The following is a 56,747-nucleotide window of genomic DNA, read 5'->3' as shown; positions in this document are numbered from 1 at the left end:
CGACCGGGTGCCGCTGCACGCGGCTCACTCCCTGCGGACCTTCCTGCGGCGGGTGGACGGAGAGCTGCCGCAGGTCACCCAGCCGCTGCTGCTCCTGCGCAGCGTGCGGGACCATGTCGTGCCGGCCGCCGACCCGGCCCGGATCCTGAGCCGGGTGTCGTCGACGGACGTGACCGAGATTCTGCTGGAACAGAGCTATCACGTGGCGACGTTGGACCACGACGCGGACCGGATCTTCGAGGAGAGTCTCGCGTTCATCGGCCGGCTCGCACCCAGTGTCGGCAAGGAAGGGACGACGGCAGGTGGCTGAGCACGACTCCGACCGCGAGGACCGTGAGGACCGGGAGCACCGCGACGACCGCGAGGACGGCCGCGGCCACGAGCCGGAGGAGCAGAGCGTGCCCTTCGACGAGGAGGCCGCGTGGGCGGCGATCGTCGCGGGGTACGGCGAGGAGCCGGCGGATCCGCCGGGCGCCAAGCCGTTCAAGTCGGTCGAGGACCTGGCGCTGCTCGAGGCGGAAACGAACGACGAAGGCACCGGCTCCGGGGCCGGCACCGGCGCCGGAGCCGGCGAGGAACCCGGCGACGAGAAGAAGCCGGTCAAACCGCTGGGCAGCTCCGTCTCCTTCGCGCCCGGTGTGGGCCCGCGCGACTACACGGTTCCCGAGCCGTCCGAGGCGGACTTCGACGGGGACGACGAGGGCCACTTCGTACCGCCCGAGCCGCCGCCGCTGCCCGCCGCCGACACGACGGCCAGGTTCGCATGGCTCGGGGTGATCGGCGGCCCCCTCCTGCTGCTGGTGTCGATCCTGCTCGGCTGGGACATGACGTGGTGGCTGGCGACGGTGTGCATCGGCGGCTTCCTCGGCGGCTTCGCCACGCTGGTCCTGCGGATGCGGCCGGACGACGAGGACGACGAAGACCCGGGGCGGGGAGCGGTGGTCTAGCCGGACGAGGGGCCGGGGGAACCGAGGCCGGCCGACCGGGCGACGGGCTGGCGGCGAACCGATGGCCGCCCCTGGCCGACGGCCTGCGGTCTCCCGGCAGCGGCTGGTCGGTCGGTGGTCTCGGCACAGCGGCTGGGCGGTCGGTGGTCTCGGCACAGCGGCTGGGCGGTCGAGGGTCCCCCACAGCGGCCGGGTGTCGAGCGACGGCCCGGCGCCGAATCGACCTCGGCCAAGCGACGGCCCGGCGGCGCACCGCAATTGGCCGGCCGAGCGACGGCCCGGCGCGAACCGCAGCCCAGCCGGGCGACCGCCTGGCGGGGAACCGACCTCAGCCAAGCGACGGCCCGGCGCCGCACCGCAATTGGCCGGCCAAGCGACGGCCCGGCGCGGAACTACGGGCCGGCCGAGCGACGGCCCGGCGCGAACCGCAGCCCAGCCCGGCGACCGCCTGGCGGGGAACCGACCTCAGCCAAGCGACGGCCCGGCGCCGCACCGCAATTGGCGGCCAAGCGACGGCCCGGCCGAGCGACGGCCCGGCGCGAACCGCAGCCCAGCCGGGCGACCGCCTGGCGGGGAACCGACCTCAGCCAAGCGACGGCCCGGCGCGGAACTGAGGTCGGCCGAGCGACGGCCCGGCGCGAACCGCAGCCCAGCCGGGCGACCGCCTGGCGGGGAACCGACCTCAGCCAAGCGCCGGCCCGGCGCCGCACCGCACCGCAATTGGCCGGCCGAGCCACGGCCCGGAACTGAGGTCGGCCGAGCGACGGCCCGGCGCGAACCGCAGTCCAGCCCGGCGACGGCCCGGCCGGACCCGTGGGCCGGCGCCCGGCGATGGTCCGGCCGGTCGTCAGGCGCGCGGCACTCTGAGGGCGGCCAGCACCGGAAGGTGGTCCGTGGCCGCCCTCAGGTCGTGCTCGGTGATGCCGGGGAGGCCGTGAAGTCCCTCCCGCCCGGGCGGATCCGGGAGCAAGGGAGGGACCCCGCAGCCGAGCACCTCCACCCCCTTCGTCGCGAAGATCGCGTCGATGCGGCGGGTCGGGCCGGTGGACGGGAAGGTGTGCTCGCCGCCCCAGGGGGCGCTCGCCCGGCAGTCCTGGAGGACGGTGGTCAGGCGGGCGAAGGTCCGGCCGCTCGGGCCCTCGTTGAGGTCGCCGCCCGCGACGGCGTGTTCCACGCCCATCCCGGCGAGGCGGTCGAGGAGCATCCCGGCCTGCTCGTACCGCTCGTCCCCGTGCAGTCCGAGGTGGCAGCTGAGGACACCCAGCCGGACACCCGCGAAGCGGACGACGGCGGTGGCGAAGCCGCGCCGGTGGTGCCCCGGCGTGAGGGGCAGGAGCACGTCCTCGGTGCGCTCGACGGTCGCCCGCAGCGAGCAGAGGACGGCCGGTCCCGCGGCCGTGGCACCACCGGTCAGGATGACCTGACCCGAGGCGGCCGCGAGCCGGGCGAGCTTCTTGCGCCAGCGGAAGAAGCGGGGGGCCTCCTGGACGAGGACCAGGTCGGGGGCGCAGGCGGCGATCACGCGGGCGAGGGCGTCGGTGTCGTCGCGCATCGAGCGGATGTTGTAGCTGAGGACGCGGAGGACGGCGGAGCCGTCGGGTTCCGTGCGGGAGCTTTCGAGCGGCGGCAACGTCACCATGCCGTCACGATACGTGGTGGTGATCGTGCGGTGCAGCTGTCGGCCGGCCGCGGGTTGCTCTCCGGCCACGAGTTCGCTCCCCGGCGGGGGTTTACTCGCCGGACACGCGTCACTCCCCGGCCGCGGGTTGCTCTCCGGCCACGAGTTCGCTCCCCGGCGGGAGTTTACTCGCCGGACACGCGTCGCTCCCCGGCCGCGGGTTGCTCACCGGACACGAGCCCCTCCCCGGCCGCGGGTTTACTCGCCGGACACGGGCCGCCCCCGACCGTGGGTTTGCTCACCGGACACGCGTCGCTCACCGCCCCGGATTGCTAGCTGGACACGGGCCCCTCCCCGGCCGCAGGTTTACTCACCGGACACGAGCCCTGCCCCGGCCGCAGGTGCGCTCACCGGACACGAGCCGCCCCCGGCTCACCGGACACGAGCCGCTCCCCGGCCGCAGGGTTCACCGGACACGCGTCGCTCACCGCCGCGGGTTTGCTCACCGGACACGCGTTCGTGGCGGCTGTCCGCGCCCGCGCGGCGGTCGCCGCGCGGCGGTCGTCGTACGACGGCACGGCCCCGCGCCCCTTCGAGGGGCGCGGGGCCGTGCCGGCTCGCGTGGCAGCTACATGATCGGGTCGGGCTCGCGGGCCAGGTCCGCCGCGCCCACCAGGCCGGCCTTGTTGCCGAGCTGGGCCGCGATCACGTCGGCGACCGGGCGCCAGTTGCCGCCGACCAGCCAGCGCTTGTACGACTTGCGGATCGGGTCGAGCACCAGGTCGCCCTCGTCGGAGAGGCCGCCGCCGACGATGAAGGCGGAGGGGTCGAAGAGGGAGGCGAGGTCGGCGAGGCCGGCGCCGGCCCAGCGGGCGAGCTCACGGTAGGAGTCGACCGCGACCGGGTCGCCCTGGCGGGCGGCCATGGAGATGTGCTTGCCCTCGATGCCGTCGGGTGTGCCGTCGCCGAGCGAGAGCAGCAGTTCGGCGCGCTCGGGGGTGGCGTTGGCGCGCTGCTTGGCGTACCGCACGAGGGCACGGCCGGAGGCGTACTGCTCCCAGCAGCCCTGCGAGCCGCAGCCGCACAGCAGACCGTCCGGGACCATGCGGATGTGGCCGAACTCGGCGGCCACGCCGAAGTGCCCGCGGCGCAGCTTGTTGCCGATGATGATGCCGCCGCCGAGGCCGGTGCCGAGCGTGATGCAGATGACGTTGCGGTGGCCCTTGCCGGCACCGAACTTGTACTCGCCCCACGCGGCCGCGTTGGCGTCGTTCTCGACGACGACCGGGAGGTGGACGCGCGCTTCGACCTTTTCCTTCAGCGGTTCGTTGCGCCAGTCGATGTTGGGCGCGAAGTAGACGGTCGAACGCTGCCGGTTGACGTATCCGGCCGCGCCGATGCCCACACCGACGATGTCGTGCCCGGCGCGCGCACCCTCCACCGCCGAGGCGATGGCGTCCACGATGGCCTCGGGTGTGGTGGGGGTCGGCACCTTGAAGGTCGAGAGGATGTTGCCTTCCTCGTCGACCACGCCGGCCGCGATCTTCGTGCCGCCGATGTCGACGCCGATGGTGAGTCCCATGAATCCCTCAGTTTCGGTCGAGCCCCGCTACGGCCAACCGTACCCGAGGGGGCCGTCAGTCCAAGTCGATGCGTTGGCCGGGGCCGGTGCCCTCGTCTCCCTCGGAACGGTCGTCCAGGTCCTTGCGCAGGTCGGTGGCGCGGGCCGTCCAGCGCTGCTCCTGGTGCTGGACGGCGGAGCGGTACGCGGCGAGCAGTTCGTTGCCTGCCGCGGCCAGGTGGTCGAAGACGTCCGGGTTGCGCTCGATGACGGGTTCGACGGCGGCCTTGGCCTGCTGGACGACCTGGCGGACCACCTGCTGGGCGGCGGGCCCGGCGACCGCGCCGAACAGCGGGGACTGCAGGCCGGCGAGCTTGTCGGCGACGGTGTCGACGAGCTTGCGCAGTTCCTCGGCGGCGGAGCCCGGCGGCGGGCCGTGCTGGTCGCGGCGGCGGGCCTTCTCGGCCTCCAGGTCCTCGGCGCAGGCGGTGGCCCAGGCGTCGGCGTCGGCGGCGCGCGGCCCCTCTACGACAGCCTCGTGTTCACCGGCGTCGGGCGGGGGGAGCTCTTCGCTCATGACGGACTCCTGACTACGGTTCGTCTCTCCGACGTTACCCGAACGGCGGAACGTCGTTCACCGGGTCCGCGGCCACAGCGCGGGGTCCGGCGCGAACCGGACCCGCAGTTCCCCGTCGCGCAGGGCGGCGCCGTCCACGGTGCAGCGGCGCAGGGCGGAGGGCAGCGGGACGATCCGGCGGAACGGCCCGGCGCTGACGACGAGTTCCTCACCACGCCGGATGAGGTCCAGATCGTCGCGTATGGCGCCGGGCAGGGGGATGTGCCACACGAGCACTCCGTCGTCGGCCAGCCGGTCGGACACGGGCCACTCGATGGGGGAGGCGGCCGGGTTGACGCCGGGGACGGCGAGTGCGGTGAGGTCGTCGGCGCCGCGGGGGTCGTGGCCCAGGTGGGCGACGGCATGGACGACGGGGTGCGCCTCGCCCCACTCCCCCAGGGACTTCCGCTGCTGGGCCACGAGCCGGGAGAGGAGACCGCCGTCGGCGGCCTCCTCCGGCAGGACGCGGGTAGCGACCAGGGACTCCACGGGCAGGCCCCGCAGGGCCAGGCCGAGGCGGGCGTCGCGCACGGCGTCGTCACCGGCCGGTCCCGGCTCGGCGACCAGGCGTACGGCGGTCCGCCGGTCGGCGAGGACGGCCTCCACGGCGGCCAGCTCCAGGTCCCAGCGGGCGGTGGTCTCGTACAGCCACTCGGCGGGCATGGGGACGCCGGCGAGGCGTCCGAGGACGGGGCGCAGGGCGCGGGCGGCCTGCCGTTCCGGGGGGAGGAGCCGGCGCAGGTAGCGGCGCAGTTCCTCCGGGAGGGCGAGGAGGGCGAGCGCCTGCGGGGTGGGCGGCAGGTCGACGACGAGGAGTTCGTAACGATCGCCGCCCTCGGCGAGGGCGGCGTCGCGCAGCGCGCGCAGCAGGGTCAGCTCCTCGGCGCCGGGGAGCGGGGTGACCTCCTCGGGGTCCAGCCGGGAGGCGCCGAGCAGGTCGAGGACGGTGGAGGCGCGGTCCTGGAAGCCGGCGAGGTCGTCGCGGAAACCGGCGGCGGCGTCGGGACGCCAGGCGGTGAGGGCCGGTGCCACCCGCTTCGGCTCGGCTCCCGTCCGCACCCCGAGCGCGGCCCCCAGGCTGTCGGCGCGGTCGGCGCTCAGCACGAGTGTGCGAGTGCCTTCCGCGGCGGCTCGGAGTGCGGTGGCCGCGGCGACGGTCGTACGGCCACTGCCGCCGGGGCCGGTGATCAGGAGGGTGCGCATGAGGGTGAACGGTAACGGACTCGAGGGTCGCCCTCTGTGCTCCGGTGACCGTGGGTCGGCGCGGGGGTGGGTCGCGCGGCCCGGCGCTGCCGGGGCGCCGCCGTGCCCACCCGTGCCGCCCCAGCGGCACGACTGCCCGCGGACGAACGCGGTGGCCCGGCGCAGGGCGGCGCTGGGTGTGCGGGCGGCGACAGCCGCGCCGTGGCCGGGCGGGGTGCCGGGCTACCGCCCGGACTCCACCCGCTTCTTCAGGCCCGCCAGCGCCCTGTCGATGATGACCTTCTCGGCCTTCCGCTTGATCATGCCGAGCATCGGGATCTTGACGTCGACGGTGAGCTGGTAGGTGACCTCGGTCGCGCCCGCCCCGGCCGGCTTCAGGAGGTACGAGCCGTCCAGGGACCGCAGCATCTGGGACTTCACCAGCGTCCAGGAGACCTCGTGCTCCCCGCTCCAGGTGTACGCCAGGGTCTGGTCGTCCTTGATCGCGCCCGCGTCCATGACCAGGCGGACCTGCTCGGCGCGGCCGGCCTCGTCGGTCGCGAGGACCTCCGCCTCCTTCACCTCACCGGTCCAGTCCGGGTAGCGGGCGAAGTCGGCGATGACCGCCATGACGTCGGCCGGTGCCGCCTCGATCGTGATGCTCGAGCTGGTGTATTCCGCCATCGCCGTGGCTCCTCCAGATGCGGGCCGGTAGGGAGAGGTCACCGTGCGCCACCGTGCGCACGTGTGTGCAGCGTGAAGGCTACCGCGCGCCCGACCTGCCGCCTTCATCCCGTCACCCGCCGGCGCTCACCATTCCAGCGCCCACGGCCTGCCGGTCCCCGCGAAGTGGCCCACGTTGACGCACTCGGTCGCGCCGATCCGCATCCGCCGTACCAGCGGCTGGTGGACGTGGCCGAAGAGGGAGTACCGGGGGCGCGTGCGGCGGATCGCGTCCAGCAGCGCCCGGCTGCCCCGCTCGAAGCGGCGCGCGACGGTGTCGTAGACGAGCTCCGGCACCTCGGGCGGGATGTGCGTGCACAGTACGTCCACCTCGCCCACGGCCTCGATCTTCGCCGCGTACTCCTCGTCGCTGATCTCGTACGGGGTGCGCATCGGTGTCCGCAGGCCGCCGCCCACGAAGCCGAAGACCCATCCGCCGATCTCCACCCGCTCCCCGTCCAGCACGGTGGTCCCGGGCCCGGCGAACTCCGGCCACAGCGGCGGCATGTCGACATTTCCGTAGGTCGCGTACGTCGGGGTGGGGAACGCGGCGAACATCTCGGCGTACTGCTTGCGCACCGCCTGCTCGATCACCGCCGCCCGGTCCTCGCCGACGCCCGCCCACAGCCGGGCCCCGAGGTCCCGCGCCTCCCGGAAACGGCGGGCCGTGCGCAATTCCACGATCCGGTCGGCGTTCTCCACGCCGAAGAGGTCGGGGAAGATGCCGCGCGAGTGGTCGGCGTAGTCGAGGAAGAGGACGAGGTCGCCCAGACAGATCAGGGCGTCCGCGCCCTCGCCGGCCTGGGCGAGGTCGCGCGCGTTGCCGTGTACGTCGCTGACCACGTGAATGCGTGTCCTGCGGTTGCCGGACGGTGTGGATGCCATGGCGATGAAGGGTAGGCGTGTGCGGCATACGTGAACAGTGACGCCCCTACCTGCGGTTACTGGCCAGTCAGTAAGTGGATGAACTACTGTGCGCGAGGAGAAGCAATCTGTGTGACGCAGCGAACATCTCGCCGGGACCCCCTGTCGAAGAGTCATACCGGCTAGTAACGTCCGGGCAGTCCAGTCGTGCTCAGGATTTCAACCAGTGGGCCCCGCAGCCCCTGGCGACCCCCGAGCACTCGCCCGAGCCTTGGACCGCACCGTCGCATCACACAACGTCGTGGCGCCGGCGCCCTATGAGGAGCAGCAGTCTTGCGCGAGTTCAGCCTTCCGGCTTTGTACGAGGTCCCTGCGGACGGCAATCTGACCGACATCGTCCGCAGAAACGCCGCGCAGCACCCTGACGTCGCCGTCATGGCCCGCAAGGTGAAGGGCGCCTGGCAGGACGTCACCGCCACGGCCTTCCTGGCCGAGGTGCGCGCCGCCGCCAAGGGCCTCATCGCCTCCGGCGTCCAGCCGGGTGACCGCGTCGGCCTGATGTCGCGCACCCGCTACGAGTGGACGCTGCTCGACTTCGCGATCTGGAGCGCGGGCGCGGTCACCGTGCCGGTGTACGAGACCAGCTCGCCGGAGCAGGTGCGGTGGATCCTGTCCGACTCGGGCGCGACCGCCTGTGTCGTCGAACTGGACGGCCACACCGCCGCCGTCGAGTCGGTGCGCGACTTCCTGCCCGCCCTCAAACACGTCTGGCAGATCGAGGGCGGTGGCGTCGAGGAGCTCGGGCGGCTCGGCAGGGACGTCTCCGACGAGGCTGTCGAGGAGCGCAGCTCGCTGGCCAAGGCCGACGACCCGGCGACCATCGTCTACACCTCCGGGACGACCGGCCGGCCCAAGGGCTGTGTCCTCACCCACCGCAGCTTCTTCGCCGAGTGCGGCAACATCGTGGAGCGTCTGCGGCCGCTCTTCCGCACCGGCGAGTGCAGCGTCCTGCTCTTCCTCCCGCTCGCGCACGTCTTCGGCCGGCTGGTCCAGATCGCCCCGATGATGGCGCCGATCAAGCTGGGCACGGTCCCGGACATCAAGAACCTCACCGACGAGCTGGCCTCCTTCCGGCCGACGCTGATCCTGGGCGTGCCGCGCGTCTTCGAGAAGGTCTACAACTCGGCGCGCGCCAAGGCGCAGGCGGACGGCAAGGGCAAGATCTTCGACAAGGCGGCGGACACCGCCATCGCGTACAGCAAGGCGCTGGACACCCCGTCGGGCCCGTCGATCGGGCTGAAGATCAAGCACAAGGTGTTCGACCGGCTGGTCTACAGCAAGCTGCGCGCGGTGCTCGGCGGCCGCGGCGAGTACGCCATCTCCGGCGGCGCCCCGCTGGGCGAGCGGCTGGGTCACTTCTTCCGCGGTATCGGCTTCACGGTCCTGGAGGGCTACGGCCTGACGGAGTCCTGCGCCGCGACCGCGTTCAACCCCTGGGACCGGCAGAAGATCGGCACGGTCGGTCAGCCGCTGCCGGGCTCGGTGGTGCGCATCGCGGACGACGGGGAGGTGCTGCTGCACGGCGAGCACCTGTTCAAGGAGTACTGGAACAACCCCGGCGCGACCGCGGAGGCGCTGGCCGACGGCTGGTTCCACACCGGTGACATCGGCACCCTCGACGAGGACGGCTACCTCAGGATCACCGGCCGCAAGAAGGAGATCATCGTCACGGCGGGCGGCAAGAACGTGGCCCCGGCCGTGATCGAGGACCGCATCCGGGCGCACGCGCTGGTCGCGGAGTGCATGGTGGTGGGCGACGGGCGGCCGTTCGTGGGCGCGCTGGTCACCATCGACGAGGAGTTCCTGGGCCGCTGGGCCGCCGAGCACGGCAAGCCGGCGGGTTCCACCGCGGCGTCGCTGCGCGAGGACGCGGACCTGCTGGCCGCGATCCAGTCGGCGGTCGACGACGGCAACGCCGCGGTGTCGAAGGCGGAATCGGTGCGGAAGTTCCGCATTCTCTCCTCCCAGTTCACGGAGGACTCGGGCCACCTCACCCCGTCGCTGAAGCTCAAGCGCAACATCGTGGCGAAGGACTACGCGGCGGAGATCGAGGCCATCTACGCGAAGTAGCGAGCCTCCTGGCGGAACGTCATGGCGCGGTGTCCTCGGCGAGGACCCGCGCCATCGTGCGTTCGGCGAGCGCGGTGATGGTGACGAACGGGTTCACCCCGATCGACCCGGGCACCAGCGAGCCGTCGGTGACGTACAGCCGCGAATAGCCCTTCACCCGGCCGTAGTCGTCGGTCGCCTTCCCCAGCACGCAGCCGCCGAGCGGGTGGTACGTGAAGTCGTCGGCGAAGACCTTGCCGGAGGAGCCGAAGAGGTCGTACCGGTAGATCGTCGCGTTCGCCGCGTTGATCCGGTCGAAGAGTCTCTTCGCCATGGCCACGGACACGGCGCTCTGCGCGGCCGTCCAGCCGAGCCTCACCCCGCCCGTGGCGCTGTCGTACGTGAACGACGCCCGCTGCGGGTTCTTGGTGATCGCCAGGTAGAGGCTGACCCAGTGCTCCAGTCCCGTGGGCAGCGGGGCGATCTCCGCGAAGACGGGGTTGGCGGTGTTGGCCCAGTCGTCGATGCCCATGACGGGCATGGTCGACTGGTGGGCGCCGACCGTGTCCCACAGGTGGTTGGCCCGGCCGAGCATCACGTTCCCGTTGGTGCCCCAGCCGGTCCCGACGCTCGCGTCCAGCGCGGGCAGGGCGCCCGTCTCCCGGGCGCGGACGAGGAGTTCGCTGGTGCCGACGCTGCCGCCGCCGAGGAACAGGTAGGTGCAGCCGTACTCCTTGGTCTCGACGACCTTTCCGGTGACGTCGATGCGATCGGCGGTCAGGACGTACGTGCCGTCGGCGGCCCGGCTGACGGCGCGGACCTTCTCCAGGGTGTGGACGGTGACGTTGCCGGTGCCGAGCGCGGACGCCAGGTACGTCTTGTCGAGGCTGCGCTTGCCGTGGTTGTTGCCGTAGATGACCTCGCCGGCGAGGGCCGACTTCGTCGCCGTACCGGCCGCCTCGCGCTGCATGTACCCGAAGTCGTAGACGTTGGGCACGAAGGTGGTCCTCAGGCCGGCGTTCCGGGCGTGCTTGCGGGAGACGCGGGAGAACCTGTACCACTCCGTCGACTCGAACCAGGCGGGGTCGACGGTGTTGACGCCGAGCATCGAACGGGCGCGCGGGAAGTACGTGGAGTACATCTCGTCGACGTCGACGGTCGGGAACTGCTCGGCGAAGTAGGACGGGAGCGGGGTGACCGCCATCCCGCCGTTGACGAGGGAGCCGCCGCCCACCCCGCGCCCCACGTACACGGACATGTCGGCGAAGTGCACGCGGTCCAGGACGCCGGGGTAGGAGCCGATGTCCTTGTTGACGACGTCCAGCCAGAGGAAGGTCGCCAGGGGCGCCTCGGTGCGGGTGCGGAACCACATGGAGCGCTGGTCGGGGGCGCCGGTGGAGCAGAAGACCTTGCCGTCGGAGCCGGCCGTGTTCCACAGGCGGCCCATCTCGAGGACGAGGGTGCGGATGCCGGCCTGGCCGAGGCGGAGGGCGGCGACCGCTCCGCCGTAGCCGGAGCCGACGACGATGGCGGGGGCGGACTCGACCGCGTCGGGCTCGGCGGCTCGGGCGGAGGTGAGGCCGACTCGGGTGAAACCGAGGGTGGCTGCCGTCTGGAGGGCGGCCATGCCAAGGATTTGACGTCTCGTCAACTGATGCTGAGTCAGCTGACGTCCTATCAGTTTTGCTGTCATGTGCGCAGCATGGGCGGATTTTCCGCCTCCGGCTAGGGGAGGCGGGCGCTTCAAGGGTGCGGGGTCTGCCCTCGGGCGACTGCGGGTGCGTCACGGCCGGCCGCGCAGTTCCCCGCGCCCCTGACGAGGCGCTCCCCACGGACGGTCTCCTTCGCCCGGGAGCTGCGCCGGGCCGGGGCGCCATCGCTCCGGGGCGGGCGCCCGCAAGCCTTGTGCGCTCGCGTGGTTACCCGCGCCCCTGACCGGGAGCCCCCCGGGGATGTTCCTTACAGCAGCTCCTTCAGCTTCTCCGCCAGCAGGTCCCAGCGCCACCTGTCCTCCACCCACTGCCTGCCCCGCTCCCCCATCCGTCGGCGCAGTTCGGCGTCGCCGAGGAGGGCGACGATCCGCTCGGCGGCCTCCTGGGGCGAGCCGCCCCGCACGACCCAGCCGGTCTCGCCGTCGAGGACGGCGTCGGGGGCGCCCCCGGAGTCGCCGGCGACGACGGGCAGCCCCGTCGCGGAGGCCTCCAGGTAGACGATGCCGAGCCCCTCCACGTCGAGCCCGCCCCGGCGGGTGCGGCACGGCATCGCGAAGACGTCCCCGGCGCCGTAGTGGGCGGGCAGGTCCGACCAGGGCACCGACCCGGTGAAGCGCACGGAGCCGGCCACGCCCGTCTCCCGCGCCAGCCGGCGCAGGTCCTTCTCGTACGGCCCGCCGCCGACGATCAGCAGCACGGCCTCCGGCTCGGCGGCCAGGATCCGGGGCATGGCCAGGATCAGCGTGTCCTGGCCCTTGCGCGGCACGAGCCGCGAGACGCACACCACCACCGGCCGGTCGGTGAGCCCGAGCCGCGCCCGCACCTCGTCCCCGCCCGAGCCGGGGTGGAAGGTCTTCTCGTCGACACCCGGCGGCAGCTGCACCATCCGCCCGGCGGCCTCGGCGCTGAGCGCGGTCGCGATCCGCGCACGCGTGTACTCCCCGAGGTAGGTGAGGGTGTCGGTGCTCTCGCCGATCCGGCCCAGCAGCTGCCGGGAGGCGGGCAGCTGCGCCCAGCCGGCCTCGTGCCCGTGCGTGGTGGCCACCAGCCGCTCGGCACCGGCCCTGCGCAGCGTGGGCGCCATCAGCCCGAGGGGCGCCGCGGCCCCGAACCACACCGACGCGCACCCGTGTTCCCGCAGCAGCCCGACCGCCCGCCGGGTCGCGGCGGGCGTCGGCAGCAGCATCGTCGTCCGGTCGCGTACGACGGTGAAGGGCTGCTCGGCGTCGAAGGCCGCCGTCGCCTCGGTCCCCTCCCTGCCGCGCTTCCAGGTGGACGCGTAGACGACGAGCCGTTCGGGGTCGAGCCGCAGCGCCATGTTGTGCAGGAACGCCTGGATACCGCCGGGGCGGGGCGGGAAGTCGTTCGTCACGATCAGGGTCTTGTGCATCGCCGCCGACCTTATCCAACCCGTGCGCACAGCCGTGCCCGGCCGTGTTTCACGCCCCGCGCACAGCCTAGGGGGGATCATGTGGCCCGCAACCCCCGAAAAAGAGGACAGACTGGGGCAGACGTGGAGTTGATGGACGGCAGGCGCTCCCCCGCGAGCCCGGCCGCGCTGCCGGCCATCTGGGTCGTGACGCGGCTCGCGCTGCTGCTGTGCGTCTTCAAGGCGGTCGTCTTCCCGGGCCCGGACGTGACCACCGACGTGTCCGTCATCTACCAGGGCTGGTACGACGTCCTGCGCACCGGAACGTTTCCGCGGGACGACGTCACATGGCAGTACCCGCCCGCCGCCGCCCTCGCCGTCCTCGCCCCGGCCCTCCTGCCCTTCCTCGACTACGCGTCGGCCTTCTTCGTCCTGGCCTTCCTCGCCGACCTGGCCGTCCTCGCCCTGCTGCTCGCGGCGGGCGCGCGCCCCGGCCGTTCGCCGATCGGTGCGTGGGTGTGGGTGGCGGGCGTCCCGCTCCTCGGCCCGACCGTCTACGCCCGCTACGACGTGATGGTGACCGCGGTCGCGGTGGCCGCGCTGCTCGCCGGGGCCCGGCGCCCCAGGACGATGGGCGCGCTGGTGGGCCTGGGAGCGCTGCTGAAGGTGTGGCCGGCGCTGCTGCTGGCCGGCGCGGTGCGGCGGCGGGCGTGGGGCGCGGCGGCGGTGACCGCCGGCGTGCTGTCGGCCGCGTTCGCGGTGTCGATGCCCGGGGCCTTCGCCTTCCTGGCCTTCCAGCGCGACCGGGGCACCGAGGTGGAGTCGCTGGGCGCCCTGGTGTTCCACGTGGCCCGGCAGTTCGGCTGGCGGGGGGAGGTCCTGCTCCACTACGGCTCGGTGGAGTTCCTCGGCCCCTGGGTGGACGAAGTGAGCGACGCGGCCGTGGGGCTCGGCGCGCTCGCCTGCGGCTGGCTGCTGCTGTGGCGGCTGCGGGCGGGACGGTTCGCGCCGCACACGCTCGCGGACGCCGCCTTCACCGCGGTCCTGCTGTTCACCGTGACGAGCCGGGTGATCAGTCCGCAGTACCTGGTGTGGCTGGTGGGACTGGCCTCCGTCTGCCTGTGCTTCCTGACGAGCCGGATGGGGCTGCCCGCCGCGCTGGTGCTGGCCGCTTCCCTGGTCACGGTGCTGGAGTTCCCGGTCTGGTTCGCGCACGTCGTCGCGAGCGATCCACTCGGTGTCACCCTGCTGTTCCTGCGCAACGGCCTGCTGGTGGCGGCGACGGTCACCGCGGCCGTACGGCTGTGGCGCTCGACCGTGCCCCGGCCCGGCGATCCGGCCGTCCTCACCGGTCACAGCGCCCGCGCCCACGGGGCACCGGTCTCCTCCTGAGTCCGCGCCCGCCGCAGCAGCACGCCCACGACCGCGCACTGCACCGCCATCGCGAGCGCCAGGGCCATGCACACCCCGGGCAGTCCGAACCCCGACAGGCCGTGGGCGAGGGGCAGTTGGAGGGCCGTGCCGAGCACGGTCACCCGCAGCAGCACGGGCGCTCCCCCACTGCCCTCGAAGACCCCGCCGAGCGCGATGAACCCGGCCATCAGGAGCAGGTAGGGCCCGACGCAGCGCAGGAACAGCACGCCCTCGTGGGCCACGGCGGGCCCGGCGCCGAACGCGGCCATGATCCAGGGCGCCGTGACGGCCAGCAGCACGGCCACCGGCAGGGCGAACGCCACGGAGACCAGCAGCGCCTGCCGCCCGATCGTCCACGTCAGCGCCCCGCCCTCCCCCTCGCCCGAGCGGGGGGCCTCCCGCCGCCCGACCCCCCGGCTGTGCGCGGTGTGGATGGAGGCCGCCTGGCGCACCGCGTAGAAGCCCATCGTCGCCACGTAGAGGACCTTGTAGGCGATCGCGTACGCGGCGACGGCCGTCACCCCGAGCCGCGCCACGACGGCGACCAGCCCCAGCGCGCCGGCCTGGCGGACGGTGAAGTCGAGGGACATCGGCAGCCCGGTCGCCAGCGTCCGCCGTAGCGACGAGCCGCTGTGCGGGGCGCGGGCGGCCGAGCGCAGCAGGGCGTCGCGGCGCAGGGCTACCAGTCCCGCGGCGAGGGCCACGCTCCGGCACAGCACGGTGGAGGCGGCGGCGCCCCGGACGCCGTGGAGGTGGATGAGGAACGGGTCGAGGACCAGGATCAGGCCGTTGGTGAGCAGGGCGAGCCGCATCGGGGTTCTGGTGTCCCCGGCGCCCTTGAGGATGCCGTCGACGAGGTTCTGGGCGAAGAAGACGGCCGTGCCGGGCATCGAGAGCGCGAAGTAGGCGACGGCGAGGGGCAGCGCGGCGCCGTCGCCGCCGCCCAGCACGAGTCGCGCCAGTGGCTCGCGCAGCAGGAAGCCGCCGACGGCGACCACGGGCGTCACCACCGCGCACAGCGTCCAGCCGCCCCGTACGGCCGCGCGCACGGCCCCTGGATCACGGGCCCCCCGGGCGTGCGCGACGAGCACGGTCGTCCCGGAGGCGAAGACCAGGGCGACCCCGAGCAGCATGTTCTCGGTGGTGGTGGCCACCGCGACGGCGGCGACCGCGGGACCGCCGAGCCGGGAGACCCAGACGGTGTTGATGAGTCCGGCGGCGACGGAGGCGAGGAGGGAGAAGTAGACGGGGCGGGCGAGTGCGATGAGCTGCTTGCGGTGACCGTCCACTGTCGATGTCCCCCTGCTGACTACCTCTGTCCGAGCTACCTCTAACCGAGGTAGCTCGGACAGAGGTAGCATGAGTGCTCCGTGACCGCAAGGAGGAGCCCGCCCGATGCTGGAGCTGTCGATCCTCGGCTTCCTCGCCGAACACCCCCTGCACGGCTACCAACTGAAGGAGCGCATCAAGGCGCTGAGCGGGCACGTCCGCCCGGTGAGCGACGGCGCCCTCTACCCGGCGATCACCCGCCTGGTCGCGGCCGGCAAGCTCGACCAGCGCACGGAGGAGGGCGCGAGTGCGGCTCCGCGCCGGGTGCTGTCCCTGACGGACGCCGGCCGCGCGGACCTGCTGGAGCGGCTGCGCCACCCGAAGCAGAGCGAGATCACCGACCAGGTCCGCTTCAACACCGTCCTCGCCTTCCTGCGCCACCTGCCCGACCGGCGCGAGCAGGCGGCGGTGCTGCGTCGCCGGCTGGAGTTCCTGGAGACGCCGGCGAGCTTCTTCTACGACGACGGCGAGCCGGTACGGGCCGAGCAGGCCGGGGACCTGTTCCGGCAGGGCATGCTGCGGGTGGCGCGGGCGACGGGCCAGGCGGAGCGGGCGTGGCTGCGCGAGGCGATCGCGCACCTCGACGAGGCCGGCTGATCAGCCCAGCCGGTCGTGCAGGTACTGCCGCCAGTCGGCGGTGAAGTCCTCGACCGTGGTCCCCAGGACGCCGTCCATCGCGCCCTCGACCGCGCCGTCCCGCTTCCCGTGCTCCCCGACCGCCCGGTAGAACGCCTCCAGCCGCGCCTCGCCCCACCGCTCGGCGATCATCCGGCAGGCCAGCCAGCCGCCCTCGTACGCCCGCGCCAGCCGGTTCGCGTCACCGGCGAAACCGAAGTCCGCGTCGACGGGCAGCTCCGCCGGGGCCTTCCCCCGCGCGACGGCGTTCGCCAGCTCGGGAGCGACCTCCTTCGGGGTGCGTCCGGTGCCGCGGTAGCCGACCCAGTCGGCGTAGCCCTCCGACAGCCACAGCGGGGTGGCGGCGTTGGTGTGGGCGCGGGTGGCGACATGGGTGGTCTCGTGGGTGAGCACGACCTGTTGCCCGACCGGACCCAGCACGCCGTACGCGTCCGGGTTGAGGACGACCCGGTCCGCCGGCGCCCTGGCCGCGCCGCCCGTCTCGCCCGTGGTGACCGCGGCGATCCCGCGGTAGGAGGAGGCGGGCGAGCCGAGCAGGGCCGCCATGCCGTCCAGCGACTTCGGGACGAGCAGCACGACGTGCCGCGCCCAGTCGGCGCCCCACGCCGCGGAGACCGCCGGGACCGCCCGGTCGGCCAGGTCGGCGAAGGCCCGCAGCCGGGCGTCCGTCTGCCCGACGCCCAGGACGAGACTGTGCGCGCCGCGGACGACGGCCACGGTCCCCTGGTCCCACAACTGCTCGCCGGCCTTCTTCCCCGGCCGCTCGGAGGCCACGGTCCACCGCCCGTCGGCGGCACGGGTCAGCCGCACACTGCGGGCCGCGGTCACCGGGGCCCTGTCGTAGCCCTGGACGCGGTAGCTCAGCTCGGCGTCGGCGGTGGCGGTGTCGCCGCTGCGGTGGACGGCGGTGACCCGGTACGACCAGGCGGCCAGCGGCACGGCCCGCAGCCGCGTGTACCCGGTGCGGTCGCCCGTGGCGGCGAACGCGTCCTCGTCGTGGGCCAGCACCGCGGCGGCCCGCCGGTCGAGCACCCGCTGCACGTCGGCCCGCGCGCGGTCCGTCCCGGGCTGCCCGCCGCATCCCACGAGGGGGACGAGCAGCAGCACCGCGCAGACGAGCAGCCGCCCCACCCCTGTACACCGGGATCCGTCCGTCCGCCTCCGACCAGCCATCCTCCCGATCGTACGGCCCCCCGCCCGAAGCGGAACCCGGCCGAACCGCCCGCGCGCTCTCCGCCGGCGGTGGCCGAGCGCCTCGTCAGGGCCGCGTCACCGCCGACACGGGCATCATGCCCACCGGGTCGTAGCGCACCGGCGCCCCCGGGTAGGGAGCGTGGATGACCTGCCCGTTGCCGACGTACATGCCGACGTGGCTGGCGTCGGAGCGGTAGGTGACCAGGTCCCCGGGGCGCGCCTGGGAGAGGGGCACCCGCCGGCCGGCGTGCGCCTGGGCCTGGGAGGTGCGCGGGAGGGAGACGCCGGCCTGCGCGTACGACCACTGCGTCAGGCCGGAGCAGTCGAAGCCGGAGGGACCGTTGGCACCCCAGACGTACGGCCTGCCGAGCGCGGAGCGGGCGGCGGCCACGGCGGCGGCCGCGCGTCCCGAGGCCGGGGCGGCGTCCCCGAGGCCGGGCATGCGGCCGGAGCGGGAGGCCCGGTCGTAGGCGGCGCGCTCGGCGGACGGCAGAGAGTTCAGCAGCCGGCGGGCCTGGGCGAGCTTCTGCTCGACGGTCCGCTTGTGCCGCGCGACGGCCTTGCGGCTCTTCTCCAGTTCGCCGAGCTTGCGGGTGGCCTCGGCGCGCTCCTGGCCCAGTTCGCGCAGCGCGTCCTGAAGGTCCTTCAGCTCTCCGGCTTGGTGGAGGGTGATCCGGTCGAGGACGGCCGCCGTGTCGAGGTAGTCGTCCGGGTCCTCGGAGAACAGCAGGGCCAGGGACGGGTCGAGGCCGCCGGAGCGGTACTGCGCGCCGGCCAGCGCGCCGAGGTGTGCGCGCAGGTCGTTGATGTGCGCCTGCTGGCGGGCGATCCGGTCCTGCGCGTCACCGACCTGCCGCCGCAGCGTGCCCGCCCGCTCGCCGGCCTTGTTGAAGGCCTCGGTGGCCTTCTCGGCCTCCTCGTAGAGGCGGTCCACCTCGGCCCGGGTGTCGTCGTACGGCGCGGCCTGGGTCGGTACGGCGGCGGAGAGGGCGCCGAGGGCGGCGGCCGTGGTGGACAGGACGCACACGGCGCCCCGGTCGAACCCGGACGGTGCAAAGCGGCGATGGGACCCCACGGGAAGCCGCGCTCCTTCCACTGGCGGACGAGGAAACGCGGCAGACAGTAGCCCCGTGACCGGGGGCCCACCAAAGACGTCCGTGGCCACGCACCGTGACGCCCCGCCTCTGAACGCAGGTCATCGGCGGGGCGCGGGGTCAGTTCACGGCGTCGTGATTCGCCCGTTCGGGCGCTTGGGCGGTGTGATCTCGAGGGTGCTCAGATCCGGACGCCGAACTGGAAGGGCATGTTGTTGATCGACTCGTAGCGCACGACCGTGCCGCTGCGCGGGGCGTGCAGCACCTGGCCGTTGCCCGCGTAGAAGCCGACGTGGTGCAGGTCGCCGTAGAAGATGACCAGGTCGCCGACCTTGAGGTCGGACTGGGAGTAGATGCGCGTCCCGGCGTTGGCCTGGGCCTGCGAGGTGCGCGGGATGCCGACGCCGGCCTGGGCGAAGGCCCAGGAGGTCAGGCCCGAGCAGTCGAAGGAGTTCGGGCCGGAGGCGCCGTAGACGTAGGGCGAGCCGATCTTGCTCTGGGCGGCCTGGAAGGCGGCCATGGCCCGGCCGGAGGCGGGGGCGGTGTTGCCGAGGTCGACGCGCTCGCTCGCGGAGCGGCTGGCGCGGGCGTCGGCGGCGGCCAGCTCGGCCTTCTCCTCGGCCGTCAGCGTGTTGAGGAGCTTCTGCGCCTCGGCGAGCTTGGCCTGGACTTCCTTCTTCTTCTTGCCCAGCTCGGTCCGGGTGGAGGCGAGGTCCTTGAGCTTGTCGGACGCCTCGGAACGGTCCTGGGCGAGCTCGCGCTGCTTCTCCTGGATCTTCTTCAGCGCCTCGACCTGCTGGGCGCTGAGCTGGTCGGCGGTGGACGCCTTGTCCAGGTAGTCGTCCGGGTCCGACGACAGGAAGAGCTGGAGGGAGGAGTCGATGCTGCCCGTGCGGTACTGGGCGGCGGCCGCCAGGCCGATGCCGTCGCGCAGCGCGTTGAGCTCTTCCTGGCCGCGCGCGACGTTGTCCTGGATGGTGGAGATCTCCTTCTGGAGCTTCTCCTGCTTCTCCTTGGCCCCGTTGTACTTCTCGGTGGCCTGCTCGGCCTCTTCGTAGAGCTTGTCGACCTTGGTCTTGACCTCGTCCTTGCTGGGCTTCTCGCTGGGCGCGGCATTGGCGGCCTGCGAGCTGAGGGCGACGGCGGCGGCGGCCGCGGTGGTCAGCACGGTCACGCGTGCGCGACTCGGTTGCTTGGGTCGACGGTGGGACGCCACGGAGGACGAGCTCCTTCTTGTGAGTGATCACTCGGGCGGAGGTTCGATGGCAGACCCTAGTGACCTTCTTGTGATCACTTCAAATCCTGGCACCAAAAAAGTGGGTGCCGCAACGCATTCTTTACGCCCAACCCACATGCAGTGACGCCCGGTTGACGCTACGTTGCGTGACGATCCCGCCAATTCGGGCATTGAGCCTGTACGTTGACGTTCAGGTCAGTCGCTTCAGGAGTACCGCAGATGCGACGGGCCGGGCGCCCGCCCTGGCGACCCCGTCGGCCACCTCGCGGTCGGTCGAGGCGACGATGACCGGACGGCCGGGCGGCTCGGCCCGCACGAGCTGGCGGATGAGCTCGTCGGCGGTCACGCCCGGCTTGGAGAACAGCACCCGCACGCCGCGCGGCGGCGCGAGCAGCACCGGCGCGGCCAGTTCGGCCCCGTCGAAGACACAGGTGACCTCGGCGCCGGTCTGCGCGGCGAGCTGCGAGAGCTGCCCGAGCAGCCGCAGCCGCTGCTTCTCCAACGGCATCTGCGGATAGCCGGTCTTGGTGACGTTGTAGCCGTCGACGACGAGATGCGCCTGCGGCAGGGCGAGCAACTGGTCGAGAATCGCCGGGTCGTTCTCGGACAGCGCGCGAGCGGCGATGTCCTTCGGGGTCATTCGTCCCGGTTCGACCGCATCCACGGTCTCCGCCGGCCGCACCGACACGGGCGGCAACGCCAGCTCCCTGCGCAGCCCTTGGGCCGCGTCCAGCAGGGTGTCCACCAGCAGCCGCACCCGCATGTCCTCGACGCTGCGCCCCTCGCGCGCCGCCCGCCGAGCGGCCTCCAGCGCGGCCTCCGTCTCCCCGAGCCGCGCCTTCAGCCGCCGCGCCTCGCTCTCGGCCGCGGACAGCTGCGCGTGCCCCTCGGCGCGCACGGCCTCGATCTCGCCGTGCATCTTGCGCAGCGCGGCCTCACCGCGCTTGACGTCGCTGAGGGCCGAACGCAGCTTGCGATGCAGCGATTCGGCCTCCTTCTTCGCGGCCTCCAGCTCGGTGCGCAGCCGTTCGGTCTCGGCGCGGGTCTGCTCCCGAGCCTGGGCGAGCTGCTCGCGCAGCCGCTCCAGCTCCGCGCGGCTCTCCTCGTCGGCGCGCTCGGCGTCCGCCCGCTGCGCCTCCTCACCGGCCGCGGTAACCAGCTTGACCCAGTCGGTGGGCCGCAGTACGTAGGCCGCGGCCGCCACGTCGAGCGGGTCCGCGGCCGGGGGCGGCGAGCCGGAGTCGAGGGCGCCGGACAGTTCCGGCTGGGCCTCTCTGAACTTCTCGGCGATGCGCTGCCGGAACAGCGGGTCGGTCTCCAGCGCGGCGGCCATCGCGTTGCCCGCGAACTTGGCCCGCCGGTTCGGGGCGAACCGGGCGTACTGCCGCAACTGGGCGGGCAGTTCGCCGACGGTCAGCCCGCCGAAGGCGTCCGAGACGATCTGGACGACCCGGCGGCGCACCCCGTCGGGCAGCGGACGGTCGAGCACCTCAGCGGCGCCGTCGCCCGGCCCCCCGCCTGCGCTCTCCACCATCCGTCACACCCCAATTTCTGAGCTGGGCCCTCCCCCACCCTCGACTTCGCTCGAGCGGGGGGACCCCCGTCGTCAGGAGCCGGCGCCCGGCCGGTCCACGAGTTCCACCTGATCCACGGCGTTGCACCAGCGGCACCGCACCGACTCGATGGTCTCACTGACCACCTGGCGCTCCTCGACCGTCGGCTCGCCGGCGAGATCGAGGTGGACGTACTCGACGACCTTCGACGAGCGCGTCACGTCGAACCGGGTGAGGTTGCCGCACAGCGTGCAGCGCCACCGCGTGCTGGCGGTCGGCAGGGGAACCGTCATCGTGACTGTCCGCTTCCTTCTAGTGTCGGCCTTGTGGCACCGGGTCGCGCCCAGGCTCCCCGGTCCATGTGGCTCGTAACCCTACGGCCTGGCGGGTACTCGTCGCCCATCCGTCCACGGCGGCGAGGCGGTCCGGGTCAGTGCGTCCCGTTACGTCATGCTCTGTTCATGATCGGCGACTGGAGCGGGTCCCTGAGCAGGGCCGTGCGTGAAGCCGTGGGCCGCGCGATCCGGCGGCCGGCGGCGCCGGTGACGTACGGCCTGATCGCCCTGTGCTGTCTGGTCTTCGTGATCGGCCCCGCCTCGGGCCTCGATCCGTCGTACGGCACCGACGAGGAGCTGCTCGCCGTCCAGCGGGCCTACTTCCGCCGCTGGGGCGTGATCCCGGCCGAGCTGTTCGAGGGCGCGGCCGCCACCGCCCTCACCCCCGCGACAGCTCTGTTCGTCCACGGCAGCTGGGTGCACCTGCTGGGCAACATGCTCTTCCTCTACGTCTTCGGGGCGATGACCGAGCACCGGATGGGCCGCGTCCAGTTCACGCTCTTCTACCTCGGCTGCGGCTACCTGGCCCTGGTGGGCTACGCCGCCGCCCACGCCGACTCCGACCAGTCCCTGGTCGGAGCCTCGGGGGCGATCTCGGCGGTCCTCGGCGCGTTCCTCTACCTGTTTCCCCGGGCGCGCGTCACCAGTCTCCTGCCGTTCCTCTTCTTCCTGCCGCTGCGCTTCCCGGCCTGGGTGGTGCTGCCCTTCTGGGCGGCCCTGCAGTGGCTGGCGGCGGAGCGGGCCGGACCGGGGCCGGGTGTGGCCTATCTGGCGCACCTGCTGGGCTTCGGCCTGGGCTTCACCTTCGCGTGGGCCCGGTTCGGCGGGACGACTAGAGTGAAGTCCGCCCCAGCTCCGGCCCCCGAGGGAGAGAACCAGCCGTGATCACCGCGATCGTCCTCATCAAGACCAGCGTGGACCGGATCCCCGAGATCGCGGAGCGGATCGCTTCGCTGGACTCCGTGAGCGAGGTCTTCTCCGTCACCGGCACCTACGACCTGATCGCCATGGTGCGGGTGCGGCAGCACGAGGACCTGGCGGAGGTCATCCCGGGGCGGATCAGCAAGATCCCCGGTGTCGAGGCGACGGACACGCACGTGGCGTTCCGTACGTACTCGCAGCACGACCTCGAGGCGGCGTTCGCCATCGGGCTGGACTCCTGACCGGGTGAAGACCGGCCACTGACCTGCGGGGGCGCCGGTCACACGGCCGGGACACAGCGGCCGTCCTCCGTCCTGTACGTCCACTGCGCGCCGTCGGCCACCAGTTCCTTCACGGCGGCGACGAAACGCTCCACGTGCTCGTCGGGGGTGCCCGCGCCGAAACTCACCCGGATCGCGTTGAGGGACCTCTCGCCCGGGGCGGCCTCGGGGGCGCCGCACTCGCCCTGGGCCTGGGGGTCGCCGCCCAGCAGGGTGCGCACCAGCGGGTGGGCGCAGAACAGGCCGTCGCGGACGCCGATGCCGTACTCGGCGGAGAGGGCGGCGGCGAAGTGGGAGCTGTTCCAGCCGTCGACGACGAAGGAGATGACGCCCACGCGCGGGGCGTCGTCGCCGAAGAGGGACAGGACGCGCACCTCGGGGACCTCGGCCAGGCCCGCGCGCACCTTGTCGATCAGGTGCCGCTCGCGGGCGACCAGGGTGTCGAAGCCGGCCTCGGTGAGGGCCTTGCAGGCGGAGGCGACGGCGTAGGCGCCGATGACGTTCGGGGAGCCCGCCTCGTGCCGCGCGGCGTTCTCGTGCCACTCCACGTCCACTCCCCCGTCCTCGCGCCGGGTGACCCTGCGGCTGGCGCCGCCGCCCGCGAGGTAGGGCTCGGCCGCGCGCAGCCAGTCGGCACGGCCGGCCAGGACGCCGGAGCCGAAGGGGGCGTACAGCTTGTGCCCGGAGAAGGCGACCCAGTCGACGTCGAGGTCGCGCACGGACACCGGGTGGTGGGGGGCGAGCTGGGCGGCGTCCAGGACGATGCGGGCGCCGTGGGCGTGGGCGGCCGCGGCCAGCTCGCGGACCGGCCACAGCTCGCCGGTGACGTTCGAGGCGCCGGTCACGCAGACCAGGGCCGGGCCGTACGGGTCGCGGTCGGCGAGGGCGCGTTCCAGGGTGTCCACGGCCTGGCGCGGGGTGCGCGGGGCGTCGAGGTAGGTGACGTGGGCGTCCTTCCAGGGCAGCAGGGAGGCGTGGTGCTCGGTCTCGAAGACGAAGACCTGGCAGCCGGCCGGGAGGGCCCGGGCCAGCAGGTTCAGGGAGTCCGTGGTGGAGCGGGTGAAGACCAGCTGGTCGTCCTCACGGCAGTCGAGGAACTCCGCGACCGTCCGGCGGGCGTTCTCGAAGAGGTCCGTGGAGAGCTGGGAGAGGTAGCCGGCGCCGCGGTGGACGCTGCCGTAGTACGGGGCGTAGGCCGCCACGTCGTCCCAGACGCGCTGCAGGGCGGGGGCGCTGGCCGCGTAGTCGAGCGCCGCGTAGGTGACCTCGCCACCCGTGACGAGTGGAACGGTGACGTCCCGGCCCAGAACGGGCAGCGGGGCACAAACGGCCTGGGCGGCGGCAGCGGTGGAGACGGACATGGTGAACTCCCGTGAAAGGCAGGCGGAATCACCACGCGAGCACACGTGCGCACGGACACCGCGGCACGACTCGGCGTGGGAGAAGAGGTGAAGGGGAATGCGGAGGCGGGGCTCTGCGGCCCTGGGGCCTGTCCGACCATTCCCGTCGTCGCCCGGAGGGCGGCACCGCGGCGTCAGGTGCGTGCTCTCGGCGGGCCGGGCGCAGACCCTCGTACTGGGTGTACTCGGGGCTGTGCCCGGTGCGGCGAGAGTGCGTGCATGGCGCCGCGGTGCAGACGGGCATGGCCAGACAGGCCCTAGCGCATTCGCTTGCTCACGGGAGGCTCCTCGACGACCAGGACCCCTGGTTTCGCGAGGGGTCCGCGCTTGCCGTAGACCTCGCTGCCTACGACCTGGTCTTCACCCGGGGCACCCCGCCACGGACGGAGGGTTGCCGGACAGTCGGCCGGGGCCTCATGACTGTCACTCATGACCTGGACAGGAACGTACGTGAACTGATCGCGGTCCCGCAACTCCTGTCCGGATCGCGGGACCGCGCCGTTCGTCCGTCACGCGTTGCTGGCCGCCACCCAGCGCTCCAGCGCCCGCTTGGCCGCCCCGGAGTCGATGGACTGCGCCGCCTTCTCCATACCGGCGCGGATCTGCTCGGCCAGCGGCGCGTCGGTCGGATCCAGCGCCGCCAGGGCGGCGGCGGAGTTCAGCAGGACGGCGTCCCGCACGGGGCCCGTCTCGCCCTCCAGGAGCCGTCGCGCGACCTCGGCGTTGTACGAGGGGTCCGCTCCCCGCAGCGCCTCGACCGGAACCAGTCGGATGCCGACGTCCCGGGGGTCGAAGGTCTCCTCGGTGACCTTGCCGTCACGGACGATCCACACCCGGGAGGTGGACGTGGTCGTCAGCTCGTCGAAGCCGTCGTCGCCCCGGAACACGAGGGAGGAGTTGCCGCGCTCGGCGAAGACCCCGGCGATGAGCGGGGCCATGCGCGGGTCGGCGACCCCCACCGCCTGGGCCTTCACCTTCGCCGGGTTGGTCAGCGGGCCGAGGGCGTTGAAGGTCGTCCGGATGCCCAACTGCCCGCGCGCGGCGGCCACATGACGCAGCGCCGGGTGGAACTTGATCGCGAAGCAGAAGGTGATCCCGGCCTCCTCGGCCACCTCGGCGACCCGCTTCGGCGTCAGTTCGAGATTGACGCCCAGCTTCTCCAGGACGTCCGAGGCGCCGGACGCGGAGGACGCGGCCCGGTTGCCGTGCTTGACGACCTTCGCGCCCGTGCCGGCGATGACGATCGACGACATCGTGGAGATGTTCACGGTCTTCGCGCCGTCGCCGCCGGTACCGACGATGTCGACGGTCCGCCCCGGCACCTCGATCACGTTCGCGTGCTCGTACATGGTCCGTACCAGCCCGGTGATCTCCGCGACGGTCTCGCCCTTGGCGCGCAGCGCCACCGCGAACCCGGCGATCTGCGCGTCGGTCGCCTCGCCGCGCATGATCAGGTCCATCGCCCAGGCGGTGTCGTCCGCGGTGAGGTCGTGGCCGTCCAGCAGGCCGTTCAGCAGCCTGGGCCAGGAACGGCCCGCCGCGGTGTCGCCTCCAGCGGGGGTCACAGCGCTCATAAGCCGCTCCTGGTTCCGTGCGGTCCCGCTCTTCGGGACACGCGTCTCAACGGGTCCACCCTATCCAGCCGGGGGGCACGGCGAAGGGCCCCGTCCGGTGTTCGGACGGGGCCCTTCGGCGTGACGTGGCGACGCAGTGATCAGTGGTGGCCGTGGCCGCTCGTGATCTCCTTGTACTCCTCGACGGTCGGCTTGGGGATTTGGCTCTCCTCGCCGTAGTACGCGTTGCTCAGCTTGGCGCGGACCTTCTCGGAGCGCTTCAGCTTGCGCTCGACGCCGTTCTCGTCGACCGCCGGGCCGAGCTCGACCGGGGCGTACTGCTCGTGCGACGTGAGCGTGTACAGCTGCTCCTGGCTGAGCGGCTCGTGGACCTCGATGAACTCACCGTGCGGCAGGCGCTTGATGGTGCCGGTCTCGCGACCGTGCAGCACCTTGTCCTTGTCGCGGCGCTGGAGGCCGAGGCAGATCCGCTTGGTGATGACGAAGGCCAGGACCGGTCCGGCGAAGAAGCCGATCCGGACGAACCAGGTGACCGCGTTGATCGACAGGTGGAAGTGGGTGGCGATGATGTCGTTGCCACCACCGATCAGCATGATCATGTAGCCGGTGACCCAGGCGACACCGAAGGCCGTACGGGTCGGGGCGTTGCGCGGCCGGTCCAGGATGTGGTGCTCGCGCTTGTCGCCCGTGATCCAGGACTCGATGAACGGGTACAGCGCGATCACGGCGAGGAACAGACCGAAGAGCACCAGCGGGATGAACACACCCAGGACGAGCGTGTGACCCCAGAAGTTGATCTCCCAGCCCGGCATGGCGCGGACCAGACCCTCGGCGAAGCCCATGTACCAGTCGGGCTGGGCGCCGGTGGACACCTGGTCCGGACGGTAGGGGCCCAGGACCCAGATCGGGTTGATGGACGCGATGCCGGCGAGCAGCGCGGTGAAACCGAAGACCAGGAAGAAGAAACCTCCGGCCTTGGCCATGTAGACCGGCAGCAGCGGCATGCCGACGACGTTCTTGTTGGTGCGTCCGGGACCCGCGAACTGCGTGTGCTTGTGGTAGAAGACCAGGATCAGGTGGCCGACCACCAGACCGAGCATGATGCCCGGCAGCAGCAGGATGTGGATGGAGTAGAACCGTGCGACGAAGTCGCCGCCCGGGAACTCCCCGCCGAACAGGAACATCGAGATGTACGTGCCGACGATCGGCACGGACAGGATCGCGCCCTGGGTGAAGCGGACACCGGTGCCGGAGAGCAGGTCGTCGGGGAGCGAGTAGCCGGTGAAACCGGTGAACATGCCCAGGACGAACAGCAGGAAGCCGAACAGCCAGTTGATCTCGCGCGGCTTGCGGAAGGCGCCCGTGAAGAAGACGCGCATCATGTGCACGAACATGCCGGCGAGGAAGATCACCGCGGCCCAGTGGTGGATCTGCCGGATCAGCAGACCACCGCGGACGTCGAAGGAGATGTGCAGCGTGGAGCTGAACGCCTCCGACATCAGCTGGCCCTGCAGCGGGACGTAGCTGCCGTGGTACTCCACCTCGTTCATCGACGGGTGGAAGAACAGCGTCAGGTACACACCCGTGAGGATGATGATGATGAAGCTGTAGAGGCAGATCTCACCCAGCATGAAGGACCAGTGGTCCGGGAAGATCTTGCGCATGTTGGCCTTGGCCAGGGAGTAGATCCCCAGCCGACCGTCGGCCCAGTCGGCGACCCGCTCGCCCGCGGGTGCCTTGCGGCGGTCGTCGTTGTTACTCATCCGCGCTCCCAGAAGGCAGGACCGACGGGCTCTTCGAAGTCGCCGAGCGCCTCGAGGTAGCCCTCGTCGTTCACGCCGATGCGCAGCTGCGGCAGGGCGTGACCGGCCGGGCCGAAGATCACTCGGGCACCGTCGGACAGGTCGAAGGTGGACTGGTGGCAGGGGCACAGCACGTGGTGCGTCTGCTGCTCGTACAGCGAGATCGGGCAACCGACATGGGTGCAGATCTTCGAGTACGCCACGATGCCCTCGTGCGACCACTCGAGCTCGCGCTTGTCCTTGATGTTCTCCGGCTGGATCCGGACGATCATCAGGGCGGCCTTGGCGATCTCGGTCTGGAAGTTGTGATCGTGCTCCTCCAGGCCCTCCGGCTTGGCGAAGGTGAGGGAGCCGACCGCGACGTCCGAGGGACGCAGCGGCTCGTTGGTGTTCATGTTGACGAGCAGCTTGCCCTTGCCCCACAGCGTGTGGCGCAGCTTCTCCTCGGGCAGCGGGCCGAGGTCGCGCAGCAGGACGACGCCGGAGAGCGGGAACAGGGCCAGCGCGCCGAACATCGTGGTGCGGATCAGCTTGCGCCGGCCGATCACGGACTCCTTGGCGCCCTGCTTGAAGTCGGCCATGACCTTGGCCTTGACCTCGGGCGCCGCCTCGATCGGGTGTCGCTCGTCGGCGATCTCCACGTCGGACATCAGGGTGCGGGCCCAGTGGACCGCGGCCGCGCCGATGCAGAACAGGGACAGACCCAGGGTCACACCGAGCGCGAAGTTGAGCGCGCTGATGTGGCCGAGCGGGAAGATGTAGACCGTCTTGTCGTGCGGGATCGCCACGTACGCGGCGATGAAGGCGACGGTGGCCAGCATCGACACCGTGAACAGGAAGGCGACCGTACGCTCGGACCGCTTGGCGGCCCGCTCGTCGACGTCCTGCATCCGGTGCTCGTGGGGCGGCAGCCCCGGGTCGGCGAACGGGTTCTTCTCGTCCGCGACGCTCACGGCACCGTGGGCGTGGTCCTGCGCAGCGGGCAGGTTCTCTTCTGGAATGTCTTGGCTACTCATGACTTCTTGGCCTTTGCGGTCCGAGCGGCAACCCATACGGCGACGGCGATGAGACCGCCCAGACCGAAGATCCAGCCGAACAGGCCCTCGGCGACCGGGCCGATACCGCCCAGCTCAAGACCACCGTAGCTGGCCGTGTCCTTGCCGTTGACCGCGTTCAGGTACGCGATGATGTCCTTCTTGTTCTGCTCCGACAGGGTGGTGTCGGGGAAGGAGGGCATGTTCTGCGGGCCGGTCTGCATGGCCTCGTAGATGTGCTTCGGGTCCACGTCCTCGAGGGTCGGCGCGTACTTGCCCTTGGTCAGGGCACCGCCCTTGCCGGTGAAGTTGTGGCACTGCGCGCAGTTGGTGCGGAACAGGTCACCGCCCTTGGCGATGTCCGCACCCTCCGGACCGTACTGGGCCTCGGTCGGGACGTTCGGGCCGGCACCCAGCGAGGCGACGTACGCGGCGAGCTGGTCGATCTGGGCCTGCGTGTAGATGTTCTTCTTGCGCGGGACCTGCGCGCCCTGCGAGGTGGCGGCCGGCATACGGCCGGTGCCGACCTGGAAGTCGACGGCCGCGGCGCCCACGCCCACGAGGCTCGGACCGTCGGAGGTGCCCTGACCGCCGGTGCCGTGGCAACTGGCGCAGCCAACGGCGTAGAGCTTCTTGCCCTCGTCGATGGCGAGGGACTGGGCGGTTTCGTCTGCCTGCGCCTTGCTCGCGGGTGCGAACGCGGCGTACAGCCCCCCGGTGCATGCCAGCGCGAGGAGTAGGACGACGAGCGCCGCCATCGGATGGCGTCGTCGTGCGGAGAGCTTTTTCACGGATTACCCCGGTGTCAGGATCTTCTGCGTCGATGCTTCTGGGATGGGTGCGGGTTCGGGCCCGGCTACTTGATCATGTAGATCGTGGCGAAGAGGCCGATCCAGACGACATCGACGAAGTGCCAGTAGTAGGACACGACGATCGCGGCGGTCGCCTGCTCGTGGGTGAACCTCCTGGCCGCGTAGGTACGTCCGAGGACCAGCAGGAAGGCGATCAGGCCGCCCGTCACGTGCAGGCCGTGGAAGCCGGTGGTCAGGTAGAAGACCGAGCCGTAGGGGTCGGAGGAGAGCGAGAGGCCCTCGTGCTTGACCAACTCGGTGTACTCGTACACCTGGCCGCCGATGAAGATCGCACCCATGACGAAGGTGACGATGAACCAGCCCCGGAGCTTCTTCACGTCACCGCGCTCGGCGGCGAAGACGCCGAGCTGGCAGGTGAGGGAGGAGAGCACCAGGATCGTGGTGTTGGTCGCCGAGAACGGGAAGTTCAGGGCGTCGGCCTGTTCCTTCCAGAAATCGGGCCCCGTCACCGATCGCAGGGTGAAGTACATCGCGAAGAGGGCCGCGAAGAACATCAGCTCGGAACTCAGCCAGATGATGGTTCCGACGCTGGTGAGGTTCGGTCGATTGACCGACGGGTGCGCGTGCCCGGTTTCTACTGTCGTTGCTGTCGCCACGACCGACATTATGTCGGGCGCTTATCTCGCCCTCACTCCGGGGGGTGCCGTTCGGAGTGTCCATACCCTGTGTAGTGCCCGTATGGCCCATCGCAGCCGTGTTCGGACAGGTGTTGACACGGTGTCGAGGGGAGTAGCATCCGCCCCATCGGTACCCGGAAGTTCCCGACTTTGGCTGTGTCTTCTGAGGAGCGTGGAGGAACCATGCAGGCGACCGCGACGGTGCTGGTCTACAGCGATGACGCCAACACCCGCGAGCAGGTGCGGCTGGCCTCCGGCCGACGGCCGGCTCCGGACGCGCCCCTGGTCGAGTTCCTCGAGTGCGCCACTCCGGCCGCCGTGCTGAAGGAACTGGACCACGGCGGCGTCGACGTCGTCGTCCTGGACGGCGAGGCCGTGCCCATGGGGGGCATGGGACTGTGCCGGCAGATCAAGGACGAGGTGTTCCGGTGCCCGCCGGTGCTGCTGCTCATGGGGCGGCCCCAGGACGCGTGGCTGGCCACCTGGAGTCGTGCCGACGCGGCCGTGACGCTGCCGGTGGAGCCGGTGGAGTTCGCGGGGGCGCTGGCGTCCCTCCTGCGCCGGAAGAGCGCTCTGAGCGCCTAGGGGTGGGCCTGGCGGTCCCTCGGGCGGCCTCGCCCTCGGCGGGCTCGCCCCGGGCCGCCTACAGCGCCGTCGGCCGGAGCCTGGACGGGTCCTGTTCGGGCTTCTGCACGCCGCTGGTCAGCGCGCTGCCCGTGCGCCACTTCGCCCAGTCGATGTTCCAGTCGCCGAAGCCGTTGCCGAAGGTCTCCATCGTGTGGCCGTAGCTGTTGACGACCTGGACGACGTCGCCCTCGCGGACGTTCGCGAAGAACCAGGCGGCGTTCGCGGTGCTCATGCCGGTGCAGCCGTGGCTGACGTTGGCGTAGCCCTGGGAGCCGACGGACCAGGGGGCGGCGTGGACGTACTCGCCGCTCCAGGTCACCCGGGTGGCGTAGTAGACCGGCAGGTCGTAGGACTCCGCGGAGCCCTCGGCTATGCCGATGCTGGTGCCGCGCATCCGTACGAAGTACTCCTTGCCCAGGATGACCTTGACGCCGTTGCGGGTCTCGAAGCCGGGCTTGCCGGTGGTGACGGGGATCCGTTTGATCTCCTCGCCGTTCTTGAAGAGGGTCAGGGAGTGCGACGAGGCGTCGGTGACGGCGATGACGCGGTCGCCGATGGTGAGGCTGAGGTCCTCCGTCCGCCCGCCCCAGAGGCGTTCGCCGACCCGTATGCCGTCCAGGTTGCTGTGGACGCGGACCGTGGCGTGGGCGGGCCAGAAGTCCTTCGGGCGGTAGTGGAGCTTCTTGTCGTCCACCCAGTGCCAGGCACCCTCGACCGAGGGCCTGGAGTCGACCTTGAGGGCCCGTTCGACGACGGCGCGCTGGGCGGGGTCCTTGACGGGCTGGCTCAGCTCGGCGGTGACGGGCTGGCCGACGCCGTAGGTGCCGGCCTTGGGGCCGAACGTGACCGTCAGGCGCTTCTTGGTGGTGGGCTTGCCGGTGTCGAAGGTGAGCACCCGGCGGCCGGGGGCGCCGTCCTCGTCCTCGGTGCTCACACGGACCGTGTAGTGGGCGTCGGCGGCGAGCGGCTCGGTGTTGTGCCAGCGGCTCCCGTCGGCCGCGAGTTCGCCGGCCACGTACCGTCCTGAGGCGTCCACGGCGGTGACGTCCGTGATGCGGTCGCCGGATTCCTCCGCGGTGATCTGCAGGGGCTTGTCCGGGCTGACCTTCCGGCCCTCGCCGCGGGGGCCGTCGAAGGAGATCCGGTCGGTCGCGTCGTAGGGACGCGAGGCGAGGGGGTTGCCGTCCGAGTCGCAGGCGATTGCGCCCGCGACCAGGGCGCTCACCAGCAGCGTGCAGCTGACGACTGTGCGGGGGCGGGGTTCGTGGCTCATGAGGATCACGCTAGGGAGCGGTGTCAACCGTGGCGCGCTGGAAGACACGGATGGCGGATCCGGATTGCGGCAAAAGCGTGAGCCCGGACGCTCCTGACGGAGTGTCCGGGCTCAGCGGCGCTCAGCGCGTGTTACTGGGTGCGGTTCTCACCGCGGTAGTACTCGAAGACCCAGCCCCAGACGCCGATCATGACCAGCGGGAGGGAGAAGTACAGCAGCCACCAGCCGACCGCGACCGCCAGGAAGGAGAGGGCGCCGCCGATGGCCAGGGAGAGCGGCTGCCAGCTGTGCGGGCTGAAGAAGCCCAGCTCGCCGGCGTCGTCCGCGACGTCCGCCTCCTTGTTGTCCTGGGCACCGGTGTCGACCCGCCGGGCGGTGAAGCCCAGGTAGAAGCCGACCATGATGCACAGGCCGAAGGCCAGGAAGAGGGCCGTGGTACCGGCCGGCTCCTTCGACCACACGCCATAGACGACCGCCATGGCGAGGACGAAGACGCTCAGCCAGATGAACATCTTGCCCTGGATCTTCACTTGCCGGCCTCCTTGCTGCCCGCGATGGCGCTGGCGCCGTGACCGCTGTGCTCCAGCTGCTCGAGCGCGGCGATCTCAGGGTGGTGCAGGTCGAACGCCGGGGATTCGCTGCGGATCCGCGGCAGGGTGAGGAAGTTGTGCCGCGGCGGCGGGCAGGAGGTCGCCCACTCCAGGGAGCGGCCGTAGCCCCACGGGTCGTCGACGCCGACCGGCTTGCCGTACTTGGCCGTCCGCCACACGTTGTAGAAGAACGGCAGGATCGACAGGCCGAGCACGAACGAGCTGATCGTCGAGATCGTGTTCAGGGCGGTGAAGCCGTCGGCGGCCAGGTAATCCGCGTAGCGGCGCGGCATGCCCTCGGCGCCCAGCCAGTGCTGGACCAGGAAGGTGCCGTGGAAGCCGATGAACAGCGTCCAGAAGGTGATCTTGCCGAGGCGCTCGTCGAGCATCTTGCCGGTCCACTTCGGCCACCAGAAGTGGAAGCCGGAGAACATCGCGAAGACGACGGTGCCGAAGACGACGTAGTGGAAGTGCGCCACCACGAAGTACGAGTCGGACACGTGGAAGTCCATCGGCGGCGAGGCCAGGATGACACCGGTCAGACCACCGAAGGTGAAGGTGATCAGGAAGCCGGTCGCCCACAGCATCGGCGTCTCGAAGGACAGGCTGCCCTTCCACATGGTGCCGATCCAGTTGAAGAACTTCACGCCGGTCGGGACGGCGATGAGGAACGTCATGAAGGAGAAGAACGGCAGCAGCACACCGCCGGTGACGTACATGTGGTGCGCCCACACGGTCACGGACAGACCGGCGATCGAGATCGTCGCGGCGATCAGGCCCATGTAACCGAACATCGGCTTACGGGAGAAGACCGGGATGACCTCGGAGATGATGCCGAAGAACGGCAGGGCGATGATGTACACCTCTGGGTGTCCGAAGAACCAGAAGAGGTGCTGCCACAGCAGGGAACCGCCGTTGGCCGCGTCGAAGATGTGCGAGCCGAACTTGCGGTCCGCCTCCAGCGCGAACAGCGCGGCCGCCAGGACCGGGAAGGCCAGCAGGACCAGGACACCGGTCAGCAGGACGTTCCAGGTGAAGATCGGCATGCGGAACATGGTCATGCCCGGTGCGCGCATGCAGATGATCGTGGTGATGAAGTTGACCGAGCCGAGGATGGTGCCGAAGCCGGAGAAGGCCAGACCCATGATCCACATGTCGGCGCCGATGCCCGGGCTGCGGACCGCGTCCGACAGCGGGGAGTAGGCGAACCAGCCGAAGTCGGCCGCACCCTGCGGGGTGAGGAAGCCGGCGACGGCGATGAGCGAGCCGAACAGGTACAGCCAGTAGGCGAACATGTTCAGCCGCGGGAAGGCCACGTCGGGCGCGCCGATCTGCAGCGGCATGATCCAGTTCGCGAAGCCGGCGAACAGCGGCGTCGCGAACATCAGCAGCATGATCGTGCCGTGCATCGTGAACGCCTGGTTGAACTGCTCGTTCGACATGATCTGCAGGCCCGGACGGGCCAGCTCGGCGCGCATGACCAGCGCCATCACGCCACCGATGACGAAGAACGCGAACGAGGTGACGAGGTAGAGCGTGCCGATCGTCTTGTGGTCGGTGGTGGTCAGCCACTTGACGACGACTTCGCCGCGGCGCTGGCGCCGGACCGGCAGCTCGTCCTCATAGTGGGACCCTGCTGCCGCGGCACCCTGGGGTTCGTTGAGGATGCTCACAGGATGTTCGACTCCCGTTCCTTCTCGTGGCTCGTCTGCTCGATGCCAGCGGGAACGTAACCGGTCTGCCCCTTCTTGGCGAGGTCCTTGAGGTGCTGCTCGTAGCGCTCGGGCGAGACGACCTTCACGTTGAACAGCATCCGGGAGTGGTCGACGCCGCAGAGCTCGGCGCACTTGCCCAGGAAGGTGCCCTCCTTGTTGGGGGTCACCTGGAAGGCATTGGTGTGGCCCGGGATGACGTCCTGCTTCATCAGGAACGGCACCACCCAGAAGGAGTGGATGACGTCACGCGAGGTGAGGACGAAGCGGACCGTCTTGCCCTTGGGGAGCCAGAGGGTCGGGCCGGGGTTGTTGGTCTGCGGGTTCCGCTCACCGGGGACACCGCAGGTGTAGACGCCGCCCGCGTCGGCGGGGAAGTCCTTCTTGTACCGGTCCGGGATCGCGGCCAGGTTCTCGTCGGTCTTCGCGTCACCGGTCGAACCGTCGACGTTCTCGACGTAGTTGAAGCACCAGCTCCACTGGAAGCCGACCACGTTGACCGTGACGTCGGGCTTCTTCTCGAGGCTGAGGAGCTTCGACTCGTCACGGGCCGTGAAGTAGAAGAGGACCGACACGATGATGATGGGGACCACCGTGTACAGGGCCTCGATCGGCATGTTGTACCGAGTCTGCGGAGGGATCTCCACCTTGGTGCGGCTGCGCCGGTGGAAGATCGCACTCCACAGGATCAGGCCCCACACCAGCACGCCGACGGCGAGCGCGGCAGCCCAGGATCCCTGCCACAGGGAGAGGATCCGCGGAGCCTCTTCCGTGGTGGGGGTGGGCATACCAAGGCGGGGGAAGTCCTCCCATGTGCAACCGGTGGCGGTCGCCAGGACCAGGCCCGCGGTCATTGCCTGCAGCAGCTTCCGCCGCATCGGGCGCCGCGGCGAGCGGTCGGAGCCGTTGGGACTCACGTAGCGCCTTCCCGAGAGTCTCGCCCGCGCGGTCGGCTGCGGCCTTCTCGCTGGTCGGTCGCCGCCCTGCGTCGGGCAGGGGTTTGGATGTTTATGCGGACCAAACCCTAGCCGACGCCCTTCGGGGGTTCGCGGGGAGGGTGGCATACGCGCTGCGGGTCACCCGAAAGCGCCCAGTAGCTCGGGGGTTCGGGTGGTTTGGCGGCTGCCGGACGGTCGTGGCGGGCGGCGCCCACGGGGCGGAGCCGCAGGTCGGCGCGGGTCGCGCCCGCCGGGTGTCATCGACCGCGGACGTTCTACCGTTGCCGTGTGGGTTACTTCGACGCTGCTTCCGCCGTTCCGCTCCATCCCGTCGCCCGTCAGGCGCTGTTGGCTTCCCTCGACGAGGGGTGGGCGGATCCCTCGCGTCTGTACAGGGAGGGGCGCCGGGCACGGATGCTGCTCGACGCGGCTCGGGAGGCGGCGGCGGAGGCCGTGGGGTGCCGGGCGGACGAGCTGGTGTTCACGTCGTCCGGAACCCGGGCCGTGCACACCGGGATAGCGGGGGCGCTGGCGGGACGCCGGCGTTCCGGACGCCACCTGATCGTGTCAGCCGTCGAACACTCCTCGGTACTCCATTCGGCCGAGGTGTTCGAGGCGGACGGCGGAACGGTGACCCGCGTGCCGGTGCAGCGCACGGGAGCGGTCACCGTCGAGGCGTACCAAGACGCCCTGCGCCCGGACACCGCGCTCGCCTGTCTGCAGTCCGCCAACCACGAGGTGGGGACCGAGCAGCCGGTGGCGGCGGTGGCCGAGGTGTGCCGGGAGGCGGGGGTGCCCCTGCTGGTCGATGCCGCGCAGTCGCTGGGATGGGGGCGGGTCGAGGGTGACTGGTCGCTGCTGACGGCCAGTGCCCACAAGTGGGGCGGGCCGTCGGGGGTCGGGCTGCTGGTGGTGCGCAAGGGGGTGCGGTTCGCCGCCCGGGGGCCGGTGGACGAGCGGGAGTCCGGGCGGGCGGCCGGGTTCGAGAACCTGCCGGCGATCGTGGCGGCGGCGGCCTCGCTGCGGGCGGTGCGCGCGGAGGCGGCGGCCGAGGCGGTACGGCTGCGGGAACTGACGGAGCGGATCCGGGCGCGGGTCCCGGAGCTGGTGCCGGACGCGGAGGTGGTCGGGGATCCGGAGCGCCGGCTGCCCGGGACCGTCACCTTCTCGTGTCTCTATGTCGACGGGGAGGCGCTGCTGCACGAGTTGGACCGGGAGGGTTTCTCCGTCTCGTCCGGGTCGTCGTGCACCAGCAGCACGCTGACGCCCAGCCATGTGCTCCGCGCGATGGGGGTGCTGAGCGAGGGCAATGTGCGGGTGTCGCTGCCGCCGGGGGCGGCGCGGGAGGACGTGGAGCGGTTCCTCGAGGTGCTGCCGGGCGTGGTGGCCGGTGTGCGGGAGAAGCTGGGGGCGCCCACGCCCACGGCTGTCGTACGGGAGGACGAGCTGGTCGTGGACTCCCTCGGCAAGCTCTGCCCGATCCCCGTCATCGAGCTGGCGAAGGTCATCGGGAACGTGCCGGTGGGCGGCAGGGTCCGGGTGCTGTCCGACGACGAGGCGGCGCGGCTGGACATCCCCGCCTGGTGCGCGATGCGGGGGCAGGAGTACGTGGGCGAGGAGCCGGCGGAGCGGGGCTCGGCCTATGTGGTCCGCCGGCTCGCCTGACTCAGCCCAGGTGCTTCTTGACCTCGGCGGCGGCCTCGTCGCCGTAGGCCTCGGCGAAGCGGTCCATGAAGTGGGCGCGGCGCAGCTGGTACTCCTGGGTGCCGACCGTCTCGATGACCAGGGTGGCGAGCATGCAGCCGATCTGGGCGGCGCGCTCGAGGGAGACGCCCCAGGCCAGGCCGGAGAGGAAGCCGGCGCGGAATGCGTCACCGACGCCGGTCGGCTCGGCCCGGCGCTCCTCCTGGGGGCAGCCGACCTCGATGGGCGTCTCGCCGGCCCGCTCGATGCGGACGCCGCGCGAGCCGAGGGTGGTGACGCGGTGGCCGACCCTGGAGAGGATCTCCTCGTCGCTCCAGCCGGTCTTGGACTCGATGAGGCCCTTCTCGTACTCGTTGGAGAAGAGGTAGGTCGCGCCCTCCAGGAGGATGCGAATCTCCTCGCCGTCCATCCGGGCGATCTGCTGCGAGAAGTCGGCGGCGAAGGCGATGTTCCGGGAGCGGCACTCCTCCGTGTGGCGGAGCATCGCCTCGGGGTCGTCGGCGCCGATCAGGACCAGGTCGAGGCCGCCGACGCGGTCGGCGACGGTCTTCAGCTCGATGAGGCGGGCCTCGCTCATCGCGCCCGTGTAGAAGGAGCCGATCTGGTTGTGGTCGGCGTCCGTGGTGCACACGAAGCGGGCGGTGTGCAGGGTCTCGGAGATGCGGACGGACTCGGTGTCCACACCATGCCGGTCCAGCCAGGCGCGGTACTCGTCGAAGTCGGCGCCCGCGGCGCCGACCAGGACGGGCCGGGTGCCGAGCTGTCCCATGCCGAAGGCGATGTTCGCGCCGACCCCGCCGCGTCGGACGTCCAGCTTGTCGACCAGGAAGGACAGCGAGACCGTGTGGAGCTGGTCCGCGACGAGCTGGTCGGCGAAGCGGCCGGGGAACGTCATGAGGTGGTCGGTCGCGATGGAGCCGGTGACTGCGATGCGCACGGCGTGGACACTCCTGTGGGAGGGTGGATTGACAGTTCACGCTACCCGGTCCACCGGCAGGGCTGAAGCAGGCGAAACTACCCGATAGTAAATCTTTCTTCGCGGGCTCGAACCCGCATACGGTGCCGCTATGACGAACCTCAAGGTCCACACGTCCGCTCCGGTCGACCTCGAAGGCGACCTGGCGTCGCTGCCCGGTGACTGCGCCCGGATGGTTCCGCACTGGGCGGCCCCGGAGAAGATCGCCTCCCGTCCCGTGCCGCCGTCCCTGATCCACGGCGTGACCGTCCCGGCGGCCTCGGCACGGATGCTGGACGCGATGCCCGACTACGGCAACTGAGGACTCCCTCCCGGACGCCTTTCTCGGACGTCCGACTTTTCTTCGGCGGGGCGCGCCCGGCAGGGAACCGTGCGCTCCCCCGCTGCGTCCCATCGCTGTCCCCCGTCGAGGGGATACGAGGTACGACAGCAGGGCAGCCGAAGGAGCGATGCGGTGAACACCGAGCGACCCGACAACGACGACACCGCGCGCGGGCCTGAGGTCCGGGGTACGCCGGAGGAGGCCCGTCCGGAGGCGGCGCCTCCGCAGGACGCGGTCGAGGCGGGCACCGGGGACGGGCAGGGCGGCGCGGCCGAGGAGACGGCCACGGAGGACGGGCCGGCGGAGCCCGCCGCCACGACCGGCGCGGAGAGGCCCGAGGTCCCGGCCGAGGCGGAGCAGCCCGCGGTCGAGGCGGAGATGCCTGCGACCGAAGCGGAGGAGCCCGCCGCCAAGGCCGAAGCGGAGGAGCCCGTCGTCGCGCGTGAAGTGGAGGAGCCCGCCGCCGAAGCCGGAGCGGGGACACCTGCCACCGAGGCCGCAGCGGGGGAGCCCGCCGCCGAAGGGGAGGAGCCCGTCGTCGCGCGGGAAGCGGAGACGCCTGCCGCGGGTCCCGCCGGTGACGAGGTCCGCGGTGACGAGTCCGTGGGTCATGACGAGCCTTCCGCCGCCTCCCGTCGCCGTTCCTCCGTCCTCGTCGCCTCCGTGGCCGCCGCCGTGCTGCTGGTGGGCGGCGGGGGCGCCTACCTGGCCAGTACGGCGGGCGATTCGGGCGGCGGATCGGGCTCGGGGGCTTCGCCGGGCGACGGCACTCCCCCGGTGCTCGTGCTCGACGGCTACGCCGGCAGCCCCTCCGGGGGTGCCACGAACGGCATCGCGCCCGGCGAGCCGAACCCCTACGGGGTCGTCTACCGGGCGGAGGGCACGCTCCCGGACGGCCCCGGCTCGGCACCCGTGTACTGGGCGAAGGGCGCGGTCACGAAGGACGAGGTGGCCCGGCTGGCGACCGCGCTGGGCGTCGGCGGCACGCCGGTGGCCGAGGGACAGGACTGGAAGGTCGGCTCGGGCGAGGACGGCTCGGGCCCGGTGCTGCGGGTGAACAGGGAGGCGCCCGGCCTGTGGACGTTCAACCGGTACGCCCCCGGCACCGACGACTGCGAGAGCGCCACCGTCTGCGCCAAGAAGCCCACGGCGCCGGCCGGCGACCCGGTCGGCGAGGCGGCCGCGAAGAAGGCGGCGGCGCCGGTTCTGAAGGCGCTCGGGCAGGACGACGCCAAGATCGACGCGAGCCAGGTCATGGGCGCCCAGCGGATCGTGAACGCCGAGCCCGAGGTCGGCGGTCTGCCCACCCACGGATGGACGACGGGTGTCACCGTCAACGCCCAGGGCGAGGTCGCCGGCGGGAGTGGACAGCTCAAGGCGCCGGTGAAGGGGGACGCGTATCCGGTGCTGAGTGCCCAGGAGACGCTGGACCGGATGAACGCGGCGCCGGGGACGGACCATCGGGCGGGCATCGGGGGCTGCGCCGGCCCGGTGCCCCTGGAGGACGGGACGCGGAGCACGTGCGGCGGGTCGACGGCCGTGCCGCAGAAGACGGCGCTGACGGTCGAGGACGCCGTGTTCGGGCTGGCCCCGCACGCCTCGGGCGGGCGGCAGGTGCTGGTGCCGTCCTGGCTGTTCGAGGTGCGGGGGACCGCGGACGTCCACACGGTGACGCATCCGGCCGTCGAGCCGGAGTACCTGGGCTCGCCCGGGGCGTCGACGCCGTCCGCGGAGCCGTCCTCCGGCGGGCGGACCAGTGATGTGGAGGTCGACGGCTACACGGCCGAGGGCAGGGAGCTGACCGTGAGCTTCACGGGCGGGGTGTGCTCCGCGTACAAGGCGACGGCGGTGGAGAGCGAGGACGAGGTCAAGGTCACCGTGACGGCGACGTCCGACCCGGACAAGGTCTGCATCCTGATCGCCCAGGTCTACCACCAGACCGTGCGGCTGGACGAGCCGCTCGGCGGCCGGACGGTGGTCGGGTCCGACGGGCGGGAGATCCCGCTGGAGAAGCCCGGGGCGCGGCTGCCGTAGCGGCCCGTTGCGCGGGCCGTCCGCGCTGAGGCGACCCGCGTGCAGCGGCACGGGTACACAGGAAGGCGGTACGCGCGCGAAGGCGGCGGCCCCCAGGAGGGTCCGCCGCCTTCGTGTCGTCCGGGACGACTCAGCTGAAGGAGTCGCCGCAGGCGCAGGAACCGGTCGCGTTCGGGTTGTCGATCGTGAAGCCCTGCTTCTCGATCGTGTCCACGAAGTCGATCGTGGCGCCGCCCAGGTACGGGGCGCTCATGCGGTCGGTGACGACCTTCACACCACCGAAGTCCTTCTCCACGTCGCCGTCGAGGGAGCGCTCGTCGAAGAAGAGCTGGTAGCGCAGGCCGGAGCAGCCGCCGGGCTGGACGGCCACGCGGAGGGCGAGGTCGTCACGGCCTTCCTGGTCGAGCAGGGCCTTGACCTTCGACGCGGCGGCGTCGGTCAGGACGATGCCGTCGGTGACGGTGGTGGTCTCGTCCGATACGGACATCTACATCTCTCCCGGGTTGTACGGAGACTGCTTGCCGACGGTTGCAACCGGCGGGGCCGCGGATTCATTCCGGGCCGGGCACGTGTCTTTTTCGCCTGTTCCTTCATGCTCGCACATGCCCGCAGAAGCGAACAGCGGCTCAAGGGGCGGCGGAAGCAAGTCGACGGAGCGGCGTCGGGATTCACGTCACATCGACGCAATGACCATCGTCAAAGTGACGTGAAGCAGGTTATGATAATAAGCGTCAGTTCGACGAAAAGTAGAAAGGGTGCGTGTCGTGACCACCGCCCAGACCACGGAGCTCGACGTACAGCCGACTCCGCTCGCCCTGTTGCTGCTCGGCCGTGAGGCCGACCCGAAGAGCGAGCGGGGCGTCGAGTGCCCCGGCGACCTGCCCTCCCCGTCCGACCCGGACCTGGTGGAGCGGGCCCGCGCCGCCAAGGAGAAGCTCGGCGACAAGGTCTTCGTCCTGGGTCACCACTACCAGCGTGACGAGGTCATCCAGTTCGCCGACGTCACGGGCGACTCCTTCAAGCTGGCCCGGGACGCGGCCGCGCGCCCGGAGGCCGAGTACATCGTGTTCTGCGGTGTGCACTTCATGGCGGAGTCCGCGGACATCCTGACCTCCGACGACCAGAAGGTCGTCCTGCCCGACCTCGCCGCCGGCTGCTCGATGGCCGACATGGCGACGGCCGAGCAGGTCGCCGAGTGCTGGGACGTGCTGACCGAGGCCGGCGTCGTCGAGCAGGTCGTGCCCGTCTCGTACATGAACTCCTCGGCGGACATCAAGGCGTTCACCGGCAAGCACGGCGGCACCATCTGCACCTCGTCGAACGCCAAGCGGGCCCTGGAGTGGGCCTTCCAGCAGGGCGAGAAGGTCCTGTTCCTGCCCGACCAGCACCTCGGCCGCAACACCGCCGTCCGCGACATGGGCATGTCCCTCGAGGACTGCGTCGTCTACAACCCGCACAAGCCGAACGGCGGACTGACCGCCGAGCAGCTGCGCGACGCGAAGATGATCCTTTGGCGGGGCCACTGCTCGGTGCACGGCCGCTTCAACCTGCAGTCCGTGGAGGACGTGCGCGCCCGCATCCCCGGGGTGAACGTGCTGGTCCACCCGGAGTGCAGGCACGAGGTCGTGGCCGCGGCGGACTACGTCGGGTCCACCGAGTACATCATCAAGGCCCTGGAGGCCGCCCCGGCCGGCTCCAAGTGGGCCATCGGCACCGAGCTGAACCTCGTGCGCCGGCTGGCGAACCGCTTCGCGCCCGAGGGCAAGGAGATCGTGTTCCTCGACCGCACGGTCTGCTTCTGCTCGACCATGAACCGCATCGACCTGCCGCACCTGGTCTGGGCCCTGGAGTCCCTCGCCGAGGGCAAGCTGGTCAACCGCATCGAGGTCGACAAGGAGACCGAGGCGTTCGCGAAGCTGGCGCTGGAGCGGATGCTGGCGCTGCCGTAGGGCCTGCCCGGACCGTCCGGCGTCGGGGTGAATCCTCACTCCGACGCCGGTTTCCGTTCCGGGTGAGCCGGGTCCAGGCCGAAGACCGTGCCGCCGGGGGTCGCCACGACCAGCGCCCCCCGGTGGACGAACACCCGGGCCGAGGGCCAGCCGCCGCTCACCCCGTGATCGACGCGCGGGAACGACTCCCACAGCAGGGTGCCCGCGCGGGCGTCGATGGCCGCGACCCGCCCGGTGGAACTGGCCAGGTACACCGTGCGGCCCCGGCCGTCGCTCACGGCCTCACCCGGCTGCTCCAGGGTCGTCGGGGTCTGCCACAGCGCCTTGCCCGTCGTGGGCGACACCGCCGTCACCTGGCCGCCGGAGGTGGTGAAGCAGATCGTGCCGTCCACCACGGACATCGTCCCGCGGAACGGCTGCGCCAGCTTCCTCGTCTCGCGGGCCCCGGTGTCGGAGTCGATGAACAGGAGACGCGTGTACGCGGTCTCGAGCCCGCCGTCGTCCGCCGCGTACTCCGCGAAGACCAGCCGGCCGTCGAGCGCGCCGGCATAGCCGGCGTTCCCCGGCAGGGACGGCAGGCGCCGCTGGGTGCCGTCGGCCGGGTCGAGGGCGAGGAAGCGCGTGGCGCCCGTGTCGGCGTGGGTGCAGTCCGCGTAGGGGCGGCCGTCGGTGTCGTGGAACCCGCACCAGTACCCGGCGGGCAGGGTGGTCGTCCAGCGTCCGGCGCCGTCACGCACGGTGCGGGCGGTCACCGACCGGCCGTCCGAGACCATGACCAGTTCCCCTACGAGGGCGGGTTCCGCGTACTCGGCGTCGGTCTCGCGGGACCACAGCCGGGTGCCGTTCGTGGCGTCCAGGGCTATGAGGTGGGAGGCGACGGTCTCCCCCGAGGCGTCGGTACGGGTCTGGTGCACGAGGACCGTGCCGCCCCGGACGCCGAGGATCGAGGAGCCGTAGTCGTCGGCCTTCATCCCGGCCGGCAGGGACGCCGCGCGCCAGACCGTCGCGCCGGTCAGCGGGTCCACGCGGATCGGGAGGATGCCGTCGCCACCGCAGTACAGGGCGCCTTCGCCGAACGTGCAGTCCGGTGTCGCGGCGGAGATCTCGCCGATCGGTTTCGCGCCGCGGACGGCCGGCTCGAACAGCGTGGTCTGCCAGGGACGCCAGCCTGCCGGGACCGCCTCCCACCGCGAGGTCGGAGACGCCGAAGGGCTCGCCGACTTCCCCGTCCCCGTGGTCCCGCCGCCCTTCAGCGGGCCGAGGACGAGGTAGACCGTGAGGGCGACGGCGAGGACACCGGCCGCGCCGGCCATGGCCAGCAGCCAGGGCAGGCGGGCCCGGCGGGCGGAACGGCCCGGCGTCGCGTCCAGCGCGGTCGGGGTGCGCGGTTCCTCGGACACGGGCGGGGGCAGGCGCAGTGTCACCGTGTGCGCGTCCCCGGGCGCGGGTTCGGGCAGGGCGGTCGCGAACTCCCGCGCCAGCTCGTCGAGTCCGGGTCTGTCGGCGATCTCCTTGGTCAGGCAGCGGGCCAGGATTCCGCGCAGCGGCTCGGCCACCGACTCCAGGGCGGGCTCCTCGTTCATCACCCGGTACGCCGTGAGGTAGGGGCTGTCGGCGTCGAAGGGGCCGCGTCCCGTCACGGCGAACACCAGCAGCGCCGCGAGGGAGAAGACGTCGGAGGCGGGACCCACCGAGCGGGCGTCGATGAACTGCTCCGGGGACATGAACGGCGGAGTGCCGATCGCCTTCCCGGTCTCCGTCAGCGTCTGGTTCTCGGCGGCACGGGATATGCCGAAGTCGATGACGCGCGGGCCGTCCTCGGCCACCAGGACGTTCGCGGGCTTGAGGTCGCGGTGGACCACCCCGGCCCGGTGGATGTCCCGCAGCGCCTCCACCAGACCCAGCGCCAGCCGCCGCAACTCCGCGCCCCGCAACGGGCCGTCGGCCCGGATCCGGGCGGCCAGCGACGGCGCGGGCACGTACTGGGTGGCCATCCAGGGCCGCACGGCGTCCGGGTCGGCGTCGAGGACGGGTGCGGTGAACGCGCCGCTGACCTTGCGGACGGCCTCGATCTCCTGGCGGAAACGGGTACGGAAGACAGGGTCCTCGGCGTACTGGGCGTGGACCACCTTGACGGCGACCTCGCGACCCGATCTCGCCCTGCCCCGGTAGACGACCCCCATGCCGCCGGACCCCAGCCGGTCGACGATCCGGTACCCACCGAGCGACCTCGGATCGTCCCTGTGCAGTGGCACCGCCCCGATCCCCTTCCCCCGCAGAGCAGTTGGAGCTCACAGGATATGAAAGCCCTGCGGGGAAAGGGACATCGGTGTCAGCGGCGTGTCAGCCGCGGGCCGGGGTTCACACGCCCGCCGGCTCCGCCACCTTCTCCGGCTCGGCCGCCTGTTTCTTCGCCGCCCGCTTCTTCGCCCGGCGCTCCTTGCGCAGTTCGAGCATCGCGTAGAGGGTCGGGACGAGGAGCAGGGTGAGCAGGGTGGAGGTGACCAGGCCGCCGATGACGACCACCGCCAGCGGCTGGGCGATGAAGCCGCCCTCGCCGGTGACGCCCAGGGCCATCGGCAGCAGGGCGAAGATGGTCGCCAGGGCCGTCATCAGGATGGGACGCAGCCGGTGGCGGCCGCCTTCCACCACGGCCTCGACCACGCCGTAGCCCTGGCGGCGGTACTGGTTGATGAGGTCGATCAGCACGATCGCGTTGGTCACCACGATGCCGATCAGCATCAGCATGCCGATCATCGCCGGGACGCCCATCGGGGTGCCGGTGGCGACCAGCAGGCCGATCGCGCCCGTGGCCGCGAACGGGATGGACACCAGCAGGATCAGCGGCTGCACGAGCGAACGGAAGGTCGCCACCAGCAGCATGAAGACGATCGCGATCGCCGCGAGCATCGCCAGGCCGAGGTTCTTGAACGCGTCGTCCTGGTCCTGCGAGACACCGCCGATCTCGGCCGTCGCGCCCGCCGGGAGCTTCAGCGCGCCGAGCTTCGACGTGAGGTCCGCGCTCACCGCGCCCGTGTTGTCGCCGGTCGGGCGGGCGGTGATGGTGGCCGCGCGCTGACCGTCGATGCGGGTCATCGAGACCGGGCCGTCCACGAGGCGGACGGTCGCGATGTCACCGAGCTTCACCGGGCCCAGGGGCAGGGCCTTGAGCTGCGCCAGCGTCGTGGCCGGCTTCGACGACGTGATCACGACGTCGCGCTCGGTGTCGTCCAGGATCGCCTTCGCCGCCGGGGTCCCGCGCACCGCCTGCGCGACCGCCGCGCCGAGCGTCTGCTCGTCGAAACCGGCCGCCGCCGCCCTGCCGTTGGCCTTGACGGAGATGCGCGGCACGCTCTGGGACAGGTCGCTGGTGACGTCCGTGACGTCGTCCAGGCCGGCCACGGTCTTGCGGACCTGCTCCGACGCCTCGCGCAGCACCTGGGCGTCGGCCGCCTTGACGACGACGCTCAGGTCCTGGCTGCCGAAGCCGTCACCGGCCGCCACGGTGGTGGTGCCGATGCCCTTCAGCTTGCCGAGGCCGTCCTCGACACGGTCCTGGACGTCCTCGTACGACGCCCCGTCCTCCAGCATCACCTGGTAGGACGCCTGGTTGGTGTCCGTGCCGCCGCCGAAGGCCGCCATGAAGCCGGAGGAGCCGATGGTGACCTGGTAGTCCTTCACGCCCTCGGTGTCCGCGAGCAGCCGCTCGACCTTCTTGGCCTGGGCGTCCGTCGCCGCCAGGCTGGTGCCCGGCGCCAGCTCCTGACGAACCGTCAGAACCTGCTGCTCGCCCTGGTCGAAGAAGTTGGTCTTCAGCAGCGGCGCCATGCCGAAGGTGCCGATCAACACGACGACCGCGATGGCCACGCTGGTCAGACGGCGCCGGGTGGCGAACCGCAGGACGGGAACGTACAGGCGCTGGAGGCGGCTCTTCGCCTCCTTCTCCTCCGCCGCGCGACGCGCCTTCTCGGCATCCGCGGGGGTGCCCTTGGGGGCGCGCAGGAACCAGTACGACAGGACCGGGACGACCGTCAGCGAGACGAGGAGCGAGGCCAGCAGGGCCGCCGTCACCGTGAGGCTGAACGAGCCGAACAGCGCGCCCACCATGCCGCCGACCAGGCCGATCGGCAGGAACACGGCGACCGTGGTGAGCGTGGAGGAGGTGACCGCCCCGGCCACCTCGCGCACCGCGGTGAGGATCGCGGTCCGGCGCTCCTCGCCGTAGCCGAGGTGGCGCTTGATGTTCTCCAGCACGACGATCGAGTCGTCGACCACCCGGCCGATCGCGATGGTCAGGGCGCCCAGCGTCAGCATGTTCAGCGACAGGTCGCGCGTCCACAGCACGATCAGGGCGAGGACCACCGAGAGCGGGATCGAGACCGCTGTCACCAGCGTCGAGCGGACCGACGCCAGGAACACCAGGATGACCAGGACGGCGAAGAGCAGACCGAGCGCGCCCTCCGTCGTCAGGCCCTCGATGGCCTTCGACACCGCCGGGCCCTGGTCGCTGACGACCGTGATCGACGCGCCGGAGCCGAGGTCCTCGCGCAGCCCGGGCAGCTTGTCCTCGACGGCGTCCGAGATGGCGACCGCGCTGCCGTCGTGGTCCATGGTGACGGCGACGGAGAGGCTGGGCTTCCCGTCGGTACGCGTGAGGGAGTCGGCCGGGGCCTCCTCCTGCTGCACCGTGGCCACGGTCCCGAGACGGACCGGCTTGCCGCCCTCCGCGCCCGGGATCATCAGGTCCTGGATCTGCTCGAGCGAGGTGTACCCGCCGCCGACCTGGACGGTGCGGTTGGCGCCGGCCTCGTCGAAGGAGCCCGCCGGGACGGTCGCGCCGCCCGCCTGGAGGGCCTGGGCGAGGGCCTGCGGGGTCAGCCCCGCCCGCGCCAGCTTCGCGTCGTCCGGGGTGACGGACACCTGGAGGTCGCGCACACCGTCGACGGTGACCTGGCCGACGCCGTCGATGTCCTTGAGCGCCGGCACGACGGTCCGGTCGAGCTGGTCGGCGAGGGCCTGCTGGTCCTTGCCGGAGGTGACGGCGAGGACCACGGTCGGCATGTCGTCCGTGGAACCGGCGACGACCTGCGGCTCCACCGAGTCCGGGAGCTGGACGCGGGCCCGGTTGACCGCCTGCTGGACGTCGGCGACGAGTTGCTTGGTGTCGTTGCCGTAGTCGAAGGACGCCATGATCACGGCGTTGCCCTCGCTCGCCGTGGAGGTGACGCCGGTGATGCCGTCGACGGCCTCGAGGTTGTCCTCGATGGGTTCGACGACCTGCTTCTCGACGACGTCCGGGGAGGCGCCCTGGTAGGGCGCCAGCACGGACACCATCGGCAGTTCGATGGTGGGCAGCAGCTGCTGTTTGAGCTGCGGGATCGCGATCGCGCCGAAGACGAGCGCGATGAGGGACATCAGGCCTATCAGGGCCCGTTGCGCGAGGCTGAATCTCGACAGCCAGGACATGGGTGGAGGTTCTCTCCTCTGGGAGCGGGCAGAAGTGGCCCCTTCACCCTGTGGCATGGTCGCGGGCGATTCCGTAGGCCCCAGGTCGGTTTCCTTATACGGCGCCTACTCCGGGCGCAGTACGGCCGGGTGGAACTCAGTCCACCCTCGGACGGACCAGCCCGGACTCGTACGCGATCACCACGAGCTGGGCCCGGTCCCGGGCGCCCAGCTTGGCCATGGCCCGGTTGACGTGCGTCTTCACGGTCAGCGGACTGACCTCCAGGCGTTCGGCGATCTCGTCGTTGGAGTGGCCGCCGGCGACCTGGACGAGGACCTCGCGCTCGCGCACGGTGAGCGCGTCCAGCCGCTGGGCGCGAGCCGGGTCGTGGTCGTCGTCGGTGTCGGCCTGGGCGAGGAAGCGGGCGATCAGGCCCTTGGTGGCGGCGGGGGAGAGCAGGGCCTCCCCGCCGGCGGCGACCCGGATGGCGTTGAGGAGCTCCTCCGGCTCGCTGCCCTTGCCGAGGAAGCCGGAGGCGCCCGCGCGCAGTGACTGCACGACGTAGTCGTCGACCTCGAAGGTCGTCAGGATCACCACGCGGACGTGCGCGAGGGCCGGGTCGGCGCTGATCAGGCGGGTGGCGGCGAGGCCGTCGGTGCCGGGCATCCGGATGTCCATCAGGACGACGTCCGCCCGCTGCTCCTTGGCCTGCCGGACCGCCTCCGCGCCGTCGGACGCCTCACCGACCACCTCCATGTCGGGCTCGGAGTCGACGAGCACGCGGAACGCGCTGCGCAGCAGTGCCTGGTCGTCGGCGAGCAGGACACGGATCGTCATACGGGCTCCCCCGGTTCTCCCGTCGCGGCGGTACGGGTCTTGACCGGCAGGATCGCATGGACGCGGAAGCCGCCTCCGTAGCGGGGACCCGTGGTGAGGGTGCCTCGCAGCGCGGTGACGCGCTCCCGCATGCCGAGCAGGCCGTGGCCGCCGCCGTCGCGTGGGCCCGCCCGGTCCCCCGCGCCGTCGTCGAGGACGGTGACCTCGATGCGGGGTCCTACACGGACGATGCTGACCTCGGCCTTCGCGTCCGGCCCCGCGTGCTTCTGCACGTTGGTCAGGGCCTCCTGGACGACCCGGTAGGCGGCCAGGTCGACGGCGGCGGGGAGCTGCGTGCCGTGGTCGGCGCGGGCGACCTCGACCTGGAGGCCGGCGCTGCGGAAGGTGCCGGCGAGTTCGTCGAGGCGGTCCAGGCCGGGGGCCGGTTCGGTCGGGGCCTCGGGGTCGCCGGACTGGCGGAGCAGCCCGACGGTGGCGCGCAGTTCGTTCAGGGCCGACCGGCTGGCCTCGCGGACGTGCGCTAGGGCCTCCTTGGCCTGGTCGGGGCGCTTGTCCATGACGTGGGCGGCGACTCCGGCCTGCACGTTGACCAGCGCGATGTGGTGGGCGACGACGTCGTGCAGGTCGCGGGCGATGCGCAGGCGTTCCTCGGCGACCCTGCGGCGGGCCTCCTCCTCACGGGTGCGTTCCGCGCGCTCGGCGCGGTCCCGGATGGCCTGGACGACGGCCCGGCGGCTGCGGACGGCGTCCCCCGCGGTGGCCCCGATGCCGGTCCAGGCGAGGATCGCGAGGTTGTCCTGGGCGTACCAGGGCAGGGGGCCCGCGATCATCGCGGCACCGGTGAGGACCGTCATGGTGACCAGGCCGGCGCGCAGGGTCGTCGGACGGTCGGTGGTGGAGGCGACGGTGTAGAGGGCGACGACGGCGGACATCGCGACCGGCGCGCGCGGGTCGCCGGTCACGGACTCCACCACGGAGAAGGTGCCGGTGAGGGCGAGGACCGTCATGGAGGCGGTGCGGCGGAAGACGAGGGCGACGGCGCCGAGGGTCATCAGCAGCAGGCTGAGCAGGTCCGGGGTGCGGATGCTCCAGCTGACGCGGTGCTCGCCGTGCGGGTCCACGAAGGAGCCGGCCAGCATGCACAGCAGGACGGCGGCGGCCAGGGCGGCGTCGAGGGCGAGGGGATGAGCGTGCAGGTGGCGCCGCGCTCGGGCGAGGGGAGTCAAGGGTGCCGTACCTTCTCGAGTGGCCGTCGCTTCGCGCGGGCGTCGCCGGGGGCTGCCGCTCCCGGTCGCCCGCTCGGGCCCTGACCGGGCCCCGTCCCCGTTCTCCCCCACTCCCGGCCGCGCTCGAGCGGAAGAAAGGACCCACGACGGGTGGGCCTCGCCGGGACCGGCGCCGACGGGTGGCCGCCGGCCGGTTGCCGCAGCGTGGCCGGCAGCCGGTGCCCGGCCGGCACCCGAGGTGGGAGGGCAGGCCTCCGGGCCCGGCCCACCTCAGCCCGGGATCAGCCCGTCGTCGCTCAGCATCTCCCGGACCTCCTCCAGGCTCGCGTCCGGGGCCGGGAGGATCAGTTCCGAGGATTCCAGGGCGTCGTCGGGCAGGGGCTCGCCGAGGCGGCGGACCGCGTCGAGAAGGGCGCGGAGGGTGCGGCGGAAGCCCTCCACGTCGCCGCCCTCCATCTCCGTCAGCAGCTCGTCGTCCAGCTTGCTCAGCTCGACGACGTGGGAGTCGGCCAGCGTCCACTGGCCCTCCCCCATGATCCGCACGATCATGTCGCCTCCTCGGCTCCGCTCCCCGGCGCCGGGCTACTGCTTGTCGAAGCGCGGGGTGTCCTGTGGCTGCTGCTGGTTCTGCGACGGCTCGGTGCCGCCTTCGATGGCCTGCTGCCCGGCGGAGGTGCCCCCGGCGAGCTCGGCCTTCATGCGCTGCAGTTCCAGCTCTACATCCGTACCACCGGAGAGCCGGTCCAGCTCGGCCTGGATGTCGTCCTTGGCCATGCCGGTGGGGTCGTCCAGGGCGCCGGAGGCGAGGAGTTCGTCGAGGGCGCCGGCGCGGGCCTGGAGCTGGGCGGTCTTGTCCTCGGCACGCTGGATGGCCAGGCCGACGTCGCCCATCTCCTCGGAGATGCCGGAGAAGGCCTCGCCGATGCGGGTCTGGGCCTGGGCCGCGGTGTAGGTGGCCTTGATGGTCTCCTTCTTCGTGCGGAAGGCGTCGACCTTGGCCTGGAGGCGCTGGGCCGCGAGGGTGAGCTTCTCCTCCTCGCCCTGGAGCGTCGCGTGCTGCGTCTCGAGGTCGGTGACCTGCTGCTGGAGCGCGGCGCGGCGGGAGAGCGCCTCGCGGGCCAGGTCCTCGCGGCCGAGCGCGAGCGCCTTGCGGCCCTGGTCCTCCAGCTTGGAGGACTGCGACTGCAGCTGGTTGAGCTGGAGTTCCAGGCGCTTGCGCGAGGTGGCCACGTCCGCGACGCCGCGGCGGACCTTCTGGAGGAGCTCCAGCTGCTTCTGGTACGAGTAATCGAGGGTCTCGCGCGGGTCCTCGGCCCGGTCAAGGGCCTTGTTCGCCTTCGCGCGGAAGATCATCCCCATACGCTTCATGACACCGCTCATGGGCTTCGCGCGCCCCCTTCTGACGGACTCCAGCTCCAGCTCTGCGACAGAACCCACAGTACGGGCCCTGTCTCCATTGACGCACTGTTCGGGGACGGATGGGCTCCTCCCCAAGGACGACTGACCCCGGTCCTGATCCGGCGTGAGGAGTAGGTGACCTTCAGGGTGACCACGAGATCACCGGCCGTCCCCTCTCCCCCGGTTCGTCCCGGGTCTGTCCTCATTTCAGACGACCGGTGTTGCCGGATCGTTCCCCGCCGGGCTGGGGTCCATGCGGGGGGAGCGCTTACCCTTGGGTTTTGTGTTCCGTAGCCGTGCCAAGGAAGAGAAGGCACCGGTCGCCGACAAGGCGCCGTTGACCGACTCCAAGCAGCCCCGTGACCCGCAGGCCCCCAAGGGCCGGCCCACGCCCAAGCGCAGTGAGGCCCAGTCCCAGCGCCGCAGCGTGGCCAACACGCCGTTGACGCGCAAGGAGGCCGCCAAGCGCCAGCGCGACGAGCGCCGCGCCCAGCTCGAGCGCCAGCGCCAGGCGCTGGCCGGAGGGGACGAGCGGTACCTGCCGGCCCGTGACAAGGGGCCGGTCCGCAAGTTCGCGCGCGACTTCGTCGACTCGCGGTTCAACGTGGCGGAGTTCTTCCTGCCCATGGCCGTGGTCATCCTCGTGCTGAGCATGATCCGGGTGGCGGAGCTGCAGAGCATCGCGCTTCTGCTGTGGCTCGTGGTGATCGTGCTCATCGTGCTGGACTCGATCGTCACCGGGTTCCGCCTGAAGAAGCGGCTCGCCGAGCGCTTCCCCGACCAGAACCGGCGCGGCGCGGTGGCCTACGCGCTCATGCGTTCCCTCCAGATGCGTCGGCTCCGGCTGCCCAAGCCGCAGGTCAAGCGCGGAGAGCGGCCCTGAGCACTGCTTCTTTCTCCGGGGGTGCGGCCGAGGCCTGGCTGAACAAGCTGGGTGGGCTGCGTGACGTCGTACGGCAGGAGCTGGTGGCCCGGCAGCTCGACGAGCAGATAGCCGGGCGGTTTCCGGTCGGTCAGCGGCTGCGGGTGCTCGACGTGGGCATGGGCCAGGGCACGCAGGCGCTGCGGCTGGCCCGGCTCGGTCATCAGGTGACCGGTCTGGAGCAGGACGCGACGATGATCGCCGCGGCCCGCGAGGCCCTGTCCGGCGAGCCGGAGGGCATCCGGGAACGGATGCGGATCATCGAGGGCGACGGCCGGGACACCGGCGTGCACTTCCTTCCCGGCAGCTTCGACATCGTGCTGTGCCACGGGGTGCTCATGTACGTCGAGGAGCCGGACCCCCTGCTGGCCGGCCTCGCGCGCGTGCTGGCCCCCGGCGGGCTGCTGTCGCTCCTCGTCCGCAACGCGGACGCGCTGGCCATGCGGCCCGGCCTGGCCGGCGACTGGGCGGGCACCCTGGCCGCCTTCGACAGCGTCGCCTATCGCAACCGGCTGGGCCTCGACGTCCGCGCGGACCGTCTGGAGACCCTGACCGCGACGCTGGCCGGTATCGGGGCGCCCCTGCACGCCTGGTACGGGGTGCGGGTGTTCACGGACAACGCGCCGGACGGGGCGGATGTCCCCGAGGACGTGGAGACGCTGCTGGCCGCGGAGGAGCGGGCGGGGCGGACGGATCCGTACCGGGGCGTGGCGGCGCTGCTGCATCTGTGCGGGGTGCGGGGCTGAGGCGCGTGGGCTGAGCGCGCGGGCCGCTTGCGCGCTGAGCGGGCGAGGCCGCTTCCGCGTTAGGCGTGCGGAGCGTGCGGGGCTGCTTTCGCGTCAGGCGTGCGGGAGGGGCGTGCCGGCCGTGTGGGCAGGGCGTACGAAGCCGGGACCCGCGCGCTGGGCGTACGAAGTGCCGTGTCGGCCGCGTGGGCCGGGACCGCGCTGGGCGTACGAAGTGGCGTGTCGGCCGGGTGTGCGGGGGTGCGGTGTGTCGGCCGATCGGGGCGGGGCGGGGCGCGTCGGCTGAGAGTGCTCCGGCTCCGCGGTGCGGGGGTACGGGTCGGCCCGGCTCCGTGCGGGAGCGTTCGGGGTGCGCTCGTTCGGGTGAGCTGGACAAGCCGGACGTTCACCCCCCGGAGAGACTCGGGGCATGGATGCTTGCCGTACGCGTGCCCTTCGGCTGGTCGTGTCCGTGGGGGTGTGTTCCCTGGGGCTGGTCGCCGGGTGTTCCGGTTCCGGTTCCTCGGAGCGGGAGACGGTGACCCGGCAGCCCGCGCAGAGCGCGCAGCCCGCGGCCGTCGCCCAGGCGGACGAGCTCGAGAACGCCTACCAGAGGGTCATCAAGGACGTCCTGCCGTCGGTCGTGCAGATCCAGACGGGCAGTGGTCTCGGCTCGGGTGTCGTGTACGACGACAAGGGGCACATCGTCACGAACGCGCACGTCGTCGGGGACGAGCGGAACTTCCGGGTGACGACCGCCAACAGTCAGGAGGCCCTCGCGGCGACCCTCGTCTACTCGTACCCGGAGCAGGACCTGGCCGTCGTCAGGCTCGACCGGGTGCCCGACGGCATGAGGCCGGCGACCTTCGGGGACTCGGCGAAGGTCGAGGTCGGGCAGATCGTGCTCGCGATGGGCTCACCGCTGGGGCTGTCGTCCAGCGTGACCCAGGGCATCGTCTCGGCGACCGGGCGGACCGTCAGCGCGGGCGACGCCGACGGGGGCACGGGCGCGACCATCGCCAACATGGTGCAGACGTCAGCCGCCATCAACCCCGGCAACAGCGGGGGCGCGCTGGTCGGACTCGACGGGCGGGTCGTCGGCATCCCGACGCTCGCCGCGACCGACCCCGGTCTCGGGGACAGCGCGGCGCCGGGCATCGGGTTCGCGATCCCGGCGTCGACGGTGCGGACGATCGCCGACCAGATCGTCCGGGACGGCCGGGTCACCGACTCCGGCCGGGCGGCGCTCGGCATCACCGGACGGACGTACGTCGACGCGGACTTCCAGCCGGCCGGGGTCGCGGTCGTGGAGGTGACGGGCGGAGGAGCGGCCGACAAGGCCGGTATCCAGGCCGGGGACGTCATCGTCCGGCTGGGCGACACCGACATCACCACGATCACCTCGCTGGCGGAGGCGCTGGCCGAGAACCGGCCCGGGCAGCGGACGACGGTGACGTACCTGCGCGACGGCGGGCAGCGGACGGTGGACGTGACGCTGGGCGAGCAGTAGGGGTTTGACGCCATGTGGGCGGTCGGCGCTCCGTGGGCGGACGGGCCCCGGGGCGGACGTGGCCGGCCGCCCCGGGGCCCGTCCGGTCACGACGCGTCGGCGTGCAGGTTCATCGGACCGTAGATCTCGGTGGAGTCCTCGAACAGCCGCACCTGGTCCGCGCCGCCTTCGAGCAGGTCCTTCCAGTGCTCCCCGATCCAGGACTCGGCGTCCCCCTGCGTGGTGAACTCCTCGGGCTGCACCGCGGGCTCGACCTCCGTCCCGTCGGCCTTCTCGAAACGCCACGTCCATGCCGCCATGTACGCCTCCAACGTGTCGGCACCTGCAGAGCAGAAGCCGGATCACGGTCCGGCTCCAGTCCAGAGCCTATGCGCTCCACGGGGTGCGCCGTCAGGAGACGGCGGCGGTCGGTGATCGGGGGTACCGGGCGCGCGTGCGGTGGGGCAACCGGCGAAAATCGGTTCGTGGAAGTGACTCTGCTCGGTACCGGTGCTCCCGCGGGGCTGCCCCGCCCCGACTGTCCCTGTGCGGTCTGTGCGACCTCGCTCGGCGCGGACGCGCGGGCGGCGACCGCCCTGCTCGTGGACGGGGCGCTGCTGCTCGATCTGACCCCGGGTGCGGCGTTCGCCGCCGCCCGGACCGGGCATTCGCTGAGCGGGGTGCGGCAGGTGCTGCTGTCGCACCCGCACGACGGGCCGCCCGTCGAGGTGCCGGCCGGGGTGCCGCAGCCCGGGCGGGTGCCGGACGGGCGGGAGTTGACCCTGCTGACGGGGCATCGGGTGCGGGCGGTGCCGATGGACGCGCCGGGCACGGGGTACGAGGTGACCGGGCCTGCCGGGCAGCGGCTGCTGTACCTGCCGCCGGGGGGCGCGCCGGCCGGTCTGGAGGACGGGACGGTGCCGGACGAGCGGTACGCCATGGTCCTCGCGGACGTCGTGGGGCGGCCGGACGCCCTGGCCAAGCTGCGGGCGGTCGGGGCGGTGGGACCGACGACGGACGTCATCGCCGTTCACCTGGACCACGACGTGCCGGTGGGGCCGGAGTTGCGGCGTCGGCTCGCGGCGGCCGGGGCACGGGCGGTGCCGGACGGGGCGACGCTGGCGGTGGGGGCGTACGAGGACGTGCCGGACGTGCCGCGGCGGACGCTGGTGCTGGGCGGAGCCAGGTCGGGAAAGTCGGTGGAGGCGGAGCGACGGCTGGAGTCCTTCCCCGAGGTGCTGTACGTCGCGACGGGCGGCACGCGGGGCGGTGACACCGAGTGGGCGGCGCGGGTGTCCGCGCACCGGGAGCGGCGGCCCGGCTCGTGGCGGACGGCGGAGACGTGCGATCTGGTGCCGCTGCTGGGGGCGGACGGGGCCCCGCTGCTGATCGACTGCCTCTCCCTGTGGCTGACCGACGCGATGGACTCCGTCGGGGCGTGGGACGACGCGGTGTGGGCGAGCGGGGGCGAGCGTGCGCTGCGCGCCCGGGTCACCGAGCTGGCGGCCGCCGTGCGCGCGACCCGGCGGACGGTCGTCCTCGTCTCCAACGAGGTCGGTTCGGGCATCGTCCCGGCGACCGCGTCGGGGCGGCGGTACCGGGACGAGCTGGGGCGGCTCAACGCGGCGATCGCGGCGGAGTGCGAGCAGGTCGTGCTGGTGGTGGCGGGGCAGGCGGTGGTGCTGCGGGGGTGAGGTGTTCGCCGCGCGGCGGGGCGGAGGGCAGTGCGGGTCCGCTGAGAGGCGGGCCGGCGGGTGGGCGGGTCTTCTGCTGAGGGCCGGGCCGGGGTGTGCAGGTCCGCTGACGGCCGGGCAGGGGGGGCGCAGGTCCGCTGACGGCCGGGCAGGGGAGCGCAGGTCCGCTGACAGCCGGGCAGGGGAGCGCAGGTCCGCTGACAGCCGGGCAGGGGAGCGCAGGTCCGCTGACAGCCGGGCAGGGGAGCGCAGGTCCCTGCAGGGCTGGCGGGGTGTGTGCAGGTGCGCTGGAGGCGGGGCGGCGGGTGCGTAGATCCGCTGGAGGCGGGGCGGGGGGTGCGTAGATCCGCTGCAGGCCGAGCCCGCGTGTGCAGGTGTGCTGAAAATGCAGGGCAGGGGTTGCGCAGGACTGCTGGCGGGCGGGCCGGGGTCGGTGCCGGGGGTGGGTCGTGCGGCCCTGCGCCGATGGGATGACGCCTGGGCCGGTACTCCCCCGTTTCCAGGTTGGCTCGAGGGGGACCCCCGTCGCCCTGGCGGCACGACCGTCCGCAGACTGACGGGCCGGACGGCGTGACTGCCCGCCGGCCGGCGGGCAGGGCGAGCGGGGTGCGCCACGGCCCAGTGGCGTGACTGCCGCAGCCAGAACGGCGGGACGGGCCGGTACGCCACGGCGAGGCGGCACGACCGCCCCTCAGCCCAGCGGGCAGGACGGGCGGGACGCACCACAGCCCGGCGGCCTGACCGCCGCAGCCCAGCGGTGCCGGACAGGCCCGATGCGCCACGGCCACGCGGCACCACCGCCCCTCAGCCCAGCGGGCAGGACGGGCGGGACGCACCACAGCCCGGCGGCCTGACCGCCGCAGCCCAGCGGTGCCGGACAGGCCCGATGCGC

General features: G+C 72.0%; 49 protein-coding genes and 1 riboswitch (1 of these 50 only partly in view). Of the genes, 16 read left to right on the top strand and 33 right to left on the bottom strand.

Annotated elements, in window-relative coordinates; translation table 11 throughout:
- Together ACIHAR_RS06000 and ACIHAR_RS05995 are read left to right on the top strand one after the other, a co-directional pair.
- Positions 1-310 carry the 3' end of an alpha/beta fold hydrolase gene (locus ACIHAR_RS06000; RefSeq protein WP_365461131.1) on the top strand. 470 nt of this gene lie to the left of the window's left edge, so 310 of the gene's 780 nt are visible here — the last part of the coding sequence; the start codon falls outside the window, past its left edge; its stop codon occupies positions 308-310.
- A complete protein-coding gene (locus ACIHAR_RS05995) occupies positions 303-947 on the top strand; it encodes a hypothetical protein (RefSeq protein WP_400017241.1) in 645 nt (214 codons plus the stop codon). The genes ACIHAR_RS06000 and ACIHAR_RS05995 overlap by 8 nt, the downstream gene beginning before the upstream one ends.
- Positions 948-1,794: 847 nt before the next feature.
- On the opposite strand, the gene ACIHAR_RS05990 is transcribed toward ACIHAR_RS05995, so the two are convergent.
- The 6 genes from ACIHAR_RS05990 to ACIHAR_RS05965 form a co-directional block, all read right to left on the bottom strand.
- Positions 1,795-2,586 (bottom strand): endonuclease/exonuclease/phosphatase family protein, encoded by a 792-nt coding sequence (locus tag ACIHAR_RS05990; RefSeq protein WP_400017396.1) that lies wholly within the window; start codon positions 2,584-2,586, stop codon positions 1,795-1,797.
- Between the two features lie 607 nt (positions 2,587-3,193).
- Entirely contained in the window at positions 3,194-4,147 is a 954-nt protein-coding gene (locus tag ACIHAR_RS05985) for an ROK family glucokinase (protein WP_365461125.1), read from the bottom strand.
- Positions 4,148-4,202: 55 nt separating this feature from the next.
- Positions 4,203-4,703, bottom strand: coding sequence for a DUF5304 domain-containing protein (locus tag ACIHAR_RS05980; protein ID WP_365461123.1), 501 nt, complete (start codon positions 4,701-4,703; stop codon positions 4,203-4,205).
- A gap of 57 nt (positions 4,704-4,760) precedes the next feature.
- Complete coding sequence (locus tag ACIHAR_RS05975; RefSeq protein ID WP_365461121.1) at positions 4,761-5,945, bottom strand: ArsA-related P-loop ATPase; 1,185 nt, start codon at positions 5,943-5,945, stop codon at positions 4,761-4,763.
- Positions 5,946-6,167: 222 nt separating this feature from the next.
- Positions 6,168-6,608 (bottom strand): SRPBCC family protein, encoded by a 441-nt coding sequence (locus tag ACIHAR_RS05970; protein ID WP_365461119.1) that lies wholly within the window; start codon positions 6,606-6,608, stop codon positions 6,168-6,170.
- Positions 6,609-6,734: 126 nt separating this feature from the next.
- Positions 6,735-7,532, bottom strand: coding sequence for a metallophosphoesterase (locus ACIHAR_RS05965; protein ID WP_400017237.1), 798 nt, complete (start codon positions 7,530-7,532; stop codon positions 6,735-6,737).
- 312 nt (positions 7,533-7,844) lie between these two features.
- Between ACIHAR_RS05965 and ACIHAR_RS05960 the strand changes: the two genes are divergently transcribed.
- On the top strand, positions 7,845-9,641 hold the full coding sequence (locus ACIHAR_RS05960; RefSeq protein ID WP_365461115.1) for an AMP-dependent synthetase/ligase: 1,797 nt from the start codon (positions 7,845-7,847) through the stop codon (positions 9,639-9,641).
- A 19-nt stretch (positions 9,642-9,660) separates the two neighbouring features.
- Here ACIHAR_RS05960 and ACIHAR_RS05955 read toward each other — a convergent pair whose 3' ends face one another.
- Complete coding sequence (locus ACIHAR_RS05955; RefSeq protein WP_365461113.1) at positions 9,661-11,247, bottom strand: GMC oxidoreductase; 1,587 nt, start codon at positions 11,245-11,247, stop codon at positions 9,661-9,663.
- A gap of 332 nt (positions 11,248-11,579) precedes the next feature.
- Positions 11,580-12,722, bottom strand: a complete 1,143-nt coding sequence (locus ACIHAR_RS05950) for a glycosyltransferase family 4 protein (RefSeq protein ID WP_400017233.1) — start codon at positions 12,720-12,722, stop codon at positions 11,580-11,582.
- A gap of 132 nt (positions 12,723-12,854) precedes the next feature.
- Between ACIHAR_RS05950 and ACIHAR_RS05945 the strand changes: the two genes are divergently transcribed.
- Positions 12,855-14,093: a glycosyltransferase 87 family protein gene (locus ACIHAR_RS05945; protein ID WP_400017230.1), complete on the top strand. Its 1,239-nt coding sequence runs from the start codon at positions 12,855-12,857 to the stop codon at positions 14,091-14,093.
- Here the strand turns inward: ACIHAR_RS05945 and ACIHAR_RS05940 are convergent.
- On the bottom strand, positions 14,054-15,403 hold the full coding sequence (locus ACIHAR_RS05940; RefSeq protein ID WP_400017228.1) for an MATE family efflux transporter: 1,350 nt from the start codon (positions 15,401-15,403) through the stop codon (positions 14,054-14,056). The two genes, ACIHAR_RS05945 and ACIHAR_RS05940, sit on opposite strands and share 40 nt — an antisense overlap.
- Before the next feature lie 106 nt (positions 15,404-15,509).
- On the opposite strand from ACIHAR_RS05940, the gene ACIHAR_RS05935 reads away from it, so the two are divergent.
- Positions 15,510-16,040 carry a PadR family transcriptional regulator gene (locus ACIHAR_RS05935; protein ID WP_365461105.1) on the top strand — a complete coding sequence of 177 codons (531 nt, stop codon included), beginning with the start codon at positions 15,510-15,512 and terminating at the stop codon, positions 16,038-16,040.
- Here ACIHAR_RS05935 and ACIHAR_RS05930 read toward each other — a convergent pair whose 3' ends face one another.
- The 5 genes from ACIHAR_RS05930 to ACIHAR_RS05910 all read right to left on the bottom strand — a co-directional run bounded on the left by ACIHAR_RS05930 (position 16,041) and on the right by ACIHAR_RS05910 (position 21,450).
- Positions 16,041-17,252 (bottom strand): hypothetical protein, encoded by a 1,212-nt coding sequence (locus tag ACIHAR_RS05930; RefSeq protein WP_400017226.1) that lies wholly within the window; start codon positions 17,250-17,252, stop codon positions 16,041-16,043.
- 85 nt (positions 17,253-17,337) lie between these two features.
- Positions 17,338-18,348 (bottom strand): NlpC/P60 family protein, encoded by a 1,011-nt coding sequence (locus ACIHAR_RS05925; RefSeq protein WP_365461101.1) that lies wholly within the window; start codon positions 18,346-18,348, stop codon positions 17,338-17,340.
- A 200-nt stretch (positions 18,349-18,548) separates the two neighbouring features.
- A complete protein-coding gene (locus tag ACIHAR_RS05920) occupies positions 18,549-19,583 on the bottom strand; it encodes an NlpC/P60 family protein (RefSeq protein ID WP_365461099.1) in 1,035 nt (344 codons plus the stop codon).
- A gap of 211 nt (positions 19,584-19,794) precedes the next feature.
- Positions 19,795-21,138, bottom strand: coding sequence for an NYN domain-containing protein (locus ACIHAR_RS05915; protein ID WP_365461097.1), 1,344 nt, complete (start codon positions 21,136-21,138; stop codon positions 19,795-19,797).
- A 72-nt stretch (positions 21,139-21,210) separates the two neighbouring features.
- Positions 21,211-21,450 carry a hypothetical protein gene (locus tag ACIHAR_RS05910; protein WP_365461095.1) on the bottom strand — a complete coding sequence of 80 codons (240 nt, stop codon included), beginning with the start codon at positions 21,448-21,450 and terminating at the stop codon, positions 21,211-21,213.
- Between the two features lie 168 nt (positions 21,451-21,618).
- Between ACIHAR_RS05910 and ACIHAR_RS05905 the strand changes: the two genes are divergently transcribed.
- Positions 21,619-22,377 (top strand): rhomboid family intramembrane serine protease, encoded by a 759-nt coding sequence (locus tag ACIHAR_RS05905; RefSeq protein ID WP_365461093.1) that lies wholly within the window; start codon positions 21,619-21,621, stop codon positions 22,375-22,377.
- A complete protein-coding gene (locus ACIHAR_RS05900; RefSeq protein WP_073952588.1) occupies positions 22,374-22,655 on the top strand; it encodes an Lrp/AsnC family transcriptional regulator in 282 nt (93 codons plus the stop codon). Before ACIHAR_RS05905 ends, ACIHAR_RS05900 begins: the two co-directional genes overlap by 4 nt.
- Before the next feature lie 38 nt (positions 22,656-22,693).
- On the opposite strand, the gene ACIHAR_RS05895 is transcribed toward ACIHAR_RS05900, so the two are convergent.
- The 6 genes from ACIHAR_RS05895 to ACIHAR_RS05870 all read right to left on the bottom strand — a co-directional run bounded on the left by ACIHAR_RS05895 (position 22,694) and on the right by ACIHAR_RS05870 (position 29,981).
- Positions 22,694-24,055, bottom strand: coding sequence for an aminotransferase class V-fold PLP-dependent enzyme (locus tag ACIHAR_RS05895; RefSeq protein WP_365461091.1), 1,362 nt, complete (start codon positions 24,053-24,055; stop codon positions 22,694-22,696).
- Between the two features lie 357 nt (positions 24,056-24,412).
- A riboswitch (SAM riboswitch) is annotated at positions 24,413-24,529 on the bottom strand.
- A 74-nt stretch (positions 24,530-24,603) separates the two neighbouring features.
- Positions 24,604-25,668 carry an anthranilate phosphoribosyltransferase gene (trpD, locus tag ACIHAR_RS05890; RefSeq protein WP_365461089.1) on the bottom strand — a complete coding sequence of 355 codons (1,065 nt, stop codon included), beginning with the start codon at positions 25,666-25,668 and terminating at the stop codon, positions 24,604-24,606.
- Between the two features lie 140 nt (positions 25,669-25,808).
- The gene (locus ACIHAR_RS05885; RefSeq protein WP_365461088.1) at positions 25,809-27,431 is read right to left on the bottom strand and encodes a cytochrome bc complex cytochrome b subunit; all 1,623 of its coding nucleotides are present in this window, start codon (positions 27,429-27,431) and stop codon (positions 25,809-25,811) included.
- Entirely contained in the window at positions 27,428-28,486 is a 1,059-nt protein-coding gene (locus tag ACIHAR_RS05880; protein WP_365461086.1) for a Rieske 2Fe-2S domain-containing protein, read from the bottom strand. The genes ACIHAR_RS05885 and ACIHAR_RS05880 overlap by 4 nt, the downstream gene beginning before the upstream one ends.
- Positions 28,483-29,295 (bottom strand): c-type cytochrome, encoded by an 813-nt coding sequence (locus tag ACIHAR_RS05875; protein WP_365461085.1) that lies wholly within the window; start codon positions 29,293-29,295, stop codon positions 28,483-28,485. Before ACIHAR_RS05875 ends, ACIHAR_RS05880 begins: the two co-directional genes overlap by 4 nt.
- 65 nt (positions 29,296-29,360) lie before the next feature.
- Positions 29,361-29,981, bottom strand: coding sequence for a heme-copper oxidase subunit III (locus tag ACIHAR_RS05870; protein ID WP_365461083.1), 621 nt, complete (start codon positions 29,979-29,981; stop codon positions 29,361-29,363).
- A gap of 195 nt (positions 29,982-30,176) precedes the next feature.
- Here ACIHAR_RS05870 and ACIHAR_RS05865 point away from each other — a divergent pair, with 195 nt between their 5' ends.
- Entirely contained in the window at positions 30,177-30,578 is a 402-nt protein-coding gene (locus tag ACIHAR_RS05865) for a hypothetical protein (protein WP_365461081.1), read from the top strand.
- A gap of 58 nt (positions 30,579-30,636) precedes the next feature.
- Here the strand turns inward: ACIHAR_RS05865 and ACIHAR_RS05860 are convergent, their stop codons facing one another.
- The 4 genes from ACIHAR_RS05860 to coxB all read right to left on the bottom strand — a co-directional run bounded on the left by ACIHAR_RS05860 (position 30,637) and on the right by coxB (position 35,112).
- Positions 30,637-31,893, bottom strand: a complete 1,257-nt coding sequence (locus ACIHAR_RS05860; RefSeq protein ID WP_365461079.1) for an Ig-like domain-containing protein — start codon at positions 31,891-31,893, stop codon at positions 30,637-30,639.
- 131 nt (positions 31,894-32,024) lie between these two features.
- On the bottom strand, positions 32,025-32,423 hold the full coding sequence (locus tag ACIHAR_RS05855) for a cytochrome c oxidase subunit 4 (protein ID WP_365461077.1): 399 nt from the start codon (positions 32,421-32,423) through the stop codon (positions 32,025-32,027).
- Positions 32,420-34,156, bottom strand: a complete 1,737-nt coding sequence (gene ctaD, locus ACIHAR_RS05850; RefSeq protein ID WP_365461075.1) for a cytochrome c oxidase subunit I — start codon at positions 34,154-34,156, stop codon at positions 32,420-32,422. Before ctaD ends, ACIHAR_RS05855 begins: the two co-directional genes overlap by 4 nt.
- Complete coding sequence (coxB, locus tag ACIHAR_RS05845) at positions 34,153-35,112, bottom strand: cytochrome c oxidase subunit II (RefSeq protein WP_365461073.1); 960 nt, start codon at positions 35,110-35,112, stop codon at positions 34,153-34,155. Before coxB ends, ctaD begins: the two co-directional genes overlap by 4 nt.
- A gap of 309 nt (positions 35,113-35,421) precedes the next feature.
- On the opposite strand from coxB, the gene ACIHAR_RS05840 reads away from it, so the two are divergent.
- Positions 35,422-36,798, top strand: coding sequence for a cysteine desulfurase/sulfurtransferase TusA family protein (locus ACIHAR_RS05840; protein WP_400017216.1), 1,377 nt, complete (start codon positions 35,422-35,424; stop codon positions 36,796-36,798).
- Position 36,799: 1 nt separating this feature from the next.
- Here the strand turns inward: ACIHAR_RS05840 and ACIHAR_RS05835 are convergent, their stop codons facing one another.
- Complete coding sequence (locus ACIHAR_RS05835) at positions 36,800-37,774, bottom strand: carbohydrate kinase family protein (protein WP_365461069.1); 975 nt, start codon at positions 37,772-37,774, stop codon at positions 36,800-36,802.
- A 130-nt stretch (positions 37,775-37,904) separates the two neighbouring features.
- On the opposite strand from ACIHAR_RS05835, the gene ACIHAR_RS05830 reads away from it, so the two are divergent.
- Both ACIHAR_RS05830 and ACIHAR_RS05825 read left to right on the top strand, forming a co-directional pair.
- Complete coding sequence (locus ACIHAR_RS05830; RefSeq protein ID WP_365461067.1) at positions 37,905-38,114, top strand: hypothetical protein; 210 nt, start codon at positions 37,905-37,907, stop codon at positions 38,112-38,114.
- 153 nt (positions 38,115-38,267) lie between these two features.
- A complete protein-coding gene (locus ACIHAR_RS05825) occupies positions 38,268-40,169 on the top strand; it encodes a hypothetical protein (protein ID WP_400017214.1) in 1,902 nt (633 codons plus the stop codon).
- Between the two features lie 130 nt (positions 40,170-40,299).
- Here the strand turns inward: ACIHAR_RS05825 and ACIHAR_RS05820 are convergent, their stop codons facing one another.
- On the bottom strand, positions 40,300-40,656 hold the full coding sequence (locus tag ACIHAR_RS05820; RefSeq protein WP_111002424.1) for an iron-sulfur cluster assembly accessory protein: 357 nt from the start codon (positions 40,654-40,656) through the stop codon (positions 40,300-40,302).
- Positions 40,657-40,933: 277 nt separating this feature from the next.
- Between ACIHAR_RS05820 and nadA the strand changes: the two genes are divergently transcribed.
- Entirely contained in the window at positions 40,934-42,118 is a 1,185-nt protein-coding gene (nadA, locus tag ACIHAR_RS05815; RefSeq protein WP_388758013.1) for a quinolinate synthase NadA, read from the top strand.
- Between the two features lie 35 nt (positions 42,119-42,153).
- Here the strand turns inward: nadA and ACIHAR_RS05810 are convergent, their stop codons facing one another.
- The 6 genes from ACIHAR_RS05810 to ACIHAR_RS05785 form a co-directional block, all read right to left on the bottom strand.
- The gene (locus tag ACIHAR_RS05810; RefSeq protein WP_400017211.1) at positions 42,154-44,373 is read right to left on the bottom strand and encodes a PQQ-binding-like beta-propeller repeat protein; all 2,220 of its coding nucleotides are present in this window, start codon (positions 44,371-44,373) and stop codon (positions 42,154-42,156) included.
- A 106-nt stretch (positions 44,374-44,479) separates the two neighbouring features.
- Positions 44,480-47,584 (bottom strand): efflux RND transporter permease subunit, encoded by a 3,105-nt coding sequence (locus tag ACIHAR_RS05805; RefSeq protein ID WP_365461059.1) that lies wholly within the window; start codon positions 47,582-47,584, stop codon positions 44,480-44,482.
- Positions 47,585-47,720: 136 nt separating this feature from the next.
- Positions 47,721-48,401: a response regulator transcription factor gene (locus ACIHAR_RS05800; RefSeq protein WP_365461057.1), complete on the bottom strand. Its 681-nt coding sequence runs from the start codon at positions 48,399-48,401 to the stop codon at positions 47,721-47,723.
- Positions 48,398-49,627, bottom strand: a complete 1,230-nt coding sequence (locus ACIHAR_RS05795) for a sensor histidine kinase (RefSeq protein ID WP_365461055.1) — start codon at positions 49,625-49,627, stop codon at positions 48,398-48,400. The genes ACIHAR_RS05800 and ACIHAR_RS05795 overlap by 4 nt, the downstream gene beginning before the upstream one ends.
- A gap of 270 nt (positions 49,628-49,897) precedes the next feature.
- On the bottom strand, positions 49,898-50,176 hold the full coding sequence (locus ACIHAR_RS05790) for a hypothetical protein (protein ID WP_400017208.1): 279 nt from the start codon (positions 50,174-50,176) through the stop codon (positions 49,898-49,900).
- Positions 50,177-50,209: 33 nt separating this feature from the next.
- Positions 50,210-50,986 (bottom strand): PspA/IM30 family protein, encoded by a 777-nt coding sequence (locus ACIHAR_RS05785; protein WP_365461201.1) that lies wholly within the window; start codon positions 50,984-50,986, stop codon positions 50,210-50,212.
- A 292-nt stretch (positions 50,987-51,278) separates the two neighbouring features.
- Here ACIHAR_RS05785 and ACIHAR_RS05780 point away from each other — a divergent pair, with 292 nt between their 5' ends.
- From ACIHAR_RS05780 to ACIHAR_RS05770, 3 genes are all read left to right on the top strand, one after another.
- Complete coding sequence (locus tag ACIHAR_RS05780; protein ID WP_365461051.1) at positions 51,279-51,908, top strand: DUF3043 domain-containing protein; 630 nt, start codon at positions 51,279-51,281, stop codon at positions 51,906-51,908.
- Between the two features lie 83 nt (positions 51,909-51,991).
- Positions 51,992-52,693, top strand: coding sequence for a methyltransferase domain-containing protein (locus tag ACIHAR_RS05775; RefSeq protein WP_365461049.1), 702 nt, complete (start codon positions 51,992-51,994; stop codon positions 52,691-52,693).
- A 409-nt stretch (positions 52,694-53,102) separates the two neighbouring features.
- Positions 53,103-54,182, top strand: a complete 1,080-nt coding sequence (locus ACIHAR_RS05770; protein ID WP_400017203.1) for a S1C family serine protease — start codon at positions 53,103-53,105, stop codon at positions 54,180-54,182.
- An 86-nt stretch (positions 54,183-54,268) separates the two neighbouring features.
- On the opposite strand, the gene ACIHAR_RS05765 is transcribed toward ACIHAR_RS05770, so the two are convergent.
- Positions 54,269-54,481: a hypothetical protein gene (locus ACIHAR_RS05765; RefSeq protein ID WP_365461045.1), complete on the bottom strand. Its 213-nt coding sequence runs from the start codon at positions 54,479-54,481 to the stop codon at positions 54,269-54,271.
- Between the two features lie 165 nt (positions 54,482-54,646).
- Between ACIHAR_RS05765 and ACIHAR_RS05760 the strand changes: the two genes are divergently transcribed.
- Positions 54,647-55,855: a bifunctional adenosylcobinamide kinase/adenosylcobinamide-phosphate guanylyltransferase gene (locus ACIHAR_RS05760; RefSeq protein ID WP_365461043.1), complete on the top strand. Its 1,209-nt coding sequence runs from the start codon at positions 54,647-54,649 to the stop codon at positions 55,853-55,855.
- The last annotated feature ends 892 nt before the right edge of the window (positions 55,856-56,747 follow it).

This window comes from Streptomyces sp. NPDC052016 (assembly GCF_044548445.1).
In the GTDB taxonomy this organism is placed as follows: domain Bacteria; phylum Actinomycetota; class Actinomycetes; order Streptomycetales; family Streptomycetaceae; genus Streptomyces.
The sequence above is the reverse complement of the archived record's forward strand: the minus strand, read 5'-3'. Positions and strand labels throughout refer to the sequence as shown.

Coding starts and splice junctions, on each gene's coding strand:
- ACIHAR_RS05945 (WP_400017230.1), top strand. CDS start 12,855: ATGGACGGCAGGCGCTCCCCCGCGAGCCCGGCCGCGCTGCCGGCCATC.
- ACIHAR_RS05950 (WP_400017233.1), bottom strand. CDS start 12,722: ATGCACAAGACCCTGATCGTGACGAACGACTTCCCGCCCCGCCCCGGC.
- ACIHAR_RS05830 (WP_365461067.1), top strand. CDS start 37,905: ATGACGAACCTCAAGGTCCACACGTCCGCTCCGGTCGACCTCGAAGGC.
- ACIHAR_RS05905 (WP_365461093.1), top strand. CDS start 21,619: ATGATCGGCGACTGGAGCGGGTCCCTGAGCAGGGCCGTGCGTGAAGCC.
- ACIHAR_RS05885 (WP_365461088.1), bottom strand. CDS start 27,431: ATGAGTAACAACGACGACCGCCGCAAGGCACCCGCGGGCGAGCGGGTC.
- ACIHAR_RS05980 (WP_365461123.1), bottom strand. CDS start 4,703: ATGAGCGAAGAGCTCCCCCCGCCCGACGCCGGTGAACACGAGGCTGTC.
- ACIHAR_RS05820 (WP_111002424.1), bottom strand. CDS start 40,656: ATGTCCGTATCGGACGAGACCACCACCGTCACCGACGGCATCGTCCTG.
- ACIHAR_RS05790 (WP_400017208.1), bottom strand. CDS start 50,176: ATGATCGTGCGGATCATGGGGGAGGGCCAGTGGACGCTGGCCGACTCC.
- ACIHAR_RS05780 (WP_365461051.1), top strand. CDS start 51,279: ATGCGGGGGGAGCGCTTACCCTTGGGTTTTGTGTTCCGTAGCCGTGCC.
- ACIHAR_RS05935 (WP_365461105.1), top strand. CDS start 15,510: ATGCTGGAGCTGTCGATCCTCGGCTTCCTCGCCGAACACCCCCTGCAC.
- ACIHAR_RS05955 (WP_365461113.1), bottom strand. CDS start 11,247: ATGGCCGCCCTCCAGACGGCAGCCACCCTCGGTTTCACCCGAGTCGGC.
- ACIHAR_RS05870 (WP_365461083.1), bottom strand. CDS start 29,981: ATGTCGGTCGTGGCGACAGCAACGACAGTAGAAACCGGGCACGCGCAC.
- ACIHAR_RS05880 (WP_365461086.1), bottom strand. CDS start 28,486: ATGAGTAGCCAAGACATTCCAGAAGAGAACCTGCCCGCTGCGCAGGAC.
- ACIHAR_RS05860 (WP_365461079.1), bottom strand. CDS start 31,893: ATGAGCCACGAACCCCGCCCCCGCACAGTCGTCAGCTGCACGCTGCTG.
- ACIHAR_RS05965 (WP_400017237.1), bottom strand. CDS start 7,532: ATGGCATCCACACCGTCCGGCAACCGCAGGACACGCATTCACGTGGTC.
- ACIHAR_RS05990 (WP_400017396.1), bottom strand. CDS start 2,586: ATGGTGACGTTGCCGCCGCTCGAAAGCTCCCGCACGGAACCCGACGGC.
- ACIHAR_RS05765 (WP_365461045.1), bottom strand. CDS start 54,481: ATGGCGGCATGGACGTGGCGTTTCGAGAAGGCCGACGGGACGGAGGTC.
- ACIHAR_RS05975 (WP_365461121.1), bottom strand. CDS start 5,945: ATGCGCACCCTCCTGATCACCGGCCCCGGCGGCAGTGGCCGTACGACC.
- ACIHAR_RS05805 (WP_365461059.1), bottom strand. CDS start 47,584: ATGTCCTGGCTGTCGAGATTCAGCCTCGCGCAACGGGCCCTGATAGGC.
- ACIHAR_RS05970 (WP_365461119.1), bottom strand. CDS start 6,608: ATGGCGGAATACACCAGCTCGAGCATCACGATCGAGGCGGCACCGGCC.
- trpD (WP_365461089.1), bottom strand. CDS start 25,668: ATGAGCGCTGTGACCCCCGCTGGAGGCGACACCGCGGCGGGCCGTTCC.
- ACIHAR_RS05770 (WP_400017203.1), top strand. CDS start 53,103: ATGGATGCTTGCCGTACGCGTGCCCTTCGGCTGGTCGTGTCCGTGGGG.
- ACIHAR_RS05895 (WP_365461091.1), bottom strand. CDS start 24,055: ATGTCCGTCTCCACCGCTGCCGCCGCCCAGGCCGTTTGTGCCCCGCTG.
- ACIHAR_RS05910 (WP_365461095.1), bottom strand. CDS start 21,450: ATGACGGTTCCCCTGCCGACCGCCAGCACGCGGTGGCGCTGCACGCTG.
- ACIHAR_RS05985 (WP_365461125.1), bottom strand. CDS start 4,147: ATGGGACTCACCATCGGCGTCGACATCGGCGGCACGAAGATCGCGGCC.
- ACIHAR_RS05785 (WP_365461201.1), bottom strand. CDS start 50,986: ATGGGGATGATCTTCCGCGCGAAGGCGAACAAGGCCCTTGACCGGGCC.
- ACIHAR_RS05865 (WP_365461081.1), top strand. CDS start 30,177: ATGCAGGCGACCGCGACGGTGCTGGTCTACAGCGATGACGCCAACACC.
- ACIHAR_RS05915 (WP_365461097.1), bottom strand. CDS start 21,138: ATGGTGGAGAGCGCAGGCGGGGGGCCGGGCGACGGCGCCGCTGAGGTG.
- ACIHAR_RS05930 (WP_400017226.1), bottom strand. CDS start 17,252: ATGGCTGGTCGGAGGCGGACGGACGGATCCCGGTGTACAGGGGTGGGG.
- ACIHAR_RS05800 (WP_365461057.1), bottom strand. CDS start 48,401: ATGACGATCCGTGTCCTGCTCGCCGACGACCAGGCACTGCTGCGCAGC.